Origin of the sequence: Pullulanibacillus camelliae (genome assembly GCF_014642655.1) — a bacterium.
GTDB classification, from domain to species: domain Bacteria; phylum Bacillota; class Bacilli; order Bacillales; family Sporolactobacillaceae; genus Pullulanibacillus; species Pullulanibacillus camelliae.
Window position 1 is genome coordinate 1 of sequence record NZ_BMIR01000019.1, and the last position, 57383, is coordinate 57383.

A 57383-nucleotide genomic window follows, 5' to 3' on the forward strand; every position below is an offset into this window, starting at 1 on the left:
ATCTTTCATCACATCACCTACTTGATGAAGAATCGTCAACGTCGTTTTCCCTTATCGTATCAACGGTTTGCGACCATTGTAAAGATGTTTTGTCACGGATTCAGGAAACAACTATTTTATACAAAAAGTGGTATTTAAAATAAGAAAAACCGGGCGAAGAGCATGCCCGGTCCTTGTCCTTAGTATTGAGCATCAGCCAATATGAAAGAGGCTTCGTTGCCTGGTCAAGTGGATGGGAGCGCAAGGCGCGAGACTCGGAACACTCTAAAATCGTGTGTTCCGTGGGCGCTGCTGACTCATGAAGCGGAGACTAGAGTCCTGCGGGAAGTGGGAGATCGGTAAGACCTTAGCAGTGCGAAGGCGCGAGGAGGCTTACCACGCCTCCACGGAAAGCGAGCGGCCTGGAGCGGAAATCCGCACCGTCCTCATGATTAGAAATTTTATACTTTCTGATCTTTGAACAAATCTGCGAGGCAAGCCTATGAATCCAGGTGAGGCGTGGCACAAGACAGAGGTAAGAGAACAAATACCAGTTTCAACGCAACAAAAGCCCTAGGCATTTTAACAAATGCCTCAACCCAAATAACAAATAATACGCGAAGTGAACAAATAGAGAACAAAACCACGGGGCAAGTTTCCGAATTCAGGGGTGAGCGCAACAAAAGCACATCTCAACTTAACAAAAGGCCAGTCCCTCTTAACAAAAACCTCGATCAAAATAACAAATAAAGCTTGAAATTTCCGAATAGAGAACGAATCCACGTGATAAGTTTCCGAATCAGGATCTGGACGCAACAAAAGGCTGAGGTAAGTTAACAAAAGCCAGTTTCAAAGAAACAAAAGACAGAAGCCTTTTAACACATCCCAAGTATAACGTAACAAATCAAAGCCGAAGTGAACAAATGGCGAGCAACCGGGGTCAAGCTTTCGAGTCCAAAGGTGAGCATAACAACAGGCTGAGTTAAAATAACACATTCTGTTTCAAAGAAACAAAGATATAGGCTTTTTAACACATGCCATTAGTTATCATTAAAAAACTGGGGGCCCTCCCCAGCTTAGTGATCATGTCGGATTAACTTTGATCCCCAATTCATTCTTAATAACCACTGATGTAAAATAAACTCAACGATGGTGATGAGAATCGTCGTGACAATGGCGCCGCCAATGCCTATAAAAGCATCGTCAAACAGCATGGTTCCGAAATATAATACACATAGTGTAATGACAAAATCTAGGATGGTGGTTATCCATAAAGTGCCTTTTGTGAACATCAGCCATTCAACAGAGTAATTAATCAAGGCGATAAAAACGCCTATTATAATGGCTTCATAAATCGCTCCGAATTGAATGGAATAAGGACTAATCGCATCACTGGCTATAATAATGACTGAGGTTAGTATGAGCTTTAAAAGTAAATTAATCATGAGCGTATCCCCTTTTTTTCATGTTCTTTTAATCCTTTTAAGACTTGGGCAAAAGGCTGTTTGTTTTTGACCTCAAAAAAATGGGCAAAAGGGCAGCCTTGACGTTCTAATCGTTCCTCTATGCGTTCTAGAGGGAAATCCTTTGGACTAAGACGCGTGTTGACTTCATGCCAAAAGAGTGGTGTTGCGACTAATGCTTCGTCATTGCCACGCACAGCGTAGGGAGAAATGATCGTTTTTCCTTCCGCATGTTGAATATAGTCGACATATAGGCGCTGGCCCCGATTTTTCTTCAATCGTTCCGTTGTAAACATATCCGGCTTAATTTCAGTTAAATAGTGAGCAACAAAGGTTGTAAAAAGTCGAGTATCCTCATAGGTAAAGCTGTTTTCAGGTAAGGGAAGATAGAGCTGTAAACCTTTATTGCCTGATGTTTTAACAAAGGAGACCAGTTCAAGCTTGTCAAACACTTCTTTTAACAAAAGGGCTGCTTCAATCGCCATTGGAAATTCATTCTGTGATGGTGGATCTAAATCAATCATGATTTCTGACGGGCCTTGGCTTTGTACGGTTTGAAATGGAATATGAATTTCAAAGGCCAACTGATTGGCGAGCCATAGGAGTGTTTCAAGTCCATTTCCAATGATATAGTCAATCCCGTCAATACCCTTTGTGTGAATAAAGTCTGGGGCATAATCCGGACAATTTTTTTGAAAAAAGGCCTCTCCATCTGCGCCATGCGGATACCTTAATAAAGTGAGTGCGCGCTGGTGAAGAAAGGGGAGCATGTATGGTGAGACGGTATGGATATAGTGAAGATAATCGGCTTTTTTAAGTCCCTTTTTTGGCCACAGTGGCTTATTAAGGCTGGTGAGAGTTAACGTCACGCCGTTGATTTCGATAGGATGCTCATCCTGTGTTGCCATTGCCATCACCCTTAAGGTTTTAGTGTTTCTGATAGGTTTTGTTAAACCGAAGGAATTATACTTCTTGTGTGTATGAAATAGAGGTCCTAACAGAAAATAATGGCATATACAATGGAAATTGAAAGAAGGCGGACCTTATCGAGATACACCCGATTATTCCTTTTGAACCGATAAGTACAGATACAATTCCCAAAGGTGAGAATTGGATTGCACAAATCAAATGGGATGGTGTTCGAATACTCACCTACTATGATGGAACGCGCGTCCAGTTATTTAATCGAAAAAAACGTGAACGTACGGAGCATTATCCTGAACTGCATAATGTCAAATCATTTTGTCACGCTGATGCGGTCATTTTAGATGGTGAAATGATCGCGTTGGGAGCCGATGGTAAACCTTCCTTTCATGAAGTCATGCGCCGGGATGGTTTGCGTCGATTGGAAAGAGTCAAATATGTCAAAAAAGATGTTCCAATCTCTTATATGGTTTTTGACATATTATTTTACAATGGACAATGGATCACTGATTGGCGCTTACAGGAAAGATTGGATTTATTAAATAAAATCCTTGTTCCCAACGATCACATCCATCTGGTCTCGTCCCATCCAAGCCGTGAGATTCATAGCGTGTTTGAAGTAGTGCAACAACATGGCATGGAAGGGATCGTCATGAAAGATCTTAAAAGCCCCTATTTTATCAATGAGAAAAATGATCGTTGGCAAAAGAAAAAAAACTATAAGGATTTGATTGGAGTGGTTGGGGGGATCACTTTGCGCGATAACGTTGTAAATGCCTTATTGCTCGGGCTATATGACAGTGAGGGAAACCTTTGGTATATCGGACATGCAGGGACAGGAAAATTAAAGCAATCAGAGTGGCGACACTTTACGCGAACCATTCTGCCTTTTATTATTGAAACGCGCCCCTTTATTAACCAGCCTGATCGTCATGAAGAGGCCATTTGGGTTTCCCCGGTCATAACCGTTAAAATCCAATATATCGAGTGGAAGGAGGGGCGCTCAGTAAGACAACCAAGTATTCAAGCTTTTGTCGATGTTCCCCCCAATGAATGTCTTTTGCCAGAAAGGATATAAGCAAAGAAAAATCCATGGGACTACAGTCTTCTCATTCAAGATAGATAACAGTGCAAGTGTACTTGGCACTGCGATATGATGTAAGCGTTTGTTTAGACAGGAATAGACTTAGGCTTTTATAATTAATGTAAGCTTGAGTTAGAATGTAATGGTCCAAAAGGCAAGAAGATGTCAATATCAGTGGGACAAGGAGGAGAAGTGAACGTTGAGAATACTTGTTTTGGGTGGCACGCAATTTTTTGGACGGCGTTTGGTGCATTTATTACTTGACGAAGGGCATGATGTGACGATTGCAACGAGAGGACAGTCTCCTGATGATTTTGGTGATGCGGTGACAAGAATCAGGGTTGATCGGACAGAGCGAGAAGCGATGATCAAGGCCTTTGCGGATCAATCCTATGATGTGATATACGATCAAATTTGTTTTAATCCTAGAGAGGCGAAAATTGCTGTTGATGTGTTTGCTGACCGTGTGAAGCGTTATATATTGACCTCGAGTATGGCAGTGTATAAGCATAAGGATGGAGAGCTTGTGGAAGAGGATTTCTTACCTGAGCAGTATCCCTATGATCTTGAGGCACATGCTTATACGTATGCAGAAGGGAAGCGGCAGGCAGAAGCCTATTTTTACCAAAAAGCTGCCTTTCCAGTAGTGGCGGTGCGTGTAGCAATGGTTGTCTCTGGTACAGATGACTTTACGGGACGCTTTGACTATTACGTGTCGCATGTTGCCACTGAAGCTTCGATTGGAGTTTTTAGTACGGAGCATCCGATCTCCTATGTGACGGCATGGGATATTGCTGAATTCCTCAAGTTCATGGGGATTGAATCAGACTTTGTTGGTCCAATCAATGGGAATAACAGCGGGCACTTAAGCATTCAAATGCTTTGTCAGAAGATCGGAGAATGTCTTGGCAAGGAACCTATTTTTCATGTGGGAACACATGAAGACAAAACATTGTCTCCTTATGCGATGTTCACCTATGATTGGAGATTATCCAATGACAGGGCAGCAGCGCTCGGTTTCCATTTTCCGGCGATTGTCGATGTGCTTCCTTCTATGGTCAAGGAGAGTGCGGAAAGATTGGGATTATCCTAGCCAAGTGCATATGAAAAACCGGGTTTAAATGTGTACCGGTCCTTGTCTAGGCATTAGAGCATCATCAGATATGGAAGAGGCTTCATTGCAAGGTTAAGTGGATGGAAGCCCAAGGCGTGAGAGATTTGGAACACTCTAAAATCGTGTGTTCCTCGAGTGCCGTTGACTCACGATGCGATACTAGAGTCCTTCGAGAAGTGGGAAATCAGTAAAACCTCGCAGCGCGCAGCGTGAGGAGCTTACTACTTTCCTGCGGAAAGCGGGCTGCCTGGAGTGGAAGCGTCACGATCCACGCCATTAACACCCAAAATGTTAGACTTCCTTATTATTTAAAAAAGCCCCATGTTGGGGCTTTTTATTCTGAACCCGCCTTTTTCTTTTTTAAGGAGGTCTTTGCCGTTTTTTTCGTTTTGTCTTGCTTAGGCTGTTTCTTGCTTGTTTTTGAGGTTTGGATACTCGCTTCTAAAGCTGATAAGAGGTCCACAACATTTTGGCGTTCTGGCGCCTTTTCGGTATGAATGATATCATTACCAGCGATCTTCGCTTGAATCATCTCCTCAACGGCTTCTCGGTAATCATCGACATATTTTTCTGGCTCGAAGTCTGCTGTTAATTGCTCAATAAGATGCTTGGCAGTATCAAGCTCCTTTTCATTGACTTCGCCAACTTGATTAAGCCCAGGGACTTGGTCGATTTGTCGCACTTCATCAGGATAAAAAATTGTCTCAAGCAAGAGCCCATTTTGATACACTCTCACCACGGCAAGATGACTTTTGGAATGTAAAGTGATTTTGGCTAAACCAATCTTATTTGTATCCGCCATCGCTCGTTTAAGGAGGCTATAAGCTTTTTCGCCATTCTCATTTGGCCCAATAAAATAAGATTTATTATAAAAAATGGGATCCACCTCATGAAGGTCTACAAAATCAAGAATTTCCACTGAACGGCCGGCCTCGCCCTTGATTTCCTTTATTTCTTCTTCAGAAACCTTTACAAATTGTCCCGGCTCGTATTCGTAGCCCTTAATGATTTCGCTTGCTTCAATTTCCCGTTCACACGTTGGGCAAAATTTTTGGTAGCGAATGGGCGTCTCACATTTATCGTGTAAAGAGCGAAAATGCACATCCTTTGATTCCGTTGCTGCATAGAGTTTGATCGGTATATGAACGAGGCCGAAGCTGATTGAACCCTTCCACATCGTATGCATTGCATCATTCCTCCATCTCTGTTTTTTCTAGTGTGACCTTTTCTTTTAAAAACTATTGATCAAGATATTCTGAAATGGCTCCTTCGCTTTTTGAGAACACTTTGATCGAGAAAAACAGGAAACTGCAAATGCTGAAGCTTGTCTCATCAGCTCAGGCAAAATGGCGGATTCTTCGGGATGCATGAATAAGTGTGTTTCTTTATTCTTTTTTTACCGCGGAATAAGCGAGGCGCGCGTCTTACTTAGAAGGAGAAAAGATGATTCGTGCTTGTTCATTTGAAGACATTGCTACACGTTTTGATCCATTGATTAAGAAATGGCTTATCAGCTATCAGCAGTTAAGGGACTATGATGAAATGTATCAAATCGCTTTAATTGCGCTATGGGAAGCAGTTCAACAGTTTGACCCAAAGAAAGGGGCTTTTCCAGCCTATGCTGCGTTAATGGTGAGAGGAAAGCTACTCACAGAAATCAAAAGAAAAAAGCGCTATGCTTCGCGCCATCTCTTCTTTGAGACGTTTCCAGAATTTCCAATTGTTCAAGAGGTAGACACCTTAGAAGTGGGAGCTTTTCAATACATGACCTGGTTAAGCGATCGGGAAAGATTATGGATAAAGGAAGCGGTGCTGAGGGATAAAGAGACAGCTATTATTGCAGCAGAACAGGGAGTTACGATGGATACGGTTCGTTCATGGAAGAAGGCCGCTCTTGCCAAACTGAAAAAAAGATTAAAGACAGAAGCTTAATAGGCGTATTTATCCGCTTGGGTTTTGGAGAGGGTCTGATTGGGAACAGTATAAAAATAGAGTTTTCTAAAAGGAGTTTATAGGGTATGTATAATGAAGTGAAAATCACAGCAATCGTGATCGGTGGGGCTATCCTTAACGCCATAGCTCTTAATTTTTTCCTGATTCCTGCCCATGTCCTATCCAGCGGATTTACTGGAGTGGCGCAATTTATCTCGACACTTATTCATGAATATACTTCCTATTCCATTGGAACTGGGGTATTGTTATTCCTTCTCAATATTCCTGTCGCCTATTTAGGCTGGACGAGAGTGGGGCGACGCTTTACAATTTACAGTCTTTTAAGCGTTGTAACGACAATGGTCGTTCTTGAGATCATTCCTGTGCATGCTCTAACGGATAACATTATACTGAATGCTGTCTTCGGTGGGGTTGTCAGTGCAATTGGTGTTGGTTTTACGTTGAAATATGGGGCGTCTACAGGGGGAATGGATATCATTGCCATGATTCTTTCACGTATGAAGGATCGGCCGATCGGTATTTATTTTCTGGTGCTTAACGGTTTAATCGTCCTGGCTGCTGGTTTCTTTTTTGGCTGGGAAAAAGCACTCTATACATTGGTGACACTCTATGTCACATCAAGAGTGATTGATACCATCCACACCCGTTATGCTAAAGTAACAGCCATGATTATCACAGATAATGGGCCAACGCTCTCAAAGGCGATTCATGATCAAATGGTCCGGGGGATCACCCGAATTTCTGCCAAAGGGGCTTTTACTGAAAAGGATAAAGAGCTTCTCATGATTGTTATCACAAGATATGAGCTCTATACATTAGAACAGGTAATCAAAGCAACCGATCCTAATGCGTTTACAAATATTGTTGAAACCGCTGGGATATTTGGCTTTTTCCGGACAAGTGATTAAACAAAAGGCCGGCTCCCATCATCTTTTAATGACTTTTGGAGTCGGCTGCTTCACCATATGGGCGATAACTCGATGTGTCTTTATAATTTAAACCGTTTTTCTTAGTCAGAAAAGTTTTCGAATACGGCTTCAATCTGTGGCAATAAGTTGTCCCATTCTGCATCAAATGTTTTGTTCACTGTAATAAAATCATCATACCCAAATAAATTATCAACACCCTCAAGTGCAAGAAGCTGCTGTGCCAAGGGATTGTCCACTTGTTCACCTTGTTTGACAATTAATCGGTCATTAAACAACTGTCTGGGTGCAGTAAATTTCATTGCGTTTGGGTTGGGGGTTCTATCAACTCGTACATGAATTCCCATTTTACCTCTCCTTTATTCAATCCTACATAAGTTCTAGGAGACAGACTCCTTCTATCGGTATTTTACATGATTCATTCTGAGAAGTACAATTCTAGTTTAGAAGGTGAAGCCATAGCGCTGTGAGACGATCTCATAAAAACCTAGTGAGTTGTAAATGTGCTTGGTCACAGAATTATTGACACCCGTTTCAAGTTCAATGGCTTTTATGTTTTCTTGTTCCGCTAAATGAATGATATGCAGCAGTAGTTTTTTGCCAATCCCGCGGTTTCTGTATTCATTATGCACATAGAGCTCATTGAGCCAAAGGTAACGACCGCCAGCTCGAAGGTTGACACCGATGTTTAAAAAGGCGAGGCCATAGATGATGTCATTTTCCTCCGCAACAATAATCTTTGAGCAGTTATGCGTTTCGATAGCAAGATTAATGACATCCAGTGCTGATTGGAAAGAGGCTTCATCTTTATTTATAGAAATCTGTTGCATAAATAAGTCCGCAATGCGTTGCTTTCTAGAGTAATCAATATCATGAGTCACCTCATAAATCTTCATCAGGTCACCTCCCAACGTGCTTTATAAAATGTATTAGGCTAAGAGTGTTTTTTCTAAATAGTCCGCGATACCCTCTTCATCATTGGAAGAGGTGACAGCATTTGCGATTGCTTTTAATGCTGAAATGGCGTTGCCCATCGCTACACCTTGACCTACATATTGTAACATTTCAATGTCGTTATCTTCATCACCGAAAGCAATCATTCTTTCCTTAGGAATGCCATAATAAGCGGCTGTCTTTTCAATACCAATGGCCTTGTTTATTCCACGCTTAATAATTTCGATGATATGCGTTGGGTATCCCCAAGAGCGTTGTTCAATGGCATTCGCATGTTCTGTATCTAAGGCATTAATAAGTTTGTCAATTTTTTGTTCATTGGTTTGTAAGAGAACACTTGTCGGTCCTTGCGTTAAGTGGTCTTGAATCGGGCCGTATGTAATGTTTGGATTGCCAATTCGAACGAGATCAGTTAACAATGGATCAGGATTATTGATGAAGACCTCATCCTTGACTTCGACAACGACATTTTTCAATTGATAGCTCTGACAGGTACTCATGATATCATGAAATGTTTTAAAGTCCAATGGGCTATGATAGACGCCCCAGTTTGGATCTAAGGGATGATGAATATATGCCCCATTAAAGTTAACAATCGGAGTGTCTAATTGTAAGGCATGATAGTATTCTTGACTTGCTCGAAAAGGTCTTCCGGTAGCAATCATGACCTTGTGACCAGCTTTTATCACCCTGCCAAGAGTTTCTTTTGTTTTAGGGCTAATGGTTTTGTCAGATGTTAATAAGGTGCCATCCAAATCTAAAGCAATCAAGTATTGGTTCATCACGGTATCCTTTCTGATCAACGTTTCAGTCTTTTTATACGTTCAGATTGCCTGAAAGGTATAAAACCCCCTCAAGGACTTTATTATAACAAAGTGACAAGGCGTTTTGATAGGTCATGGGATCAGTGAAATGCTACAATGTGGTCTATATATGACATCGATTTCAAGTACGTAAGAAAAAATGAGGTGAAAAGATGCAGGTTATTGAGGAGTTAACAAGTGCTGGTATTCCCGCTTTACATATTGTTGATAAGGAATATGTGGATCAACCGTTGCCTTTCATCATCTTTTGGCACGGCTGGACGAGCTGGAAGGAAGCTTATCTCCACTATGCCTATCTCGCTGCAAAAGAGGGGTTTCGAGTTATTTTGCCTGATGCTTTAGGGCATGGGGAACGCCTGCACGAGCTTAGTGAACAAGAACGCCAGTATGGCTTTTGGCAAATTGTTCTGCAAAATATAAAGGATACGGAGCTTATTAAGGAGGATTTTGAGCATAAAGGGTTGATTCTGGATCAAAGAATTGCCGTCGCTGGAGTTTCTATGGGAGCAATCACAACGCTTGGCTGCCTTAAGGCTTTCGATTGGATCAAGGTGGCGGTCTCATTAATGGGAACGCCGAATTATCAAGGTTTTGCTGACCACCTGCTGACCGCATTCACTAAAGAAGGGGTGGCGCTTCCTTATAACGATGAACAGATTAAGACAATGATAGCTGCATTAGCCCCTTATGATTTGAGCCAAGCACCTGAGAAGATAAATCAGCGCCCCTTGCTTTTTTGGCATGGTAAGCTTGATCCAGTTGTTCCCTATGCGGATTCCTACCAATTTTATAAACAATTAAAGGCAAGTGGTCATCCCAATGTAGAATATTGGTTAGAGGATAAAGCGGGTCACAAGGTGTCAAGGCAAGGCATGCTCCACTATGCCAATTGGCTAAAAGAACATCTATAAAGATGAGCAAAGACTCTTTAATTTTTTAAGGAGTCTTTTTTGCTATTAGAAGCTATAAATGCACTGCTGTTATATATGAAAGAAAGAGATAAGCTGCAGGTTGGATTGTCGTCTTTGAGGCTTGGCGACACCCTCAGTGTTTGATTTGGAAAAATCATGTTTGGCTGTGCATAGCGAAGCAGTAGAGTATAAGCCAAGTTTTTCTAATGAAGAGAAATTCGTCTCACCGTTTGGGCTGGCTTATGTCTATTTATTATTTGAAAAGGGGGTGAAGACATGGCTACGAGTCAACTTCAACAATCGAGCATGGCGCTTATGTTGGATGGCGGAATGAATGAAAAAGGCGATGCGGTTAAGCTAAGAAAGAGTTTTAACAATGTGAAATCAGAAGCAACTGCTGATCAGCTTTACGCCATCGCCACATCGTTAGCTGCTCTTCAACAGCATGATTTGCTTTCAATTGAGCGAGCGGATACTTCAGAAATTCAGCAATCCTAATCTTAAAGGCACGGTAAAGGATGAGAAGGGAGGGAAACGGATGGCTAAAACCTTAGAGCTTTTATTTGAAAATGCAGAGGGGAAAACAGTGCGTTATGCGTTAAATGATCCCGTTGAACCCGTCAATGAAGCGAATGTTAATGCTGCAATGGATGATATTGTGAAACAAAATGCTTTATCATCATCAGGCGGCGACCTTATCAAAAAGAAAAGCGCACGAATTGTTGAGCGCAATGTAACAGAAATTGAACTCAGCTAGCGTGTAAAAGGAAGGGATTTCCCTTCCTTTTTGCACTATCAGAAGGCATAAAATCTGCACTAACGGCGTTATATAAGGTGGACGCTTAAGTAAAACGTTTTTTCACCATTCAGATTGGGTGAAAGCCTGAGTGTGATTTGAACATCACATCAGGTGTGTAAGCGCAGCAATACAAACCAAGTTTTTTAATAGTTGGCGTATGGGTTCGTTTTTTAAAGAAGGAGGTTGGCACATGGTTGAGTGGCTCAATATGGTCAAGGATGTCGGATTTCCCATCGTTGTGACCCTTTATTTGCTTTATCGAATTGAAGGCAAGCTAGATGAATTAAATCAATCGATTTTGGCTTTACCTGCGAAGCTTAACGATCGGCAGCTTCAGCCTTCCGACACTGAGAAGAACAGCGCTTCTTAAATTTATCATAAAAAATTCATGCATAACGGTTTATTGAAAGGAGCGTAGCGGTTATACTATAAGAAATAGTGATGGAAGGGGGAGAGCGTATGTCCCAATTAGATGAAAAAAGAATGCGTGACGAAATCGCTGAAGCCTTAGAAGAAGTGATAGATCCCGAACTAGGTATTGACATTGTCAATCTTGGTCTTGTATATGGTGTAGATGTAGATGAAAACGGTGATGTCATGGTAACGATGACGTTAACCGCTATGGGCTGTCCATTAGCAGGAACCATAGAGCACGAAGTTCGTGCGGCACTTGCTCCAATAGAAGGTGTCAATAGTGTAGAAGTCAATATTGTTTGGAGTCCACCATGGTCAAAGGATAACATGTCACGCTTTGCAAAGATTGCTTTAGGTATTTCTTAATAAAAGTATTTTGAGCATCCTTTTAAGGATGCTTTTATTTTTTTGCACGATCAGAATTTATAGCTTCGCCGGCACTCATAAGGAAGAAAGCATAAGTGTAACTTTGACTTTCGCCCCCTAAGGCTTACGGGCGTTCTTAGTGCGTGCTTTGTAAAAAGCATATCAGGCTGTGCTTAGCGAAGTGGTGAAGGATAAGCTGAGTTTTCTAAAAAGATCAGAAAGTATAAAATTTTTGATCATGAAGGACGGTGCGAATTTCTGCTCCAGGCCGCTCGCTTTCCGCGGGGGAGTGGTAAGCCTCTTCGTGCCTTCGCCCTGCTAAGGTCTTACCGATCTCCCACTTCCCGTAGGAGTCTAGTATCCGCACCATGCGTCAGCAGCGCCCACGGAACACACGATTTTAGAGTGTTCCGAGTCTCGCACCTTGCATTCCCATCCACTTGACCAGGCAATGAAGCCCATTTCATATTGGCTGATGCTCTATACCAAGCAAGGAACGGGCATGCTTTTCGCCCGGTTTTTCTTAATATCGAGAGAATCCATTTATCTGATTATTTTTTTATTTTGATGAAAGGCTTAATGAATCAGGCATTATGGTGGTTGGGAGGGCAACTTTAAAATTTTTTTCTTGAGAAATTCGTCGAAATCAAGTAGTATTGAGAAAGAAACACAATATGTTGTGTGGTGTGATGAATTAAATACTCTATATTGTGATGTCTGAGGTTAAGATGCTGTGGCTTAATAGGGAATCTGGTGAGAATCTAGAACTGCCCCCGCAACTGTAAATGTTGACGAATTGAACAATACCACTGTATAGCTTTTATACGGGAAGGGTTCAATGTAGGATGATAGCATGAGTCAGTAGACCTGTCTTAACTTGAGGTGTTTCAACTTCTTCGGGGAGCAAGAAGGTGGAGCGATGACAACTAAGGGATACGTCTGTTATATGTTTGGTGTGGCTATTCTTTTGATGTTATTGTTTCATCCGCTCTAGGGGTTGCCAGGGCGGATTTTTTATACTAAGAAAGTGTAAAATGTCGCCAAGCGCTGATGGAAGAAATTATAGAAACTTGCAGGCATCCTTAATGTGTATTCACATCAGAAGGATTTACATAATGAAGATTGACAAGCAAGATACTGCTAATTTATGAGTGGCATTTTGGCTTGAATATGCTTTTAAGAGATTTTTAATTTTTTAGGAGGAATGGGTCATGAGTACATATTTACAAAGTGAAGTCGACGCTGTTTTAGAAGGCATAAAACAAATGGCAGATAAATATGCTATTGACGTCTCAGAGCTTGAACAACAATTACATAATTTAAATGGGTCAGCCGATCAGGCCAACCAGCATGCATTATTTTATGCGCTCAATCATATTTCTATGGATCAACCGAACTGGACATTTGCTGCTGCACAATTATATCTTAATGATTTATATGCTGAAGCAGCCGAGCATCGCGGGTATTCAGCGAATCTAAAATACGGTGATTTCTATCAGCTCATCAAAGTGTTGACGGATAAAGGCATTTATTCTACAAGTCTACTAGACACTTATTCAAAGGATGAGATTGACAAATTAGCTCAGGCAATTGATCCGGAATGTGATCGACTTTTCAATTACATAGGACTATTTTTACTTGCAGATCGTTATTTAGCGCGTGATCACGAGAGACAGCTGTATGAGCTTCCCCAAGAGCGCTTTATGGTCATTGCGATGACGCTAATGCAAAAGGAACCGAAAGATAAACGCTTGGCATTGGTTCAGGAAGCTTACTGGGCATTAAGCCACCTGTACATGACTGTGGCGACTCCGACGCTTTCGAATGCAGGGAAAAGCTTCGGCCAGCTCTCTTCCTGCTTTATCGACACGGTGGATGATTCACTAGATGGTATCTATTTGAATAACTGGGACATTGCTCGTCTTAGCAAGGACGGCGGTGGCATCGGCATTTACTTTGGAAAGGTGCGTGCGCTTGGCTCAGATATCAAAAGGTTTAAAGGGAATTCCTCTGGGATTGTCCCTTGGATTCGCTTGATCAATGATACAGCTGTAAGTGTGGATCAATTGGGACAGAGACAAGGGGCGGTTGCCGTTTACCTTGATATATTCCACAAAGATATTATGAACGGTTTTCTTGATTTGAAAACAAACAATGGTGATGAGCGCCGGAAAGCTCACGATATTTTTACGGGTTTATCTGTTCCAGATCTATTTATGGAAAAGCTCCAAGAAGTTGATGAAAATGGAAAAAGCATTGGCGAATGGCATGTCTTTTGTCCTCATCAAGTCAAGCAGGTTATGGGCTGGAAGGACGAAGCGGGAAATCCCCTTGGCTTGGAGGATTTCTATGATGAAACGGATCGTAAATATTTTACAGAGAAATATGAAGAAGCGGTAAATCATCCACTTCTCCCAAGAAAAACATATCGTGCAATGGATATTATGGCACGGGTCATGATCGCTCAGTTAGAAACAGGAACACCTTACATGTTCTACCGTGATGAAGTCAATCGTCAGAATCCCAATAAGCATCTATTAGGTGAAGGGCGCACGGCTATTTTTTGCAGTAATTTGTGCACGGAAATTGCTCAGAATATGTCTGCAACGACCATCGTTAAGGAATATAAGGACGCGGAAGGCAATATTGTTATCGTGCGTAAGCCTGGTGATTTTGTCGTTTGTAATCTTTCTTCTATTAATCTACCAAGAGCTGTGGATGCAGACGTATTAGAACGCCTGATTCCTATTCAAGTGCGCATGCTCGATAATGTGATTGATCTTAATACTATTTCCGTTGGGCAAGCCACTGAGACGAATAAGAAATTTAGAGCGATTGGTTTAGGGACATTTGGCTGGCATCATCTGCTTGCTGTAAAGTCGCTTTATTGGGAATCGGATGAAGCGGTGCGTTATGCAGATGAGCTTTATGAAAACATTGCTTATTTAACGATTCAAGCTTCAATGGAATTGGCGAAGGAAAAAGGAGCTTACAGTCAGTTTGATGGATCAGAATGGCATACAGGCAAATACTTCGATCGCCGGGATTATACAGCGTCTAGATGGCAGAGCTTAAAAAACGCTGTGGCTGAACATGGTGTACGCAATGGTTGGATGATGGCCGTCGCACCAAACTCATCGACTGCTAAGATCGGTGGTTCTACGGATGGAATCGATCCTATTTACGCTGTAGAATATGCCGAGGAAAAGAAAAACTTTAAATTTAAAGTCACAGCCCCAGATCTCGATCATCACACTTATGAATACTATCGCCGTGCGCGTCACATGATTGATCAAGTCTGGAGTATCAAACAAAATGCAGCACGTCAACGCCATGTAGATCAAGCGATCAGCTTTAATCTTTATGTGGTTCATGATATCAAGGCTAAAGAATTGTTAAATCTACACATGGAAGCGTGGAAGCAACGCTTGAAATCAACCTATTATGTGCGCAGCACTTCGCAGGCAGAAATCGAAGAATGTGAAGCATGCATGAGCTAAATCGCATCATTTATTGGAGGGATTAAAGGTGGACGTCATACAACCTTTAAAAAGAATAAAGCTCTTAAACTCGGAATATCCAAATAAATCAACAGGAATCATCAATGGGCAATCCTCTGGATTGCTCAACTGGAATGATATTGCTTATCCGCAAATGTATACATTGTATCAGACGCTCTTGGGCAATTTTTGGAAGGCTCAAGAAATCAATATGCAGGATGATATTAAACAGTGGGATTCGCTGTCTGCACACGAACAAGACATTTTTTTACGTGTAAATACACAGCTTGCTTCATTGGATAGCTTGCAGACACCTACCATGAGCCAAGTGATGGATTATGTCACCGATTCTAGCTTCAAAGCCATCTTTGCCGTTATCTCGCAGCAGGAGGCTGTGCACAATGAATCCTATTCATATATTCTCAGCTCACTTGTGCCTCTAAATGTTCAAAATGAGCGCTTTAATCAAGCCAAAGAGGACCCGATGATTCAAAAGCGCAACCACTTGATTTTGGAGGCCTATGAGAATTTTAGACAGGAGCCAACACCGTTACATCTATTTAAGCTTGCGGTCAATTCCATCAACTTGGAAGGCATTTATTTTTATGCTGGATTTGCTTTCTTTTACAATTTAGCTCGTCAGCAAAAAATGCTGAAAACGAGTACGATGATCAGTTATATTCAAAGAGATGAAATGCAGCATGCTTATTTTATCTCGCAGTTCTTGCGCATCCTCTTAACGGAAAATCCTGAGCTTAACACAGAGGAAAACAGCCAGTATATTTATGATTCCATTGATCGGGCTGTGCAATTAGAAAAGGAATGGGCTCAGGAAATCCTGCAGAACATTGATGGTATTGACCTCAATGAGTTTGGATTATACATCGAATATCTGGCTAACAAGCGTCTAAGACAAATTGGCCTATCCAACCGTTATGAGGAACGCGATAACCCAATGCCTTGGATTCATGTCTTTAGCGATGAAATGATCAACGAAACAAAATCGGATTTCTTTGAGCAAAGATCGCGAACATATACTAAGGTGTCTCAATCCAACGGGTTTGACGAACTATAGGTGTGATGCGTAATGAAGATAGCAATGGTCTATACATCAGTGACGGGAAATACTGAGGCCCTCATGCGCATGATTGAACAGGCTTTTCAAACACAGGGACTACCGGTTGACATTTATCCCATTCACGCCTTTGATCTGGAGAAGTTGCAGCAATGGGATGCCATTATTGTCGGAACCTATAGCTGGGGGAATGGGCATATTCCAAGAGAGATGCGCGCTTTATTTGCAGCCTTTGAGCAGCAAGAAACGCGTGCTGTTGTCACCGCTGTTTTTGGCACAGGCGACAGCTTCTATCCGCATTTTTGCGGAGCTGTGGACCAGTTTCGTGACATGCTCTATGTCCACACTGATCTGGCTGTTACACTTAAGGTTGAACTTTTACCTCAAGAGCAGGATGTCCAGCGCTGCCAGGCCTTTGTAGAGCGCTTAATGACTCGACTTAATCAACATTTAGAGCAAAAATCAATATTTAATTGACATACCGACTACAGTGGGAGTTTCCCACTGTAGTTTTTTAGTGTAAATAAAAGCATGGCTGCAGCTGTTTGTGGCCAGTCTTAGAACCTTTTCTGGGTGAATGAATACACATAAAAGTGTAATGAGTTCTAGGAGGTTTTTGACATGGAAAATCAATATTTTCCACAACAGAATGGGGCTATGAATGACTGGTCACAATATGTGAATCAATCTGTTAAAGTCAGCGCTCTTGATGGAAAGAGCTATGAAGGCATAATGGAGCATATTGACGGAGAACAACTGCATTTACTCATTCCAATTGATATTCCCGCAGAAGACGGCCGTGCTTTTGGTTATCCAGGTGCAGGAGGTTACCCTGGGGCGCCAGGCTACTACGGAGGAGGTTACCCTTCAGGGTATGGGTATACAGGCGGTTATCAAACGGGCTTTGGTTATCCAGGGGGAGGCTACGGCTATCCAGGAGGCTATGGCGGTCCATACGGTCCTTATGGTCTCGGCTATCCAGGACGCCCATTTGGCCGATTGACCTTGCCTCTTGCCGCGTTAACGGCACTGACAGTGATATAGCTGATAGAAAAGCGAAGTGTAGAGGAGATGTGTTTATTTTTCTCTGCACTCTTTTTTTACGATCAGAATAGTAAACCTTCTCTTGTGTGAGCTAGAAAGGAGAGCATAGGTTTGGACTTTAGCTTTCACTACCTGGCACTCAGGAAGCAAGGCTGGATAAGTTTTTAGCGAGCACCCTCGCTGTTTTAAGTCTTCTTTAATATTGAATTCTCTTGTATAAGGATGACGGGCGTCGAACAATCATAAGTATCTACTAAAGTAACTATGGAGTAAGGGGTGTCTTTATGGCTAGGATTTTATTGTTTGGTGGATTAACCTATTGGGGGAGTCAGCTGACCGATCGCTTGCTTGCGGAGGGAAATGAGGTTATTGTACCTTACCATCGCTATGATGAGGAGGCAGTGGAGCGGAGCTTATTGTTTGGACGCAATGCGCTCTTCAAAGAAATTGTACTGGAAAACACAAACAAGACAGAATGGGTGGGGCAAGACCTGAACCCAGATGTGCTCATTCTATTTGATGGGGTTGAACATGAAGAGACTGACTTAATCGTTAACCCGTTTACGAAGTGTATAGCATTCATGGAATCCTTGCAAAAGGTCATTGTTTTATCCCACATTGCTATCTATGGGGCAGAGGAAGGGATTATAGATGAACAAGCAAAGCTCACGCCCAAAACGTCCCTTGGAGAGCGTGCACTGCAATTAGAGTGTTCCATTACCTCTGCCATTAAAAAGGAAGAAACCCACACAAAATCTGTTTTGATTTTAAGAATTCCAGCCTTATCGGACGCGATCACACCCGAATCAAATGATTGCACGCTAATCGATTGCATACATATCCAAGATCTTATCGACGCGATTCAAAAAGGCATGATGGGAACTATTGAGGAAGGTGTGCATGTTATTCAAGTAACCAGTGGAAAATGGTTCTCTGTTAATGGAAAGAGGATATGTTACCCCTATAAAAAAGCTGAGTGCTTATTAGGATTTAAACCCAAATATAGGCCAGTGGATGAATAAAGAAGTAAAGCATGCCAAAAATAAGCATGCTTTACTTCTTAAACAGATTAAATAATGGGCCAAGTTGTTTAATCATCGGTTGTGTTTGATTGATGATCTTGAATACCTTATCAGCCCCACTCATCATTTTGTCAAAATCCCACTTCCCATCCTTATCCAAAAAGCCTTGCATAAACTGTGGCATATTATTTTGCGTCGATTGGTTACTTGCAGATTGTGGCATGTTATTGGGTGGCGTCATAAAAAAAGGTCCGGGAGGTGGGGGACCCCACATTGGATGAAAGGGAGGCTGTTGTTGATTATTATTATTGAGTTGAACCATCACTCATTCCCCCTTATACAATAAAAGACTATTCATAGTACAGTGTATGAAGTTGGAGAATAAGAAGTGTTAAGTAGTGTATGGAAATGGGTGCCGGAAATCGGGTGAGAACGGCCTCGAAGAATCTCTCTTTTTTATACATTAAAGGTTAAGGTCAGCCTTTGGGTTACGCAACCCCCTTCATCTGTGGTCCGAATAGATGCTATTTAGGGTATGGAGAAGCAGTATGAGTTAAGTATAGCTTTTGTAAGAATAGTGCAAATGATACAGAAATTTTAAATATGTTAAACTCATATAGACAAAAAGAAGATTAGAAAGTAATATTAGTAATTATTAGTACCAAGTCATAATTTTTTATAGTTTGGAAGGAGATTGATGAATGAACGCAGGTATTCTTAGCATGGGAAAGTATGTCCCAGAAAAGGTATTAACAAATTTAGATTTAGAAGGAATGGTGGACACGTCGGATGAATGGATTCGGACGCGAACAGGCATTGAAGAACGCAGAGTTGCTGCTGACGATGTCAATACGTCAGATATGGCTTATTTTGCCTCTGTGGAAGCCATAGAAAAAGCACAGATCAATGCCGAAGACATCGATTTAATTCTAGTTGCCACGGTCACACCAGATATGCCTTTTCCTTCTGTTGCCTGCTTGCTTCAAGCGCGACTCGGGGCTAAGAATGCGGCTGCAATGGATATTAGTGCAGCCTGTGCGGGATTTATCTATGGTTTAGTGACGGCAAAACAATATATCGAAAATAAGGTGTATCAAACCATCCTTATTGTAGGTGTGGAAAAGCTTTCTAAAATCACGAATTGGCAGGATCGCAATACTGCTGTATTATTTGGTGATGGGGCTGGTGCGGCCATCATGGGACCTGTTTCTGATGGTAAAGGCATTCTTTCTTTTGAGTTAGGTGCGGACGGCACAAAAGCAAAAGAGTTGTATCAAGAGGGTCCACACATTATGATGAATGGACGTGAGGTATTTAAGTTTGCAGTTCGGCAAATGGGGGAATCTGCTGTTAATGTTGTGGAAAAAGCAGGTTTGAAAAAAGAAGATATTCATTTGCTGGTTCCTCATCAAGCGAACATACGTATAATGGAAGCTTCACGGTTGCGTTTAGAACTTCCAGAGGATAAGGTGATGAAAACCGTTCATAAATACGGCAATACCTCAAGTTCATCCATCCCATTAGCGTTGGCAGATGCCATAGAAGAAGATAAAATGAAAGATGGCGACATTATCGTATGTGTCGGATTTGGTGGTGGTCTCACGTGGGGGGCTGTTGCCATACGTTGGGGTAAATAAGAAAGGGGAAGGTTTTATGAAACGTCGTGTTGTTGTCACTGGTCTTGGTGCGGTGACACCACTCGGTAATGATGTAGAAACAACTTGGAAAAATTTAATTGCTGGGAAGAATGGCGTAGGTAAGTTAACACGTATCGACGCTGAGCTGTTTCCTGCAAAAGTAGCTGGTGAAATTAAAGATTTTGATCCAACACAATTCGTGTCTAAAAAAGATGCGCGTAAAATGGATCGCTTTGCACAATATGCATTAGCAGCAGCAAAAATGGCTGTAGAAGATGCTGATCTGGAGATCAATGAAGCCAATGCACACCGTGTGGGCGTTTGGATTGGCTCGGGAATCGGTGGCATGGAAACCTTTGAAACGCAGCACCGGATTGGGTTAGAAAAGGGATTTAATCGCGTGAGTCCTTTTTTTGTGCCAATGATGATTCCTGACATGGCTTCTGGACAAGTATCCATTCATCTCGGCGCCAAAGGCATTAATTCCTGTACAGTGACCGCTTGTGCTACAGGCACGAATTCCATAGGTGATGCTTTTAAGGCTATCGCGCGTGGAGATAACGACGTCATCATAACTGGAGGAACAGAGGCTCCACTTGTTTCGATGGCTTTTGCTGGGTTTAGCTCTGCTAAAGCACTGTCGTTTAATCCAGACCCTGAGACGGCTTCACGACCATTCGACAAAAATCGTGATGGATTTGTTATGGGCGAAGGGTCAGGTATCCTTGTTTTGGAATCACTTGAATCTGCTCAAGCGCGTGGTGCAAGAATCTATGCAGAAATTGTCGGCTATGGCGCAACAGGGGATGCCTATCATTTAACAGCTGTAGAACCAGGTGGCAGTGGAGCCGCTCGCTCTATGAAGCAAGCTCTTGCAGATGCGGAAATTTCTCCAGAGGCTATTCAATATATCAATGCGCATGGGACAAGCACGGCATTGAATGACTCGAATGAAACTCAAGCGGTTAAAACTGTGTTTGGTGAGCACGCTTATAAGCTTGCAATGAGCTCTACTAAGTCTTCTATCGGCCATCTATTAGGTGCGTCTGGTGGCGTGGAAGCTATTTTTTCTATTCTTGCCATTCAGGATGGAATATTGCCTCCTACGCTTCATTATGAGACACCTGACGAAGCCTGTGATCTTGATGTTGTACCGAACGAAGCGCGGCAAGCAACGGTCGACTATGCGATGAGCAATTCTTTGGGTTTTGGTGGTCACAACGCAACCTTAGTGTTCAAAAAGTATAAGAACTAAATGCGTCATCCCTAGAGGAATGTTTATTCCTTTAGGGATTTTTGACATGCTTTAAGAGAGAATAACATTGGCTAACGTGATAAAATGGATGAGAGTATAGATTCATACATTAGCTTTTAAGCAGCTTGATGTAAAATTTCACATGGCTTTGGAGACACCACGAGATCAGTAACGACATTCTTTATTTAATCATGGCTTTCACTTGGCATGAACAGCAATGTATCCACGAGTGGAGCTTATTGTTAGGCTAGTTTTTCTAATATTGCACGCTTCCCTGCATATAGTTTTAATAGGACAGGCTGATTAAGCAAAGATGCATTCGAGAAGGGAACGTGTGCGTGATGTTAGTGCGAGTCTTTTTTTTATTCCTCGGCTTTGGCTTTGCGGTTGTCGGTGGTGTGACAATCATTGCTTTTTTGAATGTGATGACAACGGGTGAAGGCTTTTATGGGTATATCCAATTTATGTTAGAACGTGTAGAAACCTACCTGTTCTTTGCTGGGCTTGTGATGATGTGGTTAAGCATTTATTTTCCGTCTTTTAAATAGTTAAGGAAAATTATCCAATTCAGTTAAAAGTTTAATTTCATGAGAATAAATCGCTCTATACATGCCCATACTGATTGAAAAATAGTAAAAAGTGAGGGACGATAATCATGGAACTCATTGGTGATGTATGGGTGAATTGGTTTGAAGGAGAAGAAAATGGCTATAATGTCTGCGAATTTCATGAATGGCGAAAGCATGACTTTATAGAGCTGCTTGACCAAGTCCCGTTACTCAAGGTCGAGAAGGCGTTATTTGACTATATCGAGAACGATCTGCGGGCCCTTCCAGATCAACTGCTGGAAGATGTAAAAAATAAAAGTTACATAAGAAAGAATAGTCAAAGAGAAGTGATTGAATATTGCTTTATCGCGACAGATGGGTACCGTCATATTGTCGTTGATACATTGGGGTATAGTGTACCTATCCGCAAAAGTCGCCTCATCCCTCGTCAAGAAAAACACGTGCTTGAAAAGGCTGCTGAAATGGATTATAGCGTCTATTCCATTGGCGATGATGAGGGGCCAAAGGAATATCATATTTTATCTCCACATCCAGAATGGATGGGTGGTCTTACCCGAAAAGAGCGGCAGTTAAAACAAATTTTGCTCATGGCCTTGGACCAATTGCGTTCAGTCGGTAGCTTGCAGGAAATGCGCTATTGGTACACGGAATGGTTCCCTAAGCAATATCATGAAAGTCGCACAATGTCTTTTGATGAGGCATGGGAAAAACTATTTGAAGAGGTCAAAAAAGGCTGGTCACAAAAGCATCTTGATTTTTGTGAGCGGATGATCAAAGGACAGCCCTATTTTGAAAAGGTTTGGGAATTGGAAAACACAGAGAAAGTGAAATAATATGTAGTAAACGGGGAGTGAGAATGAAAACTCGCTCCCGGACATATTAATAAAAGAAGGATAGAATTAAGGAAATAATAAAGAAGATGGCACCGTATAGAATAAGCAGTTTTACCCACATTGGCAAAGGCTTGCCACTAGGGTTAAATTCAGAAGATGACTCTGCTTTTCGATTATAATAGACTTCTTCCTCGCTTTGGTTGAGCTCATCAACTCTTCTTTGTCCATTGGACTTAAAAAAACGCTTGAAGCTTGTTCCAAAAATATTAAAAAAACCTCCGTAAAAAACAAACAAGCTAAATCCCACGAGTAAATAAACAATACCTACGAATGATAATCCATTGATAACTGTAAGAAAAGTCAAACTATTAATAGCGATATAGATTAGAAAAAAGAGGATCGCTATTCCTAAAATCCAAAAAGATTTAAATTTTAATATAGACACATGGTTCGCTCCTTTTCACTGTTATTTTAACATGAACCATTATTTACTGACAATTTTCTAGTGAGTTCTGGTTACTTTTACCTAAAACAATTTACATATAATGCTAATTCGCACAGGGCAATCGTGTATTATGTAGAAATTTTAGTGATAAAACACATAGGAAAAAAGTCCTATTTTTTAAAATGAATAACGCAATAAAAAAAGGAATATGAGCAAAATACCTAAAAAAAACTATACAAAAATTAGTGAAAACTTGTATAATAGCACTATCGATGATTTTTATTGTCTGAAAGATTTGAAATCATCGTTTATTTCAGCTTAGATAGCTAAAGAAAAATAGGGAGGTCATTTTACATGAAAAGAAAAGCCAAGTGGTCATTCTTGGCGACCATTCTTCTTGCCTTTGCTCTTGTATTAAGTGCATGTAGCAGCGGTAAAAGTGGTAGCTCAAAAGACAGTGGGTCAAAAGACGCAGGTAGTTCCAATGAACTCGCTGATAAACAAGTGTTAAACGTTGCATCTAACAACGATATTCCAACCTTGGATTATACGCAAACAACAGATACAACTTCTAATGGTATCCTAGAACAAGTGCAAGCTGGTTTAACACGCATGCATAATGACAAAGTTCAATTTGACTTGGCTAAAGGCGAGCCAAAGGTTAGCGACGACAAGAAAGTTTATACTTTTACATTGCGTGACGCTAAATGGTCAGATGGCAAGCCTGTCACTGCTCAACAGTTTGTTTACGGTTGGCAGCATGAAAACGATCCTAAATCAAAACCACTATACAATTTCTTATTTGCATCCACATTCATTAAGAATGCAGCAAAAATTCAAGATCCAAAAAGTGATATGTATGGCAAAGTCGATCAATTAGGCATCAAAGCGATTGACGATAAAACACTGCAAATCACTCTCGAAAAGCCTGCTCCACAATTTTTCTTGAGCATGCTTTCACAGCCTGAATTCTTTCCACAACGCCAAGACATCATTGAAAAATATGGCGATAAATACGGTTCAAGTGCCGACAGCATTATTTCAGATGGCCCATTCAAATTGGCAAGCTGGAAGCAAGGCTCAAGCTATAGCTTAGAGAAAAATGATAGCTACTGGAATGCGGATAGCATTAAAGTAGAACAAGTTAACGTTAATATCGTTAAAGAGCTTTCCACACGGGTAAACTTGTATGACACGGGTAAAACCGATACAGTTGTTCTTTCTGGTGACTTTATCGCTCAGGAAAAAGCAAAAAATCCTGATGAAGTTAAAAAAGGTTTAACTTCTGGTACAGAATTCTTGTACATTAACCAAAAAACCAATAAATACTTAAAGAACCTTAATCTTCGTAAAGCGATCAACGCTGCGATCAATAGAAAAGACTTCACAGATGTCTTACTAAAAGACGGTTCTATTCCATCGAACTTTGTAGTACCAAAAGACTTCGTGCAAAGTCCTGATGGCAAAGACTTCCGCTCTGATAATCCTGACGGGTATCCTGCTGGTAGCGAAAGCGATGCTAAGAAATTCTGGGATCAAGCGAAGAAAGAGCTGGGTGTCAGCAGCATCAACCTTACATTGCTCACCCCTGATGGCGACAGCTATAAAAAATGGGATGAGTACATTGCGAACCAAATCAGCAAAAACCTTAAAGGCGTGAAGGTAACGATCAACCAACAGCCATGGGGCAACTACCTCAAATTGAATCAGTCCTTTAAGTTCGATTTGGCGTTCAGTGGCTGGTTCCCTGACTATCGTGACCCAATGACTTACCTTGATATGTGGACATCGAACAATCCACAAAACACAACAGGTTGGTCGGATAAGAAGTTTGATAGCCTGATCGCTCAAGCTAATGATCAAACGGATGACAATGCTAAGCGTTGGCAAACGATGCTTGATGCTGAAAAAGAAATGATGTCACAATATCCAATTGTACCATTGTTCCAACAAGGTCAAACTTGGGTTGAAAAGAAATATGTTAAAGGTTTAGATTACCCATTATATGGTCCACAAATTGACTATACAGGTGTATCGATCCTTAAACATTAATCAATAGTCGTGAATTGAACAGCAATTGAAAGAAGAAGTGTGGCAGGAGGGTAAATGTCGTCACGGCATTTACTCTCTTTTTAAGTGTAAATGTTGCCATACCACGCTATTATCTTGACATAATAGCTAGAAAACAAGACAATAGAGTTATCTGTTATTATGGGAGGTGTCGAATTGGCTAGATATATCGCGAAAAGAATTGTGTATATGATTATTACATTTTTAGTAGTCATAACATTTACTTTTCTCACTATGAAATTAATGCCTGGGACCCCGTTTAAAAATCAAAACCGTATCAGCCCTGAGCAATTGGCACAGCTGAAACACTACTACGGGCTCGATCAGCCGGTTCCTATTCAATACCTGCATTATATAGGAAACGCGCTGCACGGTGATTTAGGAGGCTCCTTTCAGTTTGGAATGCGTCCGGTAACGACCATTTTAGCTGAAAAAGCGCCAGTTTCATTCGACCTTGGGTTTGAAGCAGTTATCATTGGTGCAATTTTCGGAATTTTACTTGGTGTTATTGCAGGTCTTCGCAGAGGAACGATATTGGATTATGGAACGATGTTCATTTCAGTTCTCGGTATTTCCATCCCTTCATTTGTACTAGCTGTATTTATGCAATACTTTTTCGGTGTAAAGTGGCAGCTTTTGCCTCTCGCCTATTGGAAGGGCCCTGAATATCACATTATGCCAGTCATCGCCTTAGCGGTTGGTGTTGTCGCTAATGTCGCGCGCTTCATGCGTACAGAAATGGTTGAAGTGGTTAATCAGGACTATATTACAACGGCGAGAGCAAAGGGCATCAGCTCATTCAACGTTATTTTCAAGCATTCTGTGCGCAATGCTTTAATTCCAGTCATCACCATTCTCGGACCACTTACAGCTGCAATTGTGACAGGCTCTCTCGTTATCGAAAATATCTTTGCAATTCCTGGTATCGGCTCACAATTTGTGGATTCCATCGTAACCAATGATTACCCAATGATCATGGGAACAACAGAACTTTATAGTGCCCTTCTCATCATCATGATCTTTATCGTTGATATTCTATATGGTGTGATTGATCCAAGAATTCGGTTGGCTGGAGGAGAGTAATCTATGGCTCTATCAAATAATGAAATCACAAAGGAAATGTTTGAACCCGTTGCTATGAGCAGTAGTGAAAGTGAAGCGATTGTCGGTAAAAGCACGAGTTTTTGGAAGGATTCCTTTCAAAGGCTATTAAGAAATAAAGGGGCCGTCATCTCCGCCATCATTCTATTGCTTATCGTCCTGATGGCCTTGATTGGTCCAACGATGAACAAATATGGCATTGATGATCAAGATGTGGTTCGCCAAAACTTGCCTGCAAAAATCCCTGGACTTGATAAGATTCATTGGTTGCCTTTCGATGGTGTTGAAAACAATGTTGATCTTTATCAAACTCAGCATGCTAAAGATAACTTTTGGTTTGGAACGGATGACCTAGGCCGTGATCTGTGGACAAGAACTTGGAAAGGAACACAGGTTTCGCTCTTTATTGCTGTTGTTGCGGCGGCTATCGATCTTCTCATCGGTGTTGCTTATGGCGGAATTTCTGCGTATTTTGGCGGAAAAGTCGATAATGTATTGCAAAGAATCGTTGAGGTTATCATCGGGATTCCCAACCTAGTTATTATTATTCTGATGATTTTGATACTGCAGCCAGGACTGGTGTCGATTATTGTTGCGATGGTTATCACCGGTTGGGTGACGATGTCGCGGATTGTTCGCGCCCAGATGCTGAAGCTGAAGTCAGAAGAATATGTACTTGCATCAAGAACATTAGGAGCATCACACTCGCGTATCATTAGCCGACATTTATTGCCGAACACACTTGGACAAATCATCATTAACACAATGTTCACCATTCCAAGTGCGATCTTCTTTGAAGCTTTCTTAAGCTTTATCGGTTTAGGGATTAAAGATCCAGTGGCTTCTCTTGGTTCGCTTATTAATAGGGGATATGGCGTGATGCAAATTCATCCGTATCAGGTTATTTTTCCGGGAATCGTCATCAGCTTGCTATTAATCTGCTTTAACATTCTTGGTGATGGGTTACGCGATGCTTTCGATCCTAAATTGAGACAATAGGAGTGATAGAAATGGAAAACATTTTAGAAGTGAATGATCTACATGTCTCTTTTAAAACCCATCGCGGTGAAGTTAAAGCGGTAAGAGGAGTGAATCTTACTCTAAAGAAAGGCGAGGCTTTAGCGATTGTCGGCGAGTCTGGCTCTGGTAAATCGGTCACGACAAAAGCCATTATGGGACTTTTGCCAAAGCCGGCTGGACGTGTTAAAAGTGGTGAGGTTTTATTTAATGAAAGAGATTTGACGAAGCTCTCTGATAAACAAATGCAAAAGCTCAGAGGTTCTGAGATTTCAATGATCTTCCAGGATCCAATGACTTCATTGAATCCGACGATGACCATTGGCAAGCAAATTATGGAGGGAATCAGACGCCATCAAAACTTAAGCAAGGCAGATGCCAAGAAACGTGCCATTGAATTGCTTGAATTAGTGGGTATTCCCAATCCTGAAGAACGGGTTAAACAGTACCCGCACCAATTTTCTGGTGGGATGCGACAAAGAGTGGTCATTGCCATTGCACTGGCCTGTAACCCTAAGGTGCTGATTGCGGATGAGCCTACAACGGCTTTAGACGTGACCATCCAAGCACAAATTTTAGATCTGATGAAGGATCTTCAGAAAAAGACCAATACTTCGATTGTCTTAATCACACACGACCTCGGTGTTGTCGCCAATATGGCTCAGCGAGTCGCGGTCATGTATGGTGGTAAGGTCATCGAAACAGGGACAGTAGATGAAATTTTCTATGAGCCAAAGCACCCTTATACGTGGGGTTTATTATCATCTATGCCACGGGTAGATTCAAAAAATAGTGAATTACTTGCTATTCCGGGAACACCTCCTGACTTATCTAATCCACCGAAAGGCTGTCCTTTTGCAGCGCGTTGTCCACACGCGATGAAGGTATGTACTGAATTTATGCCTGACTACAGTGATGTGTCAGATACGCATAAAACAGCTTGCTGGTTACAGGATGAACGATCGCCAAAGGTGGAACCACCGGAAACGATCCAAGTTGGAGGTGACCGTTAATGGCGAATACAGTTGAGCAAGAAAAGCTTATTGAAGTAAAAAATTTAAAAAAGCACTTTAAAGTTGGCGGTAAGGCAACACTTAAAGCTGTTGATGATGTAAGCTTTCATATATATAAAGGGGAAACCTTTGGCTTGGTTGGTGAATCTGGATGCGGTAAATCGACAACAGGTCGTACGCTGATTCGTTTGTATGATGCGACAGATGGTGAAGTCCTCTTTGATGGTGAAAATGTTCATGGCAAAAAATCATCTAAAGAGTTAAAAGCATTAAATCGCAAAATGCAAATGATCTTCCAGGATCCTTATGCTTCTTTAAATCCGCGTATGACAGTTGAAGATATTATTGCTGAAGGTATTGATATTCATAACCTAGCGAGTAATAAGCAAGAACGCAGGCAGAAAGTCATTGAACTATTAGAAACGGTTGGTCTGAATAGCGAACACGCCACACGTTATGCCCACGAATTCAGTGGTGGTCAAAGACAGCGTATCGGGATTGCCCGAGCTCTTGCGGTTGATCCTGACTTTATCATTGCGGATGAACCAATCTCTGCTTTGGATGTTTCCATCCAAGCACAGGTGGTTAATCTTATGCAGAAGCTACAAAAGGAACGTGGCCTCACTTATTTGTTCATTGCCCATGATTTATCAATGGTGAAACATATAAGCGATCGTGTAGGTGTTATGTATCTCGGTAAAATGGCTGAAGTTGCAGGCAGTGATGAGCTTTATGATAATCCACTCCATCCTTATACTCAAGCCTTATTATCAGCGATACCTGTTCCAGATCCTAACTATGAACGCAGTCGTGAGCGCATCATACTAGAAGGCGATGTGCCAAGTCCGGTCAATCCACCAAGTGGTTGCCGCTTCCGAACACGCTGTCCTCTTGCAACAGAGGTATGTGCAAATGTTGTACCAAGATGGACAGAGGCAGAAAAAGACCATTGGGTTGCTTGTCATATCTACGATGACGAATACAAACACGATTTTAAATAAAGAAGCTAATTTAAAAAGAGAGAACCTCAGGGTTCTCTCTTTTTAATGAGAACACGCCTGAGAAAGAAGAAGTTTTTCAGTGAAGTAATGAAGTCCTCTGCTAAAAAAATATTTCGCATCTATGGCACGTCCACAGCGAGCTCGGCAGGGGAATGTACTATCCTGAGTAGCTCAGCTGATTTATGTTTCCAATCTCGGAAGGCTAGTAGTGGCGGAGTCTTTAAAAAAGCTTGTCTATGAAGTGGGAGGACTTATTATAAGGAGAGAGGCCATGCTTTATCGTTTATTTTTTCTTTTCTTATCAAAGATGTAATAAATGAAAACAATGATGGTTACCCAGAGGATGAGTTGCAAGAGCCAAGAGGGAACGGCTTGGGTCAGCATTTGGATACCAATGAGCAGTAATAATAGTATGACACATCCAATGGAAAGTTTCTGAAACAAATAGGACATCCTTTCTTTTTGCACTATAGTCAAGCTATCATGTAATAGGTAGTGACAGCTCTGATAATTAAGCCACTTTACTATCTATTTTATCATAGAATGGCAGCCCCTTTTTTTTAATTTCTGGTCATGAGGACGGTGCGCGATTCCGCTCCAGGCAGCTCGCCTTAAGCCTCCTCGCGCCTTCGCGCTGCTAAGGTCTTACTGATCTCCCACTTCCCGGAGGCGTCTCGCGCCTTGCGCTCACATCCACTTGACCAGGTAATGAAGCCTCTTTCATATTGGATGATGCTCTATACTAAGGACAAGGACCAGGCATGCTCTTCGCCCGGTTTTTCTTAATCGCAATTGACAAATTATTATGATTTGTATAAACTGTAATTAACCCTTCACATAAATTGTGAAGGGTTAATTATTTCTCCTTTATCTCCCACCTTGATCCCATTTCTTTTAAATAAAGTGTTCAATGCGTAAAGATTGAATCACTTTCACATAATAAATGAAAAAAGTGAGGCAAAAAATGAATTGGTACGAAAAGCTTAATGACTATTTTCCCGTTGAAGAAATGAAATCAAAGCAGCATATGGAAATATTGCTTAGAGATAAACCAGAAATGTATCACAAGGATGAAGGACCTTATCATGTTTTAATGTACGTTGAGACGAAGGAGTTTGTTTTCATTGACTACCTTTGGGTATCCAGTAAGTCAAGAGGACAGGGCATTGGGCATCAATTAATTGAAAAGACAAAGCAAAAAAAGAAACCGATTATTTTAGAAGTCGAGCCAGTGAATTATGAGGATAGTGACAGTCAGAAACGTCTTCGTTTTTATAAACGAGAGGGCTTTAAGCATGCGGTTTCCATTGGGTACAGGCGCCGTAGTCTGGCTACAAATGAGGTCAATGAGTTGGAAATTCTTTATTGGTCACCGACAGATGAATCAGAAGCAAGCATTCTCAATAAGATGAAAAAAACGTATGAAGAAATTCATACGTATATGGATAAGGAAATTTATGGGGAATCTTATGAATCGGTCGATAAGGTCTTGACAATTGATGAGGATAAGACCGACAATATACTTGAGTCGAATTAAAAAATGCCAACGCAGTAATAAAAAAAGAATGAGTGGGATGGCTTATCAAGCATGTCAGACGAGCAAGCCCGGATGATTAAGGGTTTCTGATATAAGGGAGTGGATAAAGAATGAAGCCTAAAGTATACGCTAAGAAGAAGCGTCGTGATGCACTGAAGAAGTGGCTAAAAGAGCGTTTAGGCAGTTGGCAGCCTAAAGAAAAACAGTCTCCAACTTCCACTCATTCGAAATTAAGTGCTTAAGAGAGCCGATTAGGGCTCCTTTTTTTCACTTTAAGAAAGCATAAACTGTCGCCTTTTCAGCCTCTCTTTTTTACTGGGAGCGCCTAACTAATTGATAATCATTTAGCTGTTCACTCACGCGACAATGATTACGATCTCCGCTCAACGGGATGTGTGTAAAATTTTTTAAATTCAGGTTTTAGCGGCTTAAAATGGGGTATAAAACTAATAATAGATTCATAGAATTGAATTTAGGCACTAGCCAAATTAGAAATATTATAATATAATAATGATAGAGGTTCTCAACACAATAAGTGCCAATCCTTTAAGGAGGTTTTCAAATGGTCACTTTATATACATCACCGAGTTGTACATCATGTCGTAAAGCCAAAGCATGGTTGCAAGAACATGAAATACCTTTTAATGAACGCAATATTTTCTCTGAGCCATTGAGCATAGAGGAGATTAAAGGTGTATTGAAAATGACTGAAGATGGAACCGATGAGATCATTTCCACACGGTCTAAAGCCTTTCAAGAACTCAATGTTCAATTGGATACGATGCCTCTACAAGATTTGTACGAATTGATTCAAAACAATCCTGGACTACTTAGAAGACCTATCTTAATTGATGAAAAGCGTCTGCAAGTAGGTTATAATGACGATGAAATACGACGCTTTTTACCTAGGAAGGTTCGTACTTTTCAGCTCCAAGAAGCACAGAGAATGGTTAACTAAAAAGGAAAAGCACTTTTTTCAAAAAGTGCTTTTTGTTTTGAGGCTGGGACAGAAGGATTCAGCTCATAGAGCATCCGAACGCATTCACAGTTTTGAAGGGGTGCGTTTGGAGTTTTGAGCGAGTGATGAAGCGCTCCGTCAAAACACTTCGCTTTCCACGGACACCGCCTCAGGCGTGCAGGATGCGCTAGCTTCGGTGTTCGACGCACCATCAGGGTTCCCGAAGAGGACTTTTTGCTTTTTGGGGTGGTAGTGATGTGTGAGCTTCGGTGCTGTCACATGGATGTGACGTACTTAAGCGAAGTGCCTTGAAAATGTAAGAGACTTAGACTACTAAGAGGCCCTGTTCCTGCGTCTGCTAGACTTGCTTTGTCGTCAACGTCCTCAAAACAACGTGTCGTTTAGTCGTGAAGTAACGCTGGCCCCGTTCCCACAGGTGTCTCCGTATTTTGACTGCGCTTTTAGTTTCCCTGCCACTTTTATAATATTACCGTTCGGTATTAGGATGAGTCGTTTTGTCTCACCCTCTTTTTGTTTTTCCATTTATTGATAATAATTTTCTTTAAATAGATTATTTTTTAGCCATCCGGTAAATAACACGATTAGGATAATAGAAGTGGTCAAGAGCGTTTTAAATTTTGGATGGGCAATGAAAAAGGAGTGAATCATCGGTTCATTGATGATCATGCTTGCTGCCGTATAGCCGAGAACGCCGCCACCAAGATAGATCAACCCAGGCAGGTGATCCATCGCTGTGAGGATCACTTTACTTCCCCAAATAATGATGGGGACAGAAAAGCAGAGACCAATGATCACTAAGATAAGATTTCCGTTTGAAGCGCCTGCAATGCCTAAGATATTATCCAGACCCATGATCAAGTCAGCGATAACAATCGTTCGGATAGCAGCAAATAGTGATGTCCCAGACTTAATATGGATGTCTTCATCTTTATCAGCGATGAGTTTATAGGCAATAAAAACAAGTAAGAGACCACCACAAAGCAGTAAATATGGAATTTGTAAAAGCGATAGGGTAATAGCTGTTAATAGGACGCGAAGAATAATTGCAAGACCTGTACCCATAAATATGGCTTTATTTCGTCGTTTTTCTGGAAGTCTGCGACAAGCAAGGGCGATGACAACCGCATTATCACCCCCGAGAATGACATCGATTAAAATAATATTGAGAATGGCTAGGATCATTTCACTTGAAAATTCCATGCAGAGCGCCCCTTTCTAGGACAATCATATGCACACTTGTCCGCAATATGCCTTTAAGGGGTTCTAAAATTTGGCCGAGCATTGGTAATGGTTAAGCTGAACTGGCCTATTGAAACTTTGGAGAAGGTCAGGAGCTTAAGCACAAAGATGAGGTTTGGTGTGTTTTCTTTATCATGAAGAAGGGAATACTTCATATAATGGATTAAACCCTTTGAGATCGAAGGTGATCTTTGTTACGATCACGTGAGCAAGGCGTTCATGGAATTTTATTTATCTGAAGTTTTTTTATTTCATTTGTCGGGAATTTATCATACAATAGAGTTATAAGCATGTGAGAGCAAAAGGGTGTCATATTGATCCAGTTGTCTAACCCCTTTTTATAGACAATGATCTATAGCAGGTACTAAAAGACAATGATAATTTGCTCCCGACTTATCAAAATAAAAGGAAGGGAGAGAGAAGAATGGAAATCGAGCGCGTCAATGATTACACTTTGAAATTTTTCGTCAGCTATCTTGATATTGAAGACCGTGGTTTCGACCGTGAAGAAATTTGGTATAACCGTGAACGTGGTGAAGAGCTTTTCTGGGACATTCTAGATGAGGCCTATCATAAGGAAGAATTTCCAGTTGAAGGTCCATTATGGATTCAGGTGCAAGCGTTTGAAAAGGGATTAGAGATTTTGGTTACCCGTGCCCAGTTGTCTAAAGATGGAACAAAGCTGGAGCTTCCCATTGCCCAGGATAAGCACCTAGATATTCCGGTGAATGAAGATTGGGAAAGCATTCTTACAGAAAAATTACAAGACGATGAATCTGATCAAGATTCTACTGTGGAAGAAGACGAGCTGTCGTTTCTCATCTCCTTTAATGATATTGAAGATGCTATAAGTTTGAGCCATGCGATCAATGACAACTTCATTGAAACCAGCCTGTATCATTTTGATCACTCCTATTATATGTATTTTTCATTTAATCAGGAATTCACAGAATTTGAACAAGAAAATGATCTCAGTCTCATTTTAGAATATGGTGACGAGACGGATATGACCTTAGACTATATTCAGGAATATGGAAAAGTGGTTATTGAGGATCAGGCTTTGAGCACGCTTAAACACTATTTTAATAAGGAATAAGTCCAGATAAGGGCACCTCAATTTTTTGAGGTTGCCTTTTTTTATACATCAGGTTTGGCTCTTTTAAATAAAATGGTTCAGCTGACCCAAAATGATAACAAATCAAAAGGACAAGCTTTCAAATCAAAGCGTCAGTGTAGCCTAAGCGTATGTCATTTAAACAAAGTGAACCTTAAAACGATAAAAAGCCTTGCTAATGGTTTTTACTTTATAAAATTTCTAGGACGAAAAATGAAAGGATAACAGTCGTTAAGCCCCTTCGTTCAACTAATGTCAAATAAGAGAAATCTTTCCGCGATGCTAAAAAAGCTAAATTCAATCTATTGATTAAAGGGAATAAATGTTCTATACTTAATATATGCCAAACATTTCCTCGTCTTATCATCTTCCTAAATCCATTCAAAGGCTTTTACAATTCCATGTTGTGATGTAAACTAATGAGATGAAAGTTATTTTAAAATCAAAAGAAGGCGAAGCCTTTTTTGATGAGCTTAAGGAGTTTTCGGCGAATGAAAAGGCAAGCACAATTGCTATTACTTGTTGTTATCGCTGTATTTGTGCTTTTTTATTTGCAGCACTGGCAACAGTGGATCCTAAATACCTTAAATATAGGCTTGTCTTTAACGGTTGTATTTATTGGCATTATCATCTTCTTAGAGAATCGAAATCCTACAAAGACAATAACCTGGTTAATGCTTCTCGCACTGTTCCCGATTGTTGGCTTTATTTTTTACATCGCGTTCGGCCAAAGCTACCGTAAAAAACGGTTATTTCGCAAGCGTGCCTATTTGGAAGAGTTGTCTTTTGAATCGTCTACTGCTTCAGGTGCTATTGATCATGATAAGCTACAGCTCATGGGTGATCATCAGCAATCAACTCTCCGTTTAGCGCAAAGGCTGGGGCAATATCCTGTGTCATTTGCCACAGAAACCCGTGTGTTAACAAATGGGGATGTCACCTTTCGGGAAATCATTAATGCCATCAGCAAGGCCAAGCATCATATTCATCTCGAGTATTACATCATTCGCAATGATGGATTAGGAAATGAAATTCGCGATCTGCTGATTGAAAAAGCAGAAGAAGGGGTAGAGGTGCGTCTGCTTTATGATTCGGTTGGAAGCTGGAAATTATCCAAAAAATACCTTGATGATCTAAAAAAAGCAGGCATTTCGGTTGTTCCATTCTTTCCTGTGAAGCTGCCATTTTTTAACCATAAAATCAATTTCCGCAATCATCGCAAAATTGTTGTTATTGATGGGGAGGTTGGCTTTACGGGTGGATTAAATATTGGCGATGAGTATTTGGGCAAAAATAAAGCGTTTGGTTTTTGGCGTGATACGCATTTGATGGTGAAAGGGGAAGCGGTAAAGAGCTTACAGGCTATTTTCTTGCAGGACTGGTATTACATGACCGGTGAGTTTGTCAGCGATGCGAGTTATTTTAGTGGTAAGCCAGTTCATAAAGAGGGGAATGGTGCAGTCCAACTCGTTTCTTCCTCGCCAGATGATGAATGGGAGGTCATTAAAAACCTGTTTTTTTCGATGATTGTTTCAGCCAAGCATTCGATTTGGATTGCATCCCCTTACCTGATTCCCGATGAGGATATTTTAAGTGCCCTTAAGGTGGCTGCTCTAGGTGGGATCGATGTTAAATTGCTTGTGCCAAAGCATCCGGATAAACGCATCGTGTTCTATGCCTCTCACTCATATTTTCCTGAGCTGCTTGAAGCTGGTGTGAAAATTTATGAATACCAAAATGGCTTTATGCACAGCAAAGTAATTATCGTTGATAATGAACTAGCCTCTATAGGGACAGCTAATATGGATATGCGCAGTTTTCATCTGAATTTCGAGGTTAATGCCTTTTTATACCGGACAGAAAGCACGATTCAATTAGTGGCCGATTATATTGATGATCTAGAGAACGCAGCATTAATTGACTGGGAAAGCTTTAAGAAACGGCCTATTCTTATCAGGGTATTTGAATCCACTTCAAGATTACTCTCCCCATTATTATAAGTGTTCCTCTACACGCCTTTTCTTTTTTCAAGTCTTGTCATTCATGCTTTGATTGAGGCAGGGAAAATAGACCTGCCTCCCCTCCCTGAAAAATCTATAAACTCTCCGTAAATAAACTATTACTTAAGGAAGTGATAGAAGTGTTTGTTGCCATGAACAAACGCGGAAAACGCATTTCCCTGTTAGAGTCGTTTTCTTTAAAAGAACTGCAAGAAATGAAAGGATCAGAGCACTTTTATTGTCAGAGCTGCGGGGAAGAGGTCATCATGAAGCTAGGACAATCAGTAGCTTGGCATTTTGCTCACAAAGCTGCGGGAGACTGTCCCAACCAACATGAGCCCGAAACGCGAACGCATCTGACGGGTAAAAGTAAACTGTATCACTGGCTTAAAACAAATGGGGTAAAGGCAGAAGTTGAATATTATCTACCAGCCATACAAAGAAGACCCGATCTCTATTTACCAGAGAGGGTTCCGCCTTTGGCCATAGAATTTCAATGCGCAACTATAGGCTATGAACAACTTAAAGCACGTTCTGACAGCTTAGCTGCGGAGGGCATTCGTGTCTGCTGGCTCTTTGGAAGCCATCGTTTAAAGAAGCTAGCCCCCAATCTATTTAAGCTTTCAGCGATGGAGCTTGCAACGCTGCAGGAGATGGCAACACACAGTGAGCGCACTTACTTTTTACGTTATTTTTCCCCTACTAAGAAGCTTTTTTGTTTTCTTCAGCTTCTTTTTCCATTAACTTCTACGCAATTTATTGGCATTGAACATTCTCAGCCAGATAGCCACATAAATTTGAAAGAATTTCTCACCCCCTCATTTCATTCGCCTGTCTATTTATCCTGGAAGCGTCATTGGCTTCGGCAAAAAAAGCATTGGCGTACTAAAGTATTGCCAAAGTTTAGCCCTTTAGAACGCTATTTATTTACGATCTGCGCAAGAAGGCGTCATGTGTTTAGCAGTTATCCGGCGTACATTGGTCTGCCTATTGCCTCTTCTATTGCTATTGCCACGCCGCCTTATCTCTGGCAGATGTGGATCATTACTCATTTCGTTAATAGAGGTAAGGGAGCCTATTTCACTCTAGAGGAAATTGAAAGAGGGTTTCAAAAAATGGTGCTGCAGCGTTATTTTCAGCTACACCTGATGCTGCGCTTCCAACCGATAAGGCAGGCTTTAACAGATTATTTACTACTGCTAAGTCGAGTGGGGCTTATTACACCTTTATCAGGGGACAGCTATCGTATTAATCAATCCATAGAGTGGAAGAATCTCGATTTAGAAACGCTGTTAAAAAAGGATCAAAAGCTACTGGATCTTTTATATGCTTTTTGACTATGAGAGCTTCTAGAACCGTTTAATTTAATGGAGATTTTAATTTTTTTAGCATACAATAAGAATAGTAGGAAATGATTAATTTTGGAGGTGTTTTTTATGTCCGAACAAGAACAAGTGACGCAATCGCTGCCGACACGAGAGGCTATTCCTGAATCTGAAAGATGGGATTTAGAAGCGATTTATGAAAGCGTTGAGGCGTGGGAAGAGGATTTTAAAAAGGTTAAGGCAATGATTCCCGAAGTAACGGCGTTTAAAGGAAAATTAAGCGATTCAGCCGCTACATTATTTCAAGCCTTGCAAAAACAAGATGAACTGACCATGACCTTGAGTAAACTGTTTGCTTATTCACATATGAAGGCAGATGAAAATACAGCAAATGCTACATACCAGGCCCTTAATGATCGCGCACGTAATTTAGCTGCGGGCGTTGGGAGCAGTCTTTCCTTTTTTGTTCCTGAAATTCTTTCTATGGATGAGCAGAAGTTAAAGACATTTTTAGATGAAAGTGATGCTCTCAAACTTTATCGTCAGGCATTGGATGAAATTAACCGTGAGCGCCCTCATGTCCTAAGTGAAGAGAAGGAAGCGCTCTTAGCTGAAGCCAGTGAAGTGATGAGTGCGTCTTCAACGACCTTTGGGATGCTGAATAATGCGGACATGCAGCTGCCGACGATCCAAGGTGAAGATGGTGAAGATGTAGAAGTGACGCATGGGCGTTATCATTCCTTAATTAAAAGCAGCGACCGGCGTGTAAGGGAAGCCGCTTTTAAAGCAATGCATGGGACGTATGAAAGCTTTAAGAACACCTTTGCCAGTACGCTAGGTGCGGCATTTAAACGCGACAATTTCTATGCACGTGTACGTCATTATGATTCTGCACGTCAAGCTGCTTTATCGGGAAATAATATTCCTGAGGAAGTGTATGATAACCTAGTACAAACTGTCAATGATCATCTCCACCTTTTACATAGGTATGTTGAGCTTCGCAAGCGTGCGTTAAAGTTAGAAGATTTACACATGTACGATCTTTATACACCTCTCGTTCAAGATGTTGATATGAAGCTTTCTTATGAAGAGGCGAAGGAGCTTGTATTAAAAGGCTTGGCTCCGATGGGAGAAGAATACCTTAACATCATCCGTGAAGGCTATGATAAGCGCTGGATCGATGTCCGAGAAACAAAAAATAAGCGTAGTGGGGCTTATTCCTCTGGAACCTACGGAACAATGCCTTATATTCTGTTAAACTGGTCAAATGATATTAATGATGCCTTTACACTGGCACATGAATTAGGGCACTCTTTACACAGCTACTATACACGAGAAAACCAGCCTTATCCGTATGCCAATTATTCCATTTTTGTAGCTGAAGTGGCATCGACATGTAATGAAGCTTTGCTTAATGATTATTTGCTCAAAACGACAGAGGATAAGAAGAAAAAGCTGTATCTGTTAAATAATCAGCTAGAAGGCTTTAGGGGTACGGTTTTTCGGCAAACGATGTTTGCAGAATTTGAAAAGGTAGCACATGAAAGAGCAGCGAATGGTGAAGCATTGACCTCTGAGTTATTTTCAGAGATCTACTACGATTTGAATCAAAAATATTTTGGTGAGGGTATGACGATTGATAAGGAAATTGCTATTGAATGGGCAAGAATTCCTCATTTCTATAATAACTTCTACGTGTATCAATATTCGACAGGCTATAGCGCAGCGGCGGCGCTTTCCCAACAAATTCTTAATGAAGGCGAGTCTGCGGTAGAGCGCTATAAAGCCTTTTTAAAGGCAGGAAGCTCGGATTATCCCATTGAGGTGCTTAAACGTGCTGGAGTAGATATGACGTCTCCTGAGCCCATTAAACAAGCATTTAAAGTGTTTGAATCTGTTCTTGATGAAATGGAGAAACTCTTGTTTTAAGAAATAAAAGGCACATTAAAAGCCCCCTCCAGATGGTTATGGACGGGGGCTATAGTGTGGATTTTTTGCGATGTGTAATCAAACGAACGGTCACTAAAATAGAGATGAAAAATACCGGTCCAGAGATTGCCAATGGTTCAAGCTTCATCAATGAGAGAAGATAGAAGAAAAAGGCAATTAACGTGACTAGGATCGATAAAAAAATAAAGAAATTTTTCATATGATCACCACACTTTAGTTTTAGACAATCCTATACTCATCCTATTCCTAAAGATAGTGCTTTATGAATGCATGACTCACTTGTCATACTATAAGCTGCCCAACTGCCAAGGGGATCAGAGAGCTGATTGTTTATATAGCATAGAGCTTTCAATTGCAAAAAAAACAAAGCCTAAAAACATAAGTTGATCATGGCTTTGCTTCGTCAGTCGTCTGTATTGATATAACGCCAAAATGTACCATGCTTGACGTGGACTGGGGAAACGACCTGCTTTAATCTTAACTTTTTTAGTTCCTTAAGAACCTCTTCTTTTTCCTTATCATAGACCAAAGCGATTTCTTGTGTGGCCAGGAAACGATGCTTCTTGAGAAAGTCCTCAAGCTTTGGAGGCGACTGCTTCTCCGGCTGTTTTCCTAATGTTTCAGTGAGAATTTGTACATAGACATTATAAGGATAGCGTCCCGCTACTTTAATGCCCTCATTATCATCACGAATATTAAAAAACACAAGAGTTGGAAATTCATTAACGTCCATTTCATTGGTAATTCTCCGGTCACATTGCAACCCCTTGATTGGCCGTGAGGATTCCATATCGTTTTTGAATTCACCTAAATCTAATTTTGCTCGCTTGGCACAATCATTAAGAACAGCGTCAGAATTAATATCTTTGGTATCAATAAAGAGTCGCTCGCGCAAAATTCTTAAGAATCGTTCACCAGCGCATTTTCCTTGAAGCTCAGCTGCTTTGACCGCTAATGAGGCTCTATAGCAAGACTTCACCTCATGGCAGTGCTCATTAAAGGACATGCCTGATAACTGAGCTGTTTTGCCCCACTGCGATGATTTTTCGGAATGGTCGGAACCATAGCCAAGGATAATTCGCATTGTAAAATATTGTCCATATTCGGCGACTAACTTTTTCATGTTAGGCTCCATGCCCCAGCTTTCAGGACATATTGGGTTGACAAAGGCGTAAACCTCAATCGGTTTTGTTTTCTTACTCACTGTATTAGAAATACTACAACTTTGATTTGAAGAGCCTTCGCAAGTGGAGCTGTCGCTATATAACAACACAATCATCTCCTTACTCGCCGTCATATTCATCTTCAGTATTAACCATGTGATAGGCGGTGAGAGTCAAACGTTTAAAGATACTATCTCGTAAGGTGCCATCGAGCGCTATGTCATCCATTGCTCGGCTCATACAAGATAACCATGCCTCAGCCCGCTTTGGAGTTATTGGAAAAGGTAAATGTCTTGCCCTTAACATAGGGTGCCCATGCTCCTCAGAAAAAAGGGGAGGACCACCTAAAAACTGGGTTAAAAATTGTTGCTGCTTTCGAGCGGTCTCTGTTAGATCGTTAGGAAAAATGGGTGCTAGATCAGGATGAGCCGCTACATATTTATAATGAGCCGTTACGAGGCGACGGAGTGTTTCTGAACCACCAATGGCTTCAAATGCATTAAATCTTTCGCTTCTCATATAGTGCCTCCGATAACGAACGGGATATATATCTTTTTGTATATCCTCATTGTATCAAGGCAAGACCACTTTGGGCAAATAATCGACATTATTTTAACAAAAAAAGTCAGAGCGTGATTTGAGTGTTTTAACTATAGTATGTGGAAAGAACGTTTTTAACATAATTTTGTGTTTCAGAAAAAGGTGGAATGCCATCATATTTTTGGACATTGCCTGGCCCTGCATTATAGGCTGCAACCGCTAATGTTTTGTTATTATTAAAGCGGTCCAATAGCTCTTTTATATATTTTGTGCCGCCAAGGATATTTTGTTCGGGATCAAGCGGATTGGTTACCCCAAGACTAGCCGCTGTCTGAGGCATGAGCTGCATAAGGCCTAGCGCACCAGCTTGACTGCGACTATTCGGATTAAATCCCGATTCATGCTGAATAATTGAGCGAATCAGCTTGGGATCAACGCCATAGGTTTTTGCTGCCTGATCAATATACTGGTCATAATCCGTAGAACCAGATAGCTTCTCTGTTGTCGGTTGGGACAATGCCTGCATACTAATAGGCTGCATCCCTAGATTTAATTTAACATAAGGGGCTGAATTCAATGGATTGGCAGATAAACCTGTCATACCTGGCAATTCTGAATCACCAGGTAAGAGTGTCGATGTTTGACCGTCATTGCCTTGAAGTATGGTTTCCAATAGACTAGAAAAATCCGATCCGTCTGAAGAGGAATCGTCCCCTAAGGATGAGGAGGTTAAGCTTTTCATAGCTTGGAGTTGAAGCAGTGCTTGGACCAATTGAATGTTTTCCATATTTTAAAGGCCTCCGAGTTGTGTTTTTCTATCAAAAAAGCGAGCGATCTTATTTTTAGTAGGCGTTAGAGCAATGTGATTTGAATGCAATAATTGCAAGAAAGCTTCATTACCGTGCTTTGGATCTTTGACCTCATATTCTAATTCAAAATCTTCTATGCCTAAATAGACGCTATGGTCAAAAACCAATAGGCCTGCTTTATAGCCACGTTCGGCGCGGTAGGTGGTCAATGTGCCTAAGAATTGAAAGGCATGAGGATTAATATCTAGTGGCTTTAAAACAGCTGCAACGTCACCTTCTGGGAGCCTTCCATCCTGCTTTAACCTTATGAGCTCTTCTTGAGTGAGCAGTTGGTGGGTTTCAAGCATCCCGCCCTCGGTCTCTTGTTTGAGGGTGAGCATAGACTGCTCACGGCGGTGACGAATTCGCAAGGCTGAGCGTGCCGCTTTTAAATTAAAGTCGGGTGTATCAAAATAATCATTGTCCTGCCTGATAAAATCTTGATCTGTTAGATGAAAGACATTGAGCAGCGCCTTAAATTCATTTTGTGTTAAGAGTTGTTTATACTCAATTTCTATTTCTTGATTCATTTTCTTCCTCTTTTGAAATGGTAAGTTTACTTGGATTATGCCATAATGAGTGTAAGGAAACAATATTTATGGAATGAATAAAAAAGAAAAAAGATACCGTTAATGGGTGTAATTCACAATTAGTTTAAAAAGTTGGATGAAAATGACGGTGGTGGTTATTTATGGATTGGGATCTTTTTTTGTCTCCATATAAGCAAGCTGTAGATGAATTGAAAATTAAATTAAGAGGCTATCGTGAACAATATGAGATGGCGAAGCAGCATTGTCCAATAGAATTTGTCACAGGACGTGTCAAACCCGTTGCCAGTATTTTAGATAAAGCTCGGCGCAAACATATTGCATTGCATGAATTACATACCGATATGCAGGACTTGGCGGGCATTCGCATTATGTGTCAGTTTGTTGATGACATCCAGACCGTGATTGAACTCCTTCGTGATCGTCAAGACATGACGGTAATAGAAGAGCGTGATTACATAACAGAAACCAAGGCTAGCGGCTATCGTTCCTATCATCTTGTCGTAAACTATCCTGTACAAACGATTAACGGTGAACAAAAAATTTTAGTTGAGGTGCAAATCCGCACCCTGGCAATGAATTTTTGGGCAACCATTGAGCATTCTCTGAATTATAAATATGAAGGTCGCTTGCCTGCTGAAGTGCAGGAACGGCTGCAACGCGCTTCAGAAGCCGCGTTTCGTTTGGATGAAGAAATGTCCAAAATTAAGGGAGAAATCCAAGAAGCACAGAAGCATTTTGCTTTAAAAAACAGTGATGAACACGATATTAACCGTTCGAAAAGGTGAGCTTATGAAATTTGCTATTCAATCAAAAGGTGACGACACATCCAATAAAATAAAAAAACAAATAACAAATTATCTTAATGAATTTGACTTAACTTATGATGAAGAAGAGCCCGATATAGTAATCTCCGTAGGTGGGGATGGCACCCTTTTGCACGCTTTTCATCGCTATGTCAATCGTTTAAGCGAGACTGCATTTGTTGGTGTGCATACAGGGCATCTAGGCTTTTATGCGGATTGGACACCTGATGAGGTAGAGAAGCTGGTGATCCATCTTGCCAAAACGCCATTCCAGATTGTGGAATATCCGTTGTTAGAAGTGAGTATCTGTTTTAATGATGATATCCCTGATAAGCGTTATCTCGCTTTAAATGAGTGTACGATAAAAAGTATGGAGGGGAGTCTGGTTATTGATGTGATTATTAAAGGGGATCGGTTTGAAACCTTCCGTGGCGACGGATTGTGCCTTTCAACGCCAACAGGAAGTACAGCTTATAATAAAGCATTAAACGGGGCCATCTTGCATCCGTCTCTTTCGGCCATTCAACTTGCAGAAATGGCATCGATTAATAACCGTGTCTTTCGTACCATCGGATCGCCTTTAGTTTTACCTGAACATCACACCTGCACATTAAAGCCAGTCAATGACGTCAATTTTGATATCACCATTGATCATTTGTTTCTAACGCAAAAAGATGTCCAATCGATTCGTTGTCGTGTGGCTGAAGAACGCGTGCGTTTCGCCCGCTTACGTCCATTTCCGTTTTGGAAGCGCGTCAGAGAATCCTTTGTTAGCGATTAATTGAGGAGTATGAAGCATGCCACACCATTTAGAGCCTTTGACTTTTTCTCGTCATGTTACAAAAGAAATGCCGTTGCGGGATTTTTTAATTCAAGAGCTAAAGCTTTCAAGAACAGCTATTAATAAAGTGAAGCATGGTGGCGGTTCATTATTGGTTAATGGCCAGCCAGTAACGGTGAGAGCCAAACTCTCTGAACAGGACCGGGTTGATGTTATCTTTCCTCCCGAAGCGAAAGGAGAAGGCATCACCAGTGAGAAGATGCCCCTAGACATTCACTTTGAAGATGACCTCATGCTTATTCTCAATAAACCGGCTTACCTTGCTACTGTTCCTGGCTATAACCACAGGCATCAGGCATTAGCGAACGGTGTCAGCTATTATTTAGAGCAGCAGCAAAAAGCGTATACGGCTCATCCTGTCACACGATTGGATCGGAATACTTCAGGGCTTGTGTTATTTGCTAAACACAGCGTTGCCCATGATTGGTTTGTTAGGATGCAAAAGGAGCGCACACTGCACCGCATGTATCTGGCAATTGTGCATGGCCGGCTTTCTAGTCAACGGGGAACGATTGCTGCTCCCATTGGTCGAAAAGTGGGCAGCATTATTGAGCGGTGCGTGACCACTGAGGGGAAACACGCTGTGACCCATTATGAGGTGGTTAAAGAAATGGCGAACAGGTCTTTAATTGCAATTACATTAGAAACTGGACGGACGCATCAAATTCGCGTTCATCTTTCTCATATCGGCCATCCTTTAGTTGGGGATGATTTGTATGGAGGGAGCACAGCCGTTATGCCTCGGCACGCTCTTCATAGCGCGAAGCTGGTCTTTCAGCATCCATATACGAATCAAAGGATGGAAGCAAGCAGTCCGCTTCCGGAGGACATGCAAGCACTCTTGAGGTGACTTTTTTTCAAATCACACATTAATGTTGCGCTGCTAGGCCCAAAAAGTGGTGAAAGCCAACGCGATAATTAAGAAGTGTAAAAAGACGAGGCCGGGACAAAACCCAATAAATTAAGAGTGGTAAATACCAAAAAATTGGTAGTTACCACTCTTTTGAATTAAAAAGTATAAAATTCTGTTTGTCATCGGAATTGGCAAGGTTATTTTTCGCTACAGAACGCTTGCTCTCCTCATGCCCACACGATGTGGGTAGGGTCAGCGTTGTCACAGGACGTGACGTTTTTAGCCGATCGTCCTTAGTGACCTCAGCTCACTTGGGAATGGACCGATCTGTTTTCCCAAGTATTTGTGATTAAAAGTCCCCTGTTTCTGCGTCTACGCGTATGGCTTCGAAGTCAGCTTCCTCGGAACAACTCGACGTTTATTCGTGAAGTAACGCTGGCCCCGTTCCCGAAGGCGTCAGAGCGTCTTTCGCTCCAATCCACTTGAAAACTGACAAGGCTTTTGGTATTAAACCCTTTTTTAGTAGCTAAACAAGACTGAGCCTTCTTGCCTTTAAAAAGTTCTAAAAATAAGTACGCAGAAAGGATACCTTCTGATAAAGTTAAAGTAACCCCACCCAAACAGAATCGTAGGTATCCTTAATGTTTAAGCATTATACCATGAATCAAGTGGTTTTGCCGTTAGATTTAGAAAGAAAACTTCAAAAAAATGATATTGCTTACGCCGTGAATGATGTGGTGGAAAAGATTCCTGATGGAGCATTCACAGGCTTTTTGCATGATACGGGTGTCCGTCCTATCACCCTCGTATGATGATGAAAATGATTTTGTGTGCTTACACGCAATCGGTTTCTCTGGCAGAAAGCTCGAAGCTTTACTGAAAGATAGTGTGCGCATGATGTGGCTGGCTCAAGGTTATGAACCAAGCTATCGCACGATCAATCGTTTTCGTGTCCATCTAGAGGTCAAAGGGTTATTACGTCAGTGCTTCGTACAATGTCGATGTCAGCTTGTTCAGGAAAAGTTGATTGAGGAAGAAGTTATTTTTAAAGTCTATGAGTGCGAAGACTGTTTGGATTGTCCATTACGTTGGCAATGTACGAAAGCGAAGGAAGGGAATCCTCGAAGAGTTTATTACAATGAGAAATGGGAGCAACAAAAAGAAACGATTAGAAAACAGCTTTTGCCAGTTTTTGGATTTCTGAAGGCGAATTTGCGTTTCACTCGTATGGCAGTGAGAGGCAAAGAGAAAGTAGAAAATGAATTCGGCTTTGCGTTTATGGCAGTGAACTTATGAAAGTACACTGCCATGAACACCTAATCTCATATTAGATATAGATAAATATCTATGAAAAAAGGTTCTGATCATCAAAAAAATGATAATCGGAACCTTCTTGTCATTATTTTTAGCTAGTTATGTCCCAGCCTCGTTGTTCGTTAGCGAATCCCAATTATTAATCAAAGGATTGAAAGTGTTCTGGGAGATAGGGCTGTTCAGATGGGACCGAGACGCGTTCGAATTCGGGGTATCTAAGAGCCGTTAATCTGCCACCAAATACGCAGCCAGTATCGATATTGATGGTATGACGTATTTCGCGCGCTTCATGAACAGGTGTATGTCCATAGATAATCCAAGGCTCGCCTTGATAATGCTTGGCCCAGTCTAAGCGAATCGGTTTTCCATTTGCATCCACCCCACCGGTAATATCGCCGTAAAGGACAAACGTTTTAATGCGTTTATTTACAGGAAGTCCGATATCTCTCTCTTTGATGCCCGCATGAGCGACAACCAATCGTCCGTCATCCAGATGGAGATAATAGGTGGAGCTTTCATAAAGAGTGATGAAGGCATGGCGAAGCTTTTTAAACGTCCGATCATCTAAAGCATCAAGCTCTGCAACGGTTGTTTCCAAGCCATGCTTGATTTGAACATTGCGGCCAATGAGATAACGATATAGCTTATCGCAATGATTTCCCGGGACATATAATGCCAACTTTTCTTCAACTAATTGCGTCACCAGTTGCATCATGCGAACAGAATTCGGTCCACGGTCTGTAATATCACCAAGAAAAACCGGGAGACGATTTTGGGGATGGACGGGAAGCTCGTCCTTCCAATTGTATCCTAGTTGTGTGAATAGATCTCGGCACTCATTGTAACAGCCGTGGACATCACCAATGATATCAAACACGTTTTCAAAACCTCCGTTTGAATTAGTCAAACATATATTGCCGTGAACGTGCTTCTATGCTTAAAATCAAACCGATAGCAAAAAAATTGGTTAAGAGTGAGCTTCCTCCATAGCTTAGAAAAGGAAGAGGAATCCCTGTAATCGGCATTAATTGAATGGTCATACCGATGTTTTCAAAAATAGTAAACGTCAGCATACCGATAACCCCTGTGCAAATGTATGTGCCATAAGGATCATGGGTTTTTAGCGCAGCGTTAACGATGCGGTAGATGAGCAAAAAGAATATGGCAATGGTCACACTTGCACCAATAAAGCCAAACACCCCACTGATGGTTGAAAAAATAAAATCGGTCCATCCAGCAGGCAGGCTGATATCTTTAACGACTTTTGGACTTTGGCCATAAAGTTGGCCAGACCCAATGGTCATTAAAGACTGGATGAGCTGATAGCCTTCATTATTTTGATTATGAATGGGATCAAGCCACCCTTTGAAGCGATCGAGCTGATGCGATTCCAAGAAAAAGCTGATGATCTTAGGATTAATAAAGTAACTAATGGTGAGTGAAGCAATCCCAAGCGCTCCAACGGCAAACATCCCAAAAATGATCCGCCAGCGAATCCCACTGATGAGGAACATCGAAACGATAATGGCCATAAAAACAGTGACTGTACCTAAGTCAGGCTGCAGTAAGACGAGCGCAAACGGCGGAAGGGAGACACCAAGTATTTTCCCAATGAGTTTAAAGTCATCCTGAATGGTTCTGACAGCCAGCATTTCATTATGCTTGACCATGATTTGGCTTATGAGCAGGATTAAGTCCACCTTCATAAATTCAGACGGCTGAATGGAACCGAGGGCGGGTAAGTTATACCAGCTGTAAGCACCACTTGTATCCCCGGCAGCAAAAGGAACAGACACACCATGCTTTTGTGCAAAGAGCCCGAGTAATAACACCATGAGAATGCCATATAAAAACCAAGCGATCCACTTAAAGCGTTCATAATCGAGAAACATGATGCCGATGGCTAATAGGCTACTCACGACATACCAAAAGATTTGTCTAATCACAAATTGCTTGGCAGTGAGGTGGGAACTGGTAATGGGTGCGAAATAGATCGCAATGACACTGATGCATCCGAGTAGGAACACAATGAAGATTAATGTATAGTCAATTTTTGAAGTGAAATTATTGTCTTTATTCATCAATTTTAACCGATCCTTCATCAAAAAATGTACGCTGCCCTTAATTGAACATGCCGTTTCTATTTTATCACATTTAGCCTAGCTTATCGCTTAAAACTTGAAAAACCATATTTTAAAAAGTTAACAAGAAAACATCATGTCTTGGATAAGTTCCCTTTTGATAAATAAAATAAGGAAAGGGATGAGCGTTTTTTCTTGCATGTTAGGGCTTGTTCCGTTAGATTTTACTCAAGATAGATAAAGGTTTATCTATCACCTATAGAATTTAAAGGAGGCTCTTAATGGAAACGAGTTCTTCATTTGCATCGCTTGTTGTAGTTGTGGTGGTAGCTTTTCTCATGCCTATTTTATTACATAGACTTAGACTTCAGTTTGTTCCAGTGGTTGTTGCCGAAATAGTTGCTGGTATTGTTATTGGAAAAACTGGGTTTAATCTCATACATAATGATGCTATTCTTAGTACTTTGTCTACCCTTGGTTTTATTTATTTATTATTTTTAAGTGGTTTAGAGATCGACTTTTCTCTTTTCGCCTCACGAAGTAAAAATAAGAATAAGGAAAAGAAAAAGGAACCGAATAGCTTCATCCTGGCGATCACGATGTTTATTCTCATTTTAGCTGTTTCATATGGCTTAGCGCTGCTTATCGGCCTATTTGGTCAAAGCAGTAATCCTTATTTGATGACCCTGGTGATTGCGACGATTTCCTTAGGCATTGTTGTTCCAACTTTAAAGGATGCAGGCATTTTAAAGACGACCATCGGTCAGAATATCTTACTTATTTCTGTTATTGGCGATCTAGTGACCATGATTCTTTTGGCTGTCTTTGTCTCCCTTTCTTCAACGCAAACCGGAAGCATCTGGTTCATTGTTATACTGTTCGCCGCTGGATTGGTTTTTTATATCGTTGGAAAATATTTTAAACACCGTTCCTTTTTGGAAACCATGACTAAGGGAACCATTCAGATCGATATTCGCGCAGTATTTGCTTTGATTATCGTATTGGTGGGACTTGCTGAGTCATTGGGTACAGAAATCATACTGGGCTCCTTTTTAGCTGGCGTATTGGTATCCTTATTATCGCCTAACCCAACAATGGTGCATAAGTTAGATTCATTTGGCTACGGTTTTTTAATTCCTATCTTTTTTGTCATGGTGGGTGTGGATCTCGACTTGCGTTCGATTTTTACTGATCCTCATGTGCTTGTCTTAATCCCAGTGCTTATTGCGGCCTTTTACATTGCCAAGATTGTTCCAGCATTGTTCCTGCGTAAATGGTATAGCTGGCGGACCGTATTTAGTATTGGTCTGTTGATTTCTGCCAAGCTTACACTCCTAATAGCCGCTGCGCGTGTCGGTGAGCGCTTAGATATTATTGGAAGTAAAATGGCCTCAGCGATTATCCTTGTCGGTGTGATCAGTTCAATAATTGGTCCCATTGCTTTTAAAAAAATGTTTCCACAGGAGCATGTCAATAAAAAGAAAAAAGTCGTTTTCATTGGTGCTAACCAAATTACATTGCCGATTTCTTGGGAGCTTGAGAAGAATACCTTTGAAACCATTGTCTATCATCGGAAACAAGAAAAGTGGGATCGTCTCGAACCGACAAACACTTCCGCTTTTAAAGTTCAAGATTTACCAGATTGTCGTGTTGAGACCCTTCATGAGCTCGGAGCATTCGAGGCGGATATCCTTGTCTTAGCAACAAAACAAGACGAGCTCAATGCTCAATTAGCTAAAGAGGCAATGGACGAAGGTGTTGAGCGTGTGATCGCTCGCATTGAGACACCTGCTCTAGTTGATGAGTTAAGAGACTTAGGGATTGAAATCTATTCTGGTATGCTTTCGACTAAAACGATTCTTAAAGCCTTGATTGAAACACCAGGTCTTGTCGATATTTTAACTAAAGATAAATCTGTCTTACATGAGATAATGATGAATAATCCAACGTATCAGTTTTGTAAGCTTCGAAATTTCCCTTTTCAGGGAGATGCCATTATCATACGAATCTTTCGTAACAGTGAATCCATCATCCCGCACGGGGATACGGATTTGCGGCTTGGAGATCGCTTGATTGTCACTGGAAGCGGAGAACACATTAGCAACTTGCGAGAATTGCTTGAAGAATAGAACGCTGGGACTGTGGGATCGCCTCTCGCAGTCCTTTAGTTTCTAGGAATACATTGGATAAATAAATGAGTCTTCGTCGCCAGCTTCCTCGGAACAACTCGTCGTTTATTCGTGAAGTAACGCTGGCCCCGTTCGTTCCCGTAGGCGTCTCCGTATTTTGACTACGCCACGCTTCCGGTTTCCCTGGCACTTTTAAAATCTTATCGTTCGGTATGAGGGTATTCTCTTTTTGTTTTGTCTCACCCTCTATATTAGAAGGATTAGCCAAGCATGCTGAACAAGTTTTTCTAAAAAGAAAAGAAAGTACAAAATTTCTGGTCATGAGGACTTGCGGATTTCCTCTCCAGGCCGCTCGCTTTCCGCGGGGGAGTGGTAAGCCTCCTCGCGCCTTGCGCTCCCATCCACTTGACCAGGCAATGAAGCCTATTTCATATTGGATGATGCTCTATACCGAGCAAGGACCGGGCATGCTTTTCGCCCGGTTTTTCTTAATGGTGATTCAAATTTGGATAGCATTCATGGTACAATATAGGATAGGATTGTTTGTCCGCTCGCAATAAAGGAGGAAATCAAATGAATTTATCTTTGGAAAATAAGCATTTTGTGGTCATGGGTGTGGCCAATAAACGCAGTATTGCCTGGGGCATTGCGGAGGCTTTACATAGCGCAGGGGCTCGTATTATTTTTACATATGGTAAAGAACGATCGAAGAAGAATATCGATAAGCTGCTTGAAGGCTTAGACGATGCAAGTCGCCATCTTGTACTCCAATGCGATGTAACAGATGATGCAGCGATTGATGAAACCTTTGCAACCATTAAGGAAAAGCTAGGCGTCTTACATGGCGTGGCACATTCCGTCGCTTTCGCCAATAAAGAGGAGCTTGAAGGTGAGTTCGTGAACACTAGCCGTGAAGGCTTCTTACTTGCCCAAAATATTAGTTCCTATTCACTCACTGCAATCGCTCGAGCAGCGCGTCCACTGATGACCGAAGGAGGTAGCATTATCACCATCAGTTATTTAGGTGGAGAACGTGTCGTAAAAAATTATAACGTTATGGGCGTTGCTAAAGCGTCATTAGAAGCTAGCGTCATGTATTTAGCTAACGACCTAGGACAAGACGGTATTCGGGTGAATGCCATTTCCGCAGGTCCCATTCGCACGCTTTCGGCTAAAGGGGTTTCCGACTTTAATACGGTGGCTAAAGTTATTGAGGAACGTGCACCCCTTCGTCGGTCGATTACGAAAGAGGATGTTGCCGGTTCTGCACTCTTCTTATTCAGTGATCTGTCAACGGCTGTTACTGGAGAAGTATTACATGTCGACAGCGGCTACCATACCATTGGAATCTAAATAAAGGTTTAGATCACCCATGAGCAAAGACACCCCTCGCTTTCAGACGAGGGGTGTCTTATTATTGTGTCCTTTTATAAAGCTTAAGTTCTGGCTTTAGTTTTCACTACCTAAGACTGTGGTCCCCTTAGTGTGTGTGTGCTAAAGTACGAACAGCAGGCTGTGTTTTAGCAAAGCGGTGAAGTATAAGCTAGGTTTTCTAAAATATGGGTCAGTCTTGTTTATAAGGTTTCCATGTGACCTTTCCGCAGGTTTGACAGCCACCTGTTTGCGGACGAGTGGGTTCGAAAAGGGATGCTGATTGCTTTTGAGCATTAAATTTTCGCCGTTTAACGGTTCTATAGAGTTCATGGACTTCGGATTTTCTCACGTTTACCACCTCTTTCCTTTTTAGCTCTCTTATTATATTCTGCTGAGGGCTTAAAGGTGTGAGACGAGCCAAATGTTTGGGCGCATAGTGCTTGCTTATAATCTTATGTGTATAGCTGAGGAGTAAGGCGAGGTTAGTGTTCTTTTTTAAATGGGTTGATGGTAGAACGCGATGGGTTTGAAGCAGCCTTTTTAAAGGGATTAATCGTTGTGTGCTGGTCAACGTGATGTCCAAGAAAAGGTGTCTCAGTGGATGCATTTGAGCTGACAGGATTTTCTTTGCCTTTTTGTAAATCATCATCCGCTCGTTTATCAGCAAGTTTTTTTAAGGGCAGTTTCGGCCATTGTTCTAATGTGGGAGCAGTTTCCAAGTAACTTTGGGCAAAAAGGGGATTAATGGGATAAAGGATGCGATGAACAAAAAATTGGAAATCCGCATAGGAAAGATGAGGTGGGGTTAGGGTCCCTTCATGATTAAGAAAGTAATGAAGGATGAGATAGCTTATCCATTCAGGCGCATAGTCTCGATAGTCAGCGTCTATAGTCAGCCTAATAGGGGATTTTTGAGGCAGTAGCCAAACATTTTTATAGATAAGCTGAGAAATTTCAATGGGTTGAATAGTCAGCAAGGGTTTGAGCTGATAGTTCATCTTCTCTTTGTGGATTGTGATAGGGTGTGAGAGCCGTGATTCAAAGCAAATCATAAAATGATGAGCAGACTGATTGGGAGCGGAGTTAACGGTCAACCCTGTATGCTGCAAGCGCTGCTGCAGAATGTCCATTTCTTCATCATTTAACCCGAAGCAGGACACACGCTGTCCGCTGTACCGTTCTGTAATCCCGTTTGCCGTTGAGACTAGGCCCCAAAAGGGCAAACAGCCAAGCAGCTTATGAAAGTCATGCTTTGAGAGCCTTTCTAATTGTTCATTAATCGAGGTAAAGGGCATCGTAAAGCCTTCCTTCCTTAGAAAATGGGCGGGGAGATGTGTACCATTCTCTTATTAATACCCATAGTATGTAATGAAACAATCAACAATGATAGTTGTTGAGTGGAAAGGAAGGTATATATGGGTAACATGCATAAACCGAGGAATATCCAGACTGCAAGCAATAGTTTACAAGATGAATGTATTCGGGTTCCAAAGGTCTATGACTGGGTAACGGATACATTAACAGTTACTAAGACCGTTCCCTTTAGTCGGGAGCAGTTAGAGGCCATCGAAAGCGCTATGGATGATCCTAATCGTCGCCCACTCAGAATCATCAGTCGTACACCAAAAACACCACCATTGTTTCCATTAAATCAAAGCAATCCAAAGCTTTATGAAAATAAGGGATTCTTCTGTGAACAAGTCGGGGAAAAACGCGATGTAACAGTGCCTGTTGGTGGTGAATTTGTTGATGCACAACTCGTCGATCTTTTATTCAATACAGATATCAAAATTGAAGTGGTAGACCGCCATGGCGAATGTGTCACAGAATTTATTGTTGATGCAGCAGCAATGGAATCCTTCGTTCTTTGTTTTCCTGATGGCACAGATCTCCTTTGCAGAATCTCAAAAATATTCAGCCGCATCTCGTCAGGAACAATTCTTTTAAACAATCCTGTTCCTGAAGGCTTCCGACTTGAAGTCACCTTCTGTGTCGATGTTCAAGTTGAAGCCGAAGTGAAGCTAGAGGTTCTAGCGAAGTTCTGCTCACCACGTGATAACAACCTTACAGCTCCAGAAAGTGTTGTCACACCATGTCCTCCAGTAGAATTCCCAGAACAATGCCCAAGCATTTTCCCAGCTAAAAGCTGCGAATGCCAAGCATCAGGGGAGGCAACCGGAAGAACTGGCGATGAAGCAACAGAAGAGGGCGTTGCAAGTGTTTTGGTTGATATTTGCCCCAATTGCAGCTTAGTGGATAGCGTCTTTGAATTCACCTTCGATGATCGTGATAGCGAAGATGGCTTGAAGAACTTCACTTTTGTTGCTGATAGCTTCGATCCAGAAACGCTTGAATGCAAGGAATTAAAAGACTGCACAAAACTTATTGTCAGTGGTGAAGGTCATACCACAGACGGCCATCGCTTAGACTTTAATCTTGCCCTTGTAGCCGGTGACAAAGGTGATCAATTCCAGTTGATTCTCATTAATGACCGGTTCCATCGTCATCCTCGTGTTGTCTTTGATTCAGGTATTGTTCATGTCCTTGAAGGCTCTCTTGAGATCGAGGATTGCGTCAATTTCGATGATCTAAAGTATAAAGTTTAAGACAAAAAGAGTAGGGTCTTCCTGCTCTTTTTCCTTCTCACCTTAAAGTGTCTCCCTCCATTTAAAACGTACAAGGTCTGCTGTCAACATTTTGCCCAGAACCTCATAGGATAAGGAGAGATATGAGAAATTAGTCAGGGAGGCGAGAGCTTGGAGGAGCGCAAACAGGGACTGAGCGTCGCCAGAATCATAGATCGTGAGAAATATTATAAAAATAAGGCATTAGAGTTAGAAAAGGAACTTATTTTTACAAAAGATCATGTAACCAGCTTGGAACAGCAAATCGCAGTTTTTACAGAACAACAGGAGCAACAGGATGAACGTGAAGAGGCCATCAATCAGCTGAAGCAGAAATATGATGATCTTGAACAGCGGTATGAGAAGGATATCCAAGCCCATCAACAGCTTGAACAGGAATTACAAAGTGAAATCGATCGCTTAAATAAGCAGCATAAGCGGTCCTACGAATACGAATTAAGCGATTATAATCAAAAAATTCAAAGCTATGAAAAGCTGCTGGCCGAGGTTCAAAATGATTTGAATGAAAAGGAAAAAGAAATTGATATTTACAAGCGCCGATTAAGCGTGATGGATAAGCGTTTAAAAAGTCAAGGAGAGACCCGCCTCAACGAAGAGCCGGTGCTAGAAGCGGATTCACAAACCGAACATGAAGCCCAACGTGTTTTATCATTCATGGATTATGCGCTCATCGTTCATGAAAAGCGCTGCATGATTCGCGGGGAACTCATTATTGAAAATGTCGGTCAAAAGGGTTTAGGTGTGCCGTATATTTGTTTTCGCTTTACTCCGGGGGATGCGGCAACTATTAAAGGCAAAATCATGTCGTGGGAAAGTCCAGAAAGTGAGTCAATCGATCAAGAAAAATGGCAATGGGCTTTTTTAGATACAGAATGGGCTGAAGAAGCGAAAGAGCGTGGTGAAATTTGGATCTATCCCACACAAGCCATTAAGCTTAATGCAGGAAATAATCTTATCATTAGTGATTTGCAAATTCCAATTGAGACAAAATATTATCAGCAAATAGGTGTCGAGGTTTTTGTCTATTTTCCTGAGGAAAATTACCGCTCTAAAGCAGTCAACCAAATTCTCATTAACTTTTAAAAAAGGATAATGACAAATACACGTGTGTCTCAGGGGAGGTTTGGGCAAATAACTATACCAATTGTGTCATGGACGCATATAGTGTCATGAAACCAATTCAGGAGGGATAAACGTGTCTGAGGAAAAAAAGAAACCGGCGAAAAAATTGCATGTCGATACATTACACATTCATGCCAATGAAATCGTCCTTCATCAAAATACGCCAGAAGGCCAGTCCACACAAGACCAAGGTCAAGGTGGTTTCCAACAGATCCCACGTGATTTCTGGGGATTTCCAATTCGACAAGCACAGCCGCAACCACAAGCACAACCCGCTGCGCAAGCTGAAGAAGGTAGTGGAGAAGAAGAACAAACAGAACAACCAACTAACGAAGGTGCGAATACTGAAGCCGAAGCAGAGGGACAAAACCAACCCCAGCCGGAAGGTCAACAAGGTCCACCACAAGGTCCTCCTTTTGGTTGGATATAAGAAAAGAGCAACCACCGGGGTTGCTCTTTTTGGTTATATGAGAATGCAAGATGGGAATTGAGTGGTTCAATTGGATGCAGATTCAGGGTTATAAATGGTTTGAATAAAAAGACCATCCTCTTGACGCCATTCAGCGAACATGACATCGCGAATGCTGGGGATGCTGCGCTTTTCTAGTTCACTTTCTAACCATTGGGGCTCCTTGCCAATGAGAGAGAAGTTTTGTTTAATGAGGACACCGTCGCTTATAAGTGTCACGGGTAAGCTGACCGATTGGATCGGTAGATTGAGATCCCCTTTATTTGCAGAATCATAAATGGGTTTTTTGATCACTGAAATTTGACCATTGGGTTCGATAATAGCATGCTCTACTTCTCGCAAAGAGAAAATGTCTTTTTCGCGGAGCATAGATTGGAGCCGATTCATATCCAGTTTATTTTTTTTCATCACTGCCCGATCAATAACACCATTATTAATGACAATAGAGGGATTGCTTTCAAAAATAGAGCGGGTGCGATTGATCTTTAACGTGATGAAATCAATGATCAAAATCAATAGTCCCCAGCAGGCGATGCTATAAAGCATTTTCCATGGATCTACATCATTAGAAAATAAGGCATTGCCCACAAATTCACCGAGCACTAAGGTGGCAACAAAATCAAAGGGTGTGGCTTCAGCAATTGAAGAGCGCCCCATGATTTTCATGAGGATGAGCAGCGCAAAAAAACCTAGCAAAAGCTCGATGGTTGTTTCGAAATATGTATGCATAGTCCAGTGCCTCCCATCATTAGTCTACCCAAGGGGACACCGTTCTTATTCTTAGAAAACTTGGCTGGCACCATTTCGCTGGTACTCCTGATGTGATTTTTGCCAATCACACACTTAGGCTGCCCGCAAGCCTTAGAAGGCGAAAGCCAAAGCCCGCCTTATACTCTCTTCCTTTATGAGCGTCAGCAAAGTTAGACATTCTGATAGTATAAAGGAAAAGCAACCCGTCAATAAATCGGGTTGCTCTTAAGAGGCTTTGGAAATCACCTTTTTCATTTCGACGTGAGGCATGTTGGCATCATAAAAGACATCTGATGTTACTTGATAGCCCAGCTTTTCATAAAAGTGCTGGGCATGGGTCTGTGCATGTAAAATCAACTCGCTCAGGCGAAGTTCTGTAGCCAGCTCTTCGATTTTTTGCATGATGTGTAAACCAATATTTTGCCTGCGAAAGTCCTTAAGGACACAGATGCGCTCCACCTTG

At 41.4% G+C, this 57383-nt stretch carries 60 protein-coding genes, 1 pseudogene and 1 riboswitch (1 of these 62 running past the window's edge); of the genes and pseudogenes, 40 read left to right on the forward strand and 21 right to left on the reverse strand.

All coding sequences use genetic code 11. The features are described 5' to 3' along the window. Positions 1-1055: 1055 nt before the first annotated feature. Entirely contained in the window at positions 1056-1424 is a 369-nt protein-coding gene (locus tag IEW82_RS15755) for a DUF2512 family protein (RefSeq protein ID WP_188696635.1), read from the reverse strand. Next, positions 1421-2350, reverse strand: a complete 930-nt coding sequence (ligD, locus tag IEW82_RS15760) for a non-homologous end-joining DNA ligase (protein WP_229672692.1) — start codon at positions 2348-2350, stop codon at positions 1421-1423. Before ligD ends, IEW82_RS15755 begins: the two co-directional genes overlap by 4 nt. Positions 2351-2493: 143 nt before the next feature. Between ligD and IEW82_RS15765 the strand changes: the two genes are divergently transcribed. Together IEW82_RS15765 and IEW82_RS15770 are read left to right on the forward strand one after the other, a co-directional pair. Further along, a complete protein-coding gene (locus IEW82_RS15765) occupies positions 2494-3444 on the forward strand; it encodes an ATP-dependent DNA ligase (RefSeq protein ID WP_188696897.1) in 951 nt (316 codons plus the stop codon). A 205-nt stretch (positions 3445-3649) separates the two neighbouring features. Continuing rightward, entirely contained in the window at positions 3650-4543 is an 894-nt protein-coding gene (locus IEW82_RS15770) for an NAD-dependent epimerase/dehydratase family protein (RefSeq protein ID WP_188696641.1), read from the forward strand. 355 nt (positions 4544-4898) lie between these two features. Here IEW82_RS15770 and ku read toward each other — a convergent pair whose 3' ends face one another. Continuing rightward, on the reverse strand, positions 4899-5750 hold the full coding sequence (gene ku, locus IEW82_RS15775) for a non-homologous end joining protein Ku (protein ID WP_188696644.1): 852 nt from the start codon (positions 5748-5750) through the stop codon (positions 4899-4901). A gap of 257 nt (positions 5751-6007) precedes the next feature. Between ku and IEW82_RS15780 the strand changes: the two genes are divergently transcribed. Both IEW82_RS15780 and IEW82_RS15785 read left to right on the forward strand, forming a co-directional pair. Further along, positions 6008-6496, forward strand: coding sequence for a sigma-70 family RNA polymerase sigma factor (locus tag IEW82_RS15780; protein ID WP_188696647.1), 489 nt, complete (start codon positions 6008-6010; stop codon positions 6494-6496). An 86-nt stretch (positions 6497-6582) separates the two neighbouring features. Next, positions 6583-7425, forward strand: coding sequence for a YitT family protein (locus tag IEW82_RS15785; RefSeq protein WP_188696650.1), 843 nt, complete (start codon positions 6583-6585; stop codon positions 7423-7425). A gap of 101 nt (positions 7426-7526) precedes the next feature. Here IEW82_RS15785 and IEW82_RS15790 read toward each other — a convergent pair whose 3' ends face one another. The 3 genes from IEW82_RS15790 to IEW82_RS15800 all read right to left on the reverse strand — a co-directional run bounded on the left by IEW82_RS15790 (position 7527) and on the right by IEW82_RS15800 (position 9179). Further along, a complete protein-coding gene (locus IEW82_RS15790; RefSeq protein ID WP_188696653.1) occupies positions 7527-7790 on the reverse strand; it encodes a NifU N-terminal domain-containing protein in 264 nt (87 codons plus the stop codon). 96 nt (positions 7791-7886) lie between these two features. Further along, complete coding sequence (locus tag IEW82_RS15795) at positions 7887-8339, reverse strand: GNAT family N-acetyltransferase (protein WP_188696656.1); 453 nt, start codon at positions 8337-8339, stop codon at positions 7887-7889. Between the two features lie 33 nt (positions 8340-8372). Beyond that, a complete protein-coding gene (locus IEW82_RS15800; RefSeq protein WP_188696659.1) occupies positions 8373-9179 on the reverse strand; it encodes a Cof-type HAD-IIB family hydrolase in 807 nt (268 codons plus the stop codon). Between the two features lie 194 nt (positions 9180-9373). Between IEW82_RS15800 and IEW82_RS15805 the strand changes: the two genes are divergently transcribed. The 10 genes from IEW82_RS15805 (at position 9374) to IEW82_RS15850 (ending at position 18352) form a co-directional block, all read left to right on the forward strand. Continuing rightward, entirely contained in the window at positions 9374-10132 is a 759-nt protein-coding gene (locus IEW82_RS15805) for an alpha/beta fold hydrolase (RefSeq protein ID WP_188696663.1), read from the forward strand. A gap of 276 nt (positions 10133-10408) precedes the next feature. Then, entirely contained in the window at positions 10409-10630 is a 222-nt protein-coding gene (locus IEW82_RS15810; RefSeq protein ID WP_188696666.1) for a DUF1659 domain-containing protein, read from the forward strand. 40 nt (positions 10631-10670) lie between these two features. Continuing rightward, the gene (locus IEW82_RS15815; RefSeq protein ID WP_188696670.1) at positions 10671-10889 is read left to right on the forward strand and encodes a DUF2922 domain-containing protein; all 219 of its coding nucleotides are present in this window, start codon (positions 10671-10673) and stop codon (positions 10887-10889) included. A gap of 232 nt (positions 10890-11121) precedes the next feature. After that, positions 11122-11301 carry a YvrJ family protein gene (locus IEW82_RS15820; RefSeq protein WP_188696673.1) on the forward strand — a complete coding sequence of 60 codons (180 nt, stop codon included), beginning with the start codon at positions 11122-11124 and terminating at the stop codon, positions 11299-11301. An 89-nt stretch (positions 11302-11390) separates the two neighbouring features. Beyond that, positions 11391-11711, forward strand: a complete 321-nt coding sequence (locus IEW82_RS15825) for a metal-sulfur cluster assembly factor (protein WP_188696676.1) — start codon at positions 11391-11393, stop codon at positions 11709-11711. A 709-nt stretch (positions 11712-12420) separates the two neighbouring features. Continuing rightward, positions 12421-12600, forward strand: a riboswitch (cobalamin riboswitch). Between the two features lie 322 nt (positions 12601-12922). After that, complete coding sequence (locus IEW82_RS15830) at positions 12923-15211, forward strand: ribonucleoside-diphosphate reductase subunit alpha (protein ID WP_188696679.1); 2289 nt, start codon at positions 12923-12925, stop codon at positions 15209-15211. A gap of 28 nt (positions 15212-15239) precedes the next feature. After that, positions 15240-16286, forward strand: coding sequence for a ribonucleotide-diphosphate reductase subunit beta (locus IEW82_RS15835; protein WP_188696681.1), 1047 nt, complete (start codon positions 15240-15242; stop codon positions 16284-16286). A 12-nt stretch (positions 16287-16298) separates the two neighbouring features. Next, positions 16299-16763, forward strand: coding sequence for a flavodoxin domain-containing protein (locus tag IEW82_RS15840; protein WP_188696684.1), 465 nt, complete (start codon positions 16299-16301; stop codon positions 16761-16763). Between the two features lie 144 nt (positions 16764-16907). Continuing rightward, on the forward strand, positions 16908-17330 hold the full coding sequence (locus IEW82_RS15845; protein WP_188696687.1) for an LSm family protein: 423 nt from the start codon (positions 16908-16910) through the stop codon (positions 17328-17330). Positions 17331-17614: 284 nt separating this feature from the next. Continuing rightward, a complete protein-coding gene (locus IEW82_RS15850) occupies positions 17615-18352 on the forward strand; it encodes an NAD-dependent epimerase/dehydratase family protein (protein WP_188696690.1) in 738 nt (245 codons plus the stop codon). 31 nt (positions 18353-18383) lie between these two features. Here IEW82_RS15850 and IEW82_RS15855 read toward each other — a convergent pair whose 3' ends face one another. Next, the gene (locus IEW82_RS15855) at positions 18384-18674 is read right to left on the reverse strand and encodes a YppG family protein (RefSeq protein ID WP_188696693.1); all 291 of its coding nucleotides are present in this window, start codon (positions 18672-18674) and stop codon (positions 18384-18386) included. 379 nt (positions 18675-19053) lie between these two features. On the opposite strand from IEW82_RS15855, the gene IEW82_RS15860 reads away from it, so the two are divergent. The 4 genes from IEW82_RS15860 (at position 19054) to IEW82_RS15875 (ending at position 22646) form a co-directional block, all read left to right on the forward strand. Then, positions 19054-19989, forward strand: a complete 936-nt coding sequence (locus tag IEW82_RS15860) for a beta-ketoacyl-ACP synthase III (protein ID WP_188696696.1) — start codon at positions 19054-19056, stop codon at positions 19987-19989. 16 nt (positions 19990-20005) lie between these two features. After that, positions 20006-21244 carry a beta-ketoacyl-ACP synthase II gene (gene fabF / locus IEW82_RS15865; protein WP_188696699.1) on the forward strand — a complete coding sequence of 413 codons (1239 nt, stop codon included), beginning with the start codon at positions 20006-20008 and terminating at the stop codon, positions 21242-21244. Between the two features lie 341 nt (positions 21245-21585). Further along, positions 21586-21792, forward strand: coding sequence for a YuzI family membrane protein (locus IEW82_RS15870; protein WP_188696898.1), 207 nt, complete (start codon positions 21586-21588; stop codon positions 21790-21792). 107 nt (positions 21793-21899) lie between these two features. Next, entirely contained in the window at positions 21900-22646 is a 747-nt protein-coding gene (locus IEW82_RS15875; RefSeq protein ID WP_188696702.1) for a YjbA family protein, read from the forward strand. A gap of 46 nt (positions 22647-22692) precedes the next feature. Here the strand turns inward: IEW82_RS15875 and IEW82_RS15880 are convergent, their stop codons facing one another. Further along, on the reverse strand, positions 22693-23091 hold the full coding sequence (locus IEW82_RS15880; protein ID WP_188696705.1) for a DUF3899 domain-containing protein: 399 nt from the start codon (positions 23089-23091) through the stop codon (positions 22693-22695). 354 nt (positions 23092-23445) lie between these two features. On the opposite strand from IEW82_RS15880, the gene IEW82_RS15885 reads away from it, so the two are divergent. The 5 genes from IEW82_RS15885 to IEW82_RS15905 all read left to right on the forward strand — a co-directional run bounded on the left by IEW82_RS15885 (position 23446) and on the right by IEW82_RS15905 (position 29293). Further along, positions 23446-25143 carry a peptide ABC transporter substrate-binding protein gene (locus IEW82_RS15885; protein ID WP_188696707.1) on the forward strand — a complete coding sequence of 566 codons (1698 nt, stop codon included), beginning with the start codon at positions 23446-23448 and terminating at the stop codon, positions 25141-25143. 174 nt (positions 25144-25317) lie between these two features. Further along, positions 25318-26244, forward strand: coding sequence for an ABC transporter permease (locus IEW82_RS15890; protein ID WP_188696710.1), 927 nt, complete (start codon positions 25318-25320; stop codon positions 26242-26244). A gap of 3 nt (positions 26245-26247) precedes the next feature. Continuing rightward, complete coding sequence (opp3C, locus tag IEW82_RS15895) at positions 26248-27261, forward strand: oligopeptide ABC transporter permease (RefSeq protein ID WP_188696714.1); 1014 nt, start codon at positions 26248-26250, stop codon at positions 27259-27261. Between the two features lie 11 nt (positions 27262-27272). Further along, positions 27273-28292, forward strand: coding sequence for an ABC transporter ATP-binding protein (locus IEW82_RS15900; RefSeq protein ID WP_188696717.1), 1020 nt, complete (start codon positions 27273-27275; stop codon positions 28290-28292). Next, positions 28292-29293 carry an ABC transporter ATP-binding protein gene (locus IEW82_RS15905; RefSeq protein WP_188696730.1) on the forward strand — a complete coding sequence of 334 codons (1002 nt, stop codon included), beginning with the start codon at positions 28292-28294 and terminating at the stop codon, positions 29291-29293. Before IEW82_RS15900 ends, IEW82_RS15905 begins: the two co-directional genes overlap by 1 nt. Positions 29294-29569: 276 nt before the next feature. On the opposite strand, the gene IEW82_RS15910 is transcribed toward IEW82_RS15905, so the two are convergent. After that, positions 29570-29737, reverse strand: coding sequence for a hypothetical protein (locus tag IEW82_RS15910; protein WP_188696733.1), 168 nt, complete (start codon positions 29735-29737; stop codon positions 29570-29572). A 520-nt stretch (positions 29738-30257) separates the two neighbouring features. Here IEW82_RS15910 and IEW82_RS15915 point away from each other — a divergent pair. The 3 genes from IEW82_RS15915 (at position 30258) to spxA (ending at position 31788) form a co-directional block, all read left to right on the forward strand. Then, positions 30258-30830: a GNAT family N-acetyltransferase gene (locus IEW82_RS15915; RefSeq protein WP_188696736.1), complete on the forward strand. Its 573-nt coding sequence runs from the start codon at positions 30258-30260 to the stop codon at positions 30828-30830. 110 nt (positions 30831-30940) lie between these two features. Further along, positions 30941-31072, forward strand: a complete 132-nt coding sequence (locus tag IEW82_RS20260; protein ID WP_268237390.1) for a hypothetical protein — start codon at positions 30941-30943, stop codon at positions 31070-31072. A 320-nt stretch (positions 31073-31392) separates the two neighbouring features. Then, a complete protein-coding gene (spxA, locus tag IEW82_RS15920; protein WP_188696738.1) occupies positions 31393-31788 on the forward strand; it encodes a transcriptional regulator SpxA in 396 nt (131 codons plus the stop codon). Positions 31789-32331: 543 nt separating this feature from the next. On the opposite strand, the gene IEW82_RS15925 is transcribed toward spxA, so the two are convergent. After that, positions 32332-33009 carry a TerC family protein gene (locus IEW82_RS15925; protein WP_188696740.1) on the reverse strand — a complete coding sequence of 226 codons (678 nt, stop codon included), beginning with the start codon at positions 33007-33009 and terminating at the stop codon, positions 32332-32334. A gap of 463 nt (positions 33010-33472) precedes the next feature. Between IEW82_RS15925 and mecA the strand changes: the two genes are divergently transcribed. From mecA to pepF, 4 genes are all read left to right on the forward strand, one after another. After that, positions 33473-34144 (forward strand): adaptor protein MecA, encoded by a 672-nt coding sequence (gene mecA, locus IEW82_RS15930; protein ID WP_188696742.1) that lies wholly within the window; start codon positions 33473-33475, stop codon positions 34142-34144. 509 nt (positions 34145-34653) lie between these two features. After that, the gene (gene cls / locus IEW82_RS15935; RefSeq protein ID WP_188696744.1) at positions 34654-36162 is read left to right on the forward strand and encodes a cardiolipin synthase; all 1509 of its coding nucleotides are present in this window, start codon (positions 34654-34656) and stop codon (positions 36160-36162) included. A 140-nt stretch (positions 36163-36302) separates the two neighbouring features. Then, positions 36303-37499 carry a competence protein CoiA gene (locus IEW82_RS15940; RefSeq protein ID WP_188696746.1) on the forward strand — a complete coding sequence of 399 codons (1197 nt, stop codon included), beginning with the start codon at positions 36303-36305 and terminating at the stop codon, positions 37497-37499. A gap of 99 nt (positions 37500-37598) precedes the next feature. After that, the gene (pepF, locus tag IEW82_RS15945; protein ID WP_188696748.1) at positions 37599-39416 is read left to right on the forward strand and encodes an oligoendopeptidase F; all 1818 of its coding nucleotides are present in this window, start codon (positions 37599-37601) and stop codon (positions 39414-39416) included. Between the two features lie 49 nt (positions 39417-39465). Here the strand turns inward: pepF and IEW82_RS15950 are convergent, their stop codons facing one another. The 5 genes from IEW82_RS15950 to IEW82_RS15970 all read right to left on the reverse strand — a co-directional run bounded on the left by IEW82_RS15950 (position 39466) and on the right by IEW82_RS15970 (position 42518). After that, positions 39466-39636, reverse strand: coding sequence for a hypothetical protein (locus IEW82_RS15950; RefSeq protein ID WP_188696750.1), 171 nt, complete (start codon positions 39634-39636; stop codon positions 39466-39468). Positions 39637-39840: 204 nt separating this feature from the next. Further along, positions 39841-40716 carry a DsbA family protein gene (locus IEW82_RS15955; protein ID WP_188696901.1) on the reverse strand — a complete coding sequence of 292 codons (876 nt, stop codon included), beginning with the start codon at positions 40714-40716 and terminating at the stop codon, positions 39841-39843. A gap of 4 nt (positions 40717-40720) precedes the next feature. Further along, positions 40721-41119 carry a globin domain-containing protein gene (locus IEW82_RS15960; protein ID WP_188696753.1) on the reverse strand — a complete coding sequence of 133 codons (399 nt, stop codon included), beginning with the start codon at positions 41117-41119 and terminating at the stop codon, positions 40721-40723. 127 nt (positions 41120-41246) lie between these two features. Next, positions 41247-41927 carry a lytic transglycosylase domain-containing protein gene (locus IEW82_RS15965; protein WP_188696755.1) on the reverse strand — a complete coding sequence of 227 codons (681 nt, stop codon included), beginning with the start codon at positions 41925-41927 and terminating at the stop codon, positions 41247-41249. Between the two features lie 3 nt (positions 41928-41930). After that, positions 41931-42518: a CYTH domain-containing protein gene (locus IEW82_RS15970; RefSeq protein WP_188696757.1), complete on the reverse strand. Its 588-nt coding sequence runs from the start codon at positions 42516-42518 to the stop codon at positions 41931-41933. A 161-nt stretch (positions 42519-42679) separates the two neighbouring features. Here IEW82_RS15970 and yjbM point away from each other — a divergent pair, with 161 nt between their 5' ends. From yjbM to IEW82_RS20540, 5 genes and pseudogenes are all read left to right on the forward strand, one after another. Beyond that, positions 42680-43324: a GTP diphosphokinase gene (gene yjbM / locus IEW82_RS15975; RefSeq protein ID WP_188696760.1), complete on the forward strand. Its 645-nt coding sequence runs from the start codon at positions 42680-42682 to the stop codon at positions 43322-43324. Between the two features lie 4 nt (positions 43325-43328). After that, entirely contained in the window at positions 43329-44123 is a 795-nt protein-coding gene (locus IEW82_RS15980; RefSeq protein WP_188696763.1) for an NAD kinase, read from the forward strand. 16 nt (positions 44124-44139) lie between these two features. Further along, positions 44140-45033: an RluA family pseudouridine synthase gene (locus IEW82_RS15985; protein WP_188696766.1), complete on the forward strand. Its 894-nt coding sequence runs from the start codon at positions 44140-44142 to the stop codon at positions 45031-45033. 644 nt (positions 45034-45677) lie between these two features. Further along, a pseudogene (locus IEW82_RS20535) lies at positions 45678-46083 on the forward strand (transposase); the annotation flags it as partial. Positions 46084-46107: 24 nt separating this feature from the next. Continuing rightward, positions 46108-46332 (forward strand): hypothetical protein, encoded by a 225-nt coding sequence (locus IEW82_RS20540; RefSeq protein ID WP_505891274.1) that lies wholly within the window; start codon positions 46108-46110, stop codon positions 46330-46332. A gap of 157 nt (positions 46333-46489) precedes the next feature. Here IEW82_RS20540 and prpE read toward each other — a convergent pair whose 3' ends face one another. Next, on the reverse strand, positions 46490-47227 hold the full coding sequence (prpE, locus tag IEW82_RS15995) for a bis(5'-nucleosyl)-tetraphosphatase PrpE (RefSeq protein ID WP_188696769.1): 738 nt from the start codon (positions 47225-47227) through the stop codon (positions 46490-46492). A gap of 22 nt (positions 47228-47249) precedes the next feature. Then, the gene (locus IEW82_RS16000) at positions 47250-48431 is read right to left on the reverse strand and encodes an FtsW/RodA/SpoVE family cell cycle protein (RefSeq protein ID WP_188696903.1); all 1182 of its coding nucleotides are present in this window, start codon (positions 48429-48431) and stop codon (positions 47250-47252) included. A 281-nt stretch (positions 48432-48712) separates the two neighbouring features. Here IEW82_RS16000 and IEW82_RS16005 point away from each other — a divergent pair, with 281 nt between their 5' ends. Further along, positions 48713-50560: a monovalent cation:proton antiporter family protein gene (locus IEW82_RS16005; protein WP_188696771.1), complete on the forward strand. Its 1848-nt coding sequence runs from the start codon at positions 48713-48715 to the stop codon at positions 50558-50560. A 573-nt stretch (positions 50561-51133) separates the two neighbouring features. After that, positions 51134-51913 (forward strand): enoyl-ACP reductase FabI, encoded by a 780-nt coding sequence (gene fabI / locus IEW82_RS16010; protein ID WP_188696774.1) that lies wholly within the window; start codon positions 51134-51136, stop codon positions 51911-51913. Positions 51914-52124: 211 nt separating this feature from the next. Here fabI and IEW82_RS16015 read toward each other — a convergent pair whose 3' ends face one another. After that, a complete protein-coding gene (locus IEW82_RS16015) occupies positions 52125-52283 on the reverse strand; it encodes a hypothetical protein (RefSeq protein ID WP_188696777.1) in 159 nt (52 codons plus the stop codon). 133 nt (positions 52284-52416) lie between these two features. Beyond that, positions 52417-53229 (reverse strand): hypothetical protein, encoded by an 813-nt coding sequence (locus tag IEW82_RS16020; RefSeq protein ID WP_188696780.1) that lies wholly within the window; start codon positions 53227-53229, stop codon positions 52417-52419. A 120-nt stretch (positions 53230-53349) separates the two neighbouring features. Between IEW82_RS16020 and IEW82_RS16025 the strand changes: the two genes are divergently transcribed. The 3 genes from IEW82_RS16025 to IEW82_RS16035 all read left to right on the forward strand — a co-directional run bounded on the left by IEW82_RS16025 (position 53350) and on the right by IEW82_RS16035 (position 56131). Next, on the forward strand, positions 53350-54540 hold the full coding sequence (locus IEW82_RS16025) for a BMQ_0737 family morphogenetic spore coat protein (RefSeq protein ID WP_188696783.1): 1191 nt from the start codon (positions 53350-53352) through the stop codon (positions 54538-54540). A gap of 150 nt (positions 54541-54690) precedes the next feature. Beyond that, on the forward strand, positions 54691-55662 hold the full coding sequence (locus tag IEW82_RS16030; RefSeq protein WP_188696785.1) for an AAA family ATPase: 972 nt from the start codon (positions 54691-54693) through the stop codon (positions 55660-55662). A gap of 112 nt (positions 55663-55774) precedes the next feature. Continuing rightward, on the forward strand, positions 55775-56131 hold the full coding sequence (locus tag IEW82_RS16035; RefSeq protein WP_188696788.1) for a hypothetical protein: 357 nt from the start codon (positions 55775-55777) through the stop codon (positions 56129-56131). A 66-nt stretch (positions 56132-56197) separates the two neighbouring features. Here the strand turns inward: IEW82_RS16035 and IEW82_RS16040 are convergent, their stop codons facing one another. Together IEW82_RS16040 and IEW82_RS16045 are read right to left on the reverse strand one after the other, a co-directional pair. Beyond that, positions 56198-56899, reverse strand: coding sequence for a DUF421 domain-containing protein (locus IEW82_RS16040; protein WP_188696791.1), 702 nt, complete (start codon positions 56897-56899; stop codon positions 56198-56200). Positions 56900-57145: 246 nt separating this feature from the next. Further along, a protein-coding gene (locus IEW82_RS16045) for a GNAT family N-acetyltransferase (protein ID WP_188696793.1) crosses the window boundary here: on the reverse strand, positions 57146-57383 show its 3' portion. It continues 197 nt past the right edge of the window; the window shows 238 of its 435 coding nt (coding positions 198-435); its start codon lies off the right edge, out of view; the stop codon is at positions 57146-57148.

Bases quoted from the DNA above. Each gene is read 5' to 3' on its own strand.
- IEW82_RS15875 (WP_188696702.1), top strand. From the start codon at position 21,900: ATGGAACTCATTGGTGATGTATGGGTGAATTGGTTTGAAGGAGAAGAA.
- IEW82_RS15980 (WP_188696763.1), top strand. From the start codon at position 43,329: ATGAAATTTGCTATTCAATCAAAAGGTGACGACACATCCAATAAAATA.
- IEW82_RS15830 (WP_188696679.1), top strand. From the start codon at position 12,923: ATGAGTACATATTTACAAAGTGAAGTCGACGCTGTTTTAGAAGGCATA.
- IEW82_RS16005 (WP_188696771.1), top strand. From the start codon at position 48,713: ATGGAAACGAGTTCTTCATTTGCATCGCTTGTTGTAGTTGTGGTGGTA.
- IEW82_RS15785 (WP_188696650.1), top strand. From the start codon at position 6,583: ATGTATAATGAAGTGAAAATCACAGCAATCGTGATCGGTGGGGCTATC.
- IEW82_RS15905 (WP_188696730.1), top strand. From the start codon at position 28,292: ATGGCGAATACAGTTGAGCAAGAAAAGCTTATTGAAGTAAAAAATTTA.
- IEW82_RS15860 (WP_188696696.1), top strand. From the start codon at position 19,054: ATGAACGCAGGTATTCTTAGCATGGGAAAGTATGTCCCAGAAAAGGTA.
- IEW82_RS15795 (WP_188696656.1), bottom strand. From the start codon at position 8,339: ATGAAGATTTATGAGGTGACTCATGATATTGATTACTCTAGAAAGCAA.
- IEW82_RS15825 (WP_188696676.1), top strand. From the start codon at position 11,391: ATGTCCCAATTAGATGAAAAAAGAATGCGTGACGAAATCGCTGAAGCC.
- IEW82_RS15955 (WP_188696901.1), bottom strand. From the start codon at position 40,716: ATGATTGTGTTGTTATATAGCGACAGCTCCACTTGCGAAGGCTCTTCA.
- IEW82_RS15915 (WP_188696736.1), top strand. From the start codon at position 30,258: ATGAATTGGTACGAAAAGCTTAATGACTATTTTCCCGTTGAAGAAATG.
- pepF (WP_188696748.1), top strand. From the start codon at position 37,599: ATGTCCGAACAAGAACAAGTGACGCAATCGCTGCCGACACGAGAGGCT.
- spxA (WP_188696738.1), top strand. From the start codon at position 31,393: ATGGTCACTTTATATACATCACCGAGTTGTACATCATGTCGTAAAGCC.
- ligD (WP_229672692.1), bottom strand. From the start codon at position 2,350: ATGGCAACACAGGATGAGCATCCTATCGAAATCAACGGCGTGACGTTA.
- cls (WP_188696744.1), top strand. From the start codon at position 34,654: ATGAAAAGGCAAGCACAATTGCTATTACTTGTTGTTATCGCTGTATTT.
- IEW82_RS15950 (WP_188696750.1), bottom strand. From the start codon at position 39,636: ATGAAAAATTTCTTTATTTTTTTATCGATCCTAGTCACGTTAATTGCC.
- IEW82_RS15805 (WP_188696663.1), top strand. From the start codon at position 9,374: ATGCAGGTTATTGAGGAGTTAACAAGTGCTGGTATTCCCGCTTTACAT.
- IEW82_RS15925 (WP_188696740.1), bottom strand. From the start codon at position 33,009: ATGGAATTTTCAAGTGAAATGATCCTAGCCATTCTCAATATTATTTTA.
- IEW82_RS20260 (WP_268237390.1), top strand. From the start codon at position 30,941: ATGAAGCCTAAAGTATACGCTAAGAAGAAGCGTCGTGATGCACTGAAG.
- IEW82_RS15800 (WP_188696659.1), bottom strand. From the start codon at position 9,179: ATGAACCAATACTTGATTGCTTTAGATTTGGATGGCACCTTATTAACA.
- IEW82_RS15965 (WP_188696755.1), bottom strand. From the start codon at position 41,927: ATGGAAAACATTCAATTGGTCCAAGCACTGCTTCAACTCCAAGCTATG.
- IEW82_RS15815 (WP_188696670.1), top strand. From the start codon at position 10,671: ATGGCTAAAACCTTAGAGCTTTTATTTGAAAATGCAGAGGGGAAAACA.
- IEW82_RS15985 (WP_188696766.1), top strand. From the start codon at position 44,140: ATGCCACACCATTTAGAGCCTTTGACTTTTTCTCGTCATGTTACAAAA.
- IEW82_RS16040 (WP_188696791.1), bottom strand. From the start codon at position 56,899: ATGCATACATATTTCGAAACAACCATCGAGCTTTTGCTAGGTTTTTTT.
- IEW82_RS16000 (WP_188696903.1), bottom strand. From the start codon at position 48,431: ATGAATAAAGACAATAATTTCACTTCAAAAATTGACTATACATTAATC.
- IEW82_RS15820 (WP_188696673.1), top strand. From the start codon at position 11,122: ATGGTTGAGTGGCTCAATATGGTCAAGGATGTCGGATTTCCCATCGTT.
- IEW82_RS15810 (WP_188696666.1), top strand. From the start codon at position 10,409: ATGGCTACGAGTCAACTTCAACAATCGAGCATGGCGCTTATGTTGGAT.
- mecA (WP_188696742.1), top strand. From the start codon at position 33,473: ATGGAAATCGAGCGCGTCAATGATTACACTTTGAAATTTTTCGTCAGC.
- IEW82_RS15900 (WP_188696717.1), top strand. From the start codon at position 27,273: ATGGAAAACATTTTAGAAGTGAATGATCTACATGTCTCTTTTAAAACC.
- IEW82_RS15755 (WP_188696635.1), bottom strand. From the start codon at position 1,424: ATGATTAATTTACTTTTAAAGCTCATACTAACCTCAGTCATTATTATA.
- IEW82_RS15885 (WP_188696707.1), top strand. From the start codon at position 23,446: ATGAAAAGAAAAGCCAAGTGGTCATTCTTGGCGACCATTCTTCTTGCC.
- IEW82_RS15780 (WP_188696647.1), top strand. From the start codon at position 6,008: ATGATTCGTGCTTGTTCATTTGAAGACATTGCTACACGTTTTGATCCA.
- IEW82_RS16025 (WP_188696783.1), top strand. From the start codon at position 53,350: ATGGGTAACATGCATAAACCGAGGAATATCCAGACTGCAAGCAATAGT.
- yjbM (WP_188696760.1), top strand. From the start codon at position 42,680: ATGGATTGGGATCTTTTTTTGTCTCCATATAAGCAAGCTGTAGATGAA.
- IEW82_RS15870 (WP_188696898.1), top strand. From the start codon at position 21,586: ATGTTAGTGCGAGTCTTTTTTTTATTCCTCGGCTTTGGCTTTGCGGTT.
- IEW82_RS15840 (WP_188696684.1), top strand. From the start codon at position 16,299: ATGAAGATAGCAATGGTCTATACATCAGTGACGGGAAATACTGAGGCC.
- IEW82_RS15855 (WP_188696693.1), bottom strand. From the start codon at position 18,674: ATGGTTCAACTCAATAATAATAATCAACAACAGCCTCCCTTTCATCCA.
- IEW82_RS15850 (WP_188696690.1), top strand. From the start codon at position 17,615: ATGGCTAGGATTTTATTGTTTGGTGGATTAACCTATTGGGGGAGTCAG.
- IEW82_RS15960 (WP_188696753.1), bottom strand. From the start codon at position 41,119: ATGAGAAGCGAAAGATTTAATGCATTTGAAGCCATTGGTGGTTCAGAA.
- IEW82_RS15790 (WP_188696653.1), bottom strand. From the start codon at position 7,790: ATGGGAATTCATGTACGAGTTGATAGAACCCCCAACCCAAACGCAATG.
- fabF (WP_188696699.1), top strand. From the start codon at position 20,006: ATGAAACGTCGTGTTGTTGTCACTGGTCTTGGTGCGGTGACACCACTC.
- fabI (WP_188696774.1), top strand. From the start codon at position 51,134: ATGAATTTATCTTTGGAAAATAAGCATTTTGTGGTCATGGGTGTGGCC.
- IEW82_RS15845 (WP_188696687.1), top strand. From the start codon at position 16,908: ATGGAAAATCAATATTTTCCACAACAGAATGGGGCTATGAATGACTGG.
- IEW82_RS15970 (WP_188696757.1), bottom strand. From the start codon at position 42,518: ATGAATCAAGAAATAGAAATTGAGTATAAACAACTCTTAACACAAAAT.
- opp3C (WP_188696714.1), top strand. From the start codon at position 26,248: ATGGCTCTATCAAATAATGAAATCACAAAGGAAATGTTTGAACCCGTT.
- ku (WP_188696644.1), bottom strand. From the start codon at position 5,750: ATGCATACGATGTGGAAGGGTTCAATCAGCTTCGGCCTCGTTCATATA.
- IEW82_RS16020 (WP_188696780.1), bottom strand. From the start codon at position 53,229: ATGCCCTTTACCTCGATTAATGAACAATTAGAAAGGCTCTCAAAGCAT.